This window comes from Corallococcus sp. AB045 (genome assembly GCF_003668895.1).
Classification (GTDB): domain Bacteria; phylum Myxococcota; class Myxococcia; order Myxococcales; family Myxococcaceae; genus Corallococcus; species Corallococcus coralloides.
Genome location: NZ_RAWN01000011.1, coordinates 1 through 56,863, shown reverse-complemented (window position 1 = coordinate 56,863; position 56,863 = coordinate 1). Strand labels below are relative to the sequence as shown.

Here is a 56,863-nt window from a genome sequence, read left to right as displayed (position 1 = left end):
GAAGGCGCGCGCCAGGGGGTTGGCCCGCTGCGACTGTGCCACCGCGATGCGCGGCCGGCGGGTGATGAGCCCCAGGTTGAAGAGCAGGTCCAGGCCCCGGCCCAGGGCGCTCGCGTTGCCCAGGTTACCGCCCGGGATGACGATCCAATCCGGCGGCTCCCAGCCCAGGTCCTGGCACAGCTCGATGGCGATCATCTTCTGGCCCTCGATGCGCAGCGAGTTCATCGAGTTCGCCAGGTACAGCCCCGTGTCCGCCGTCACCGCCTGCACCAGCTTCATGCAGCCGTCGAAGTCCGTGTCCAGCGACAGCACGCGCGCCCCGTTGGCGATGGGCTGCACCAGCTGCGCGAGCGACACCTTGTTCTTCGGCAGGAACACCACCGCCGGGATGCCCGCCGCCGCGGCGTACGCGGACAGCGCCGCGGACGTGTCGCCCGTGGACGCGCACGCCACCGCGCGGATGGGCGTGCCGCGCGAGCGCAGGTGCTTCACCGCGGACACCAGGACCGTCATCCCCCAATCCTTGAAGCTGCCCGTCGGGGAGACGCCGCACTCCTTCAACATCAGCGAGCCCAGCCCCAGCTCCGCCGCCATGCGCGGCAGCGGCTTGAGCGGCACGCGCCCTTCTCCCAGCGAGACGATGTCCTCCACCGGCAGCTCGGGCAGCGCCCACTCGCGCTTGCCCCAGACGCCAGAGCCGTCCGGCAGCCGGGACGTCGCGAAGCGGGACTCGAAGCGGCGCTTCCACTCCGCCGCGGGGATGGCGCGCAGGGCAGCCTCGTCGTGGGCCACCTCCAGCAGTCCCTCACAGCGCGGGCAGCGGTAGACGACGTCCCACAGCGAGGCGGTGAAGCCGCAACCCTCGCTGCACGCGTAGCCCGCCTTCAGCGCCGGGGCCGTCACGCCTCCACCTTCGTGCCACACGCCACGCACGCGCGGCCCGGCCAGGCCGGCACGTGGCAGGAGGGACAGGGCACGCGCTCGCCGTCGTCCGCGCCCCCGCGCTTCGCCGTCACGGGCGCAGCCACCCGGGTCCGGGGCAGCCGCATGCCGCAGCCGTCACACAAGAGGCCCTCCGCCTGGACATGGCGGCAGTAGCGGCACGTCACCGCGCCCACCGGAGCGGCGGTGCGCACGCCGTCGTCCTGCGCGCGGCCCGTGTCCAGGTCCATCATCTGCGCGACGGGCACGTCGCCCGTGGCGCCCGAACGGGTCAACTCCAGGTCGGGAACGACCATCGCCGGCAGGTCCGGCCCCGAGCGCAGCCGCGTCAGGTCCAGCTCCGGCAGCACGGGCGCGTCCACCGGCACGCGGCCCCCCGCGTGGTGCGTCAGCTCCAGCTCCGGCAACGGGGCCACGACAGGCGCGGGGATGTTCATGAGGCCGGGGAAGCGCTTGCCACAGCCTTCGCACTCTTCGCCTTCCGACTGCACGTGGTCGCAGACCGGGCAGATGATCATGGGCGGGACGTTACCGGTCCCCTCTCCGCTCGGCAACGCGACCCCGGGACGCGGGGAGTGGGCATGCAGGCGCGCGGCCTGTCGCACCCGCTCAGCCCGGGGCGGAGGAGCCCAGGCCCACCATGGGGACGAAGCGCACCGGCAGCAGGTGCTCCACCCGGGGCAGCATCCCCGGCTGTCCCCGGCGGATGCGCAGCAGCTCCTGCGTCTCGTTCACGGAGCCCACGGGGATGACCATCCGCCCCCCGGGCCTCAGCTGGCGCAGGAGCTCCCGGGGGACCTCCGCCGGCGCGGCGGTGGCGATGATGGCGTCGAAGGGCGCGACCTTGGCCCAACCCTGGGAGCCGTCCCCCTCCCGGTAGAACACGTTGGTGAAGCCCAGCCGGTGGAGCAGCCGCCGGGCGGGCCGGGCCAGCTCGCGGACGATCTCCACCGTGAAGACCTCGCGGGCCAGCATCGCGAGCACCGCCGTCTGGTAGCCGGAGCCGGTGCCGATCTCGAGCACGCGCTCACAGCCGCGCAGGCGCAGGGCCTCCGTCATCAGGGCCACCACGTAGGGCTGGCTGATGGTCTGCCCGTGGCCAATGGGTAACGGCACGTCCTGATGGGCCGAGTCCCGCGCACCCAAGGGCACGAAGTCCGCACGGCTCAGGTTGGCGATCGCCGCGAGCACCCGTCGATCCCGGATGCCCTGCCGCGCCAGATACTCCGCTCGGCCCCAGTCTCCCATCGCGTCCGTCCCCCGTGGTCCTCCAGCAGGAAAAGTAAGCACGACGACAGTCCGGGGCAATCCAGGGGGCCGGCGCAGGCCTCCTCGGGCCTACCCCACCCGGGCAAGCGCGAGCCGGCCCTCCCAGCGCTCCTCCAGCGCCTTCACGAGCCCCTGGTGGTCCGGCTTCTGGAGCTGGGGGTCGGCGTCCGTGATGCGCCGCGCTTCCACCTGGGCGAGCGACAACAGGTCGCCGTCGCGCACGAGGTTCGCCACGGCCAGCTCCGGGAGGCCGCTCTGCCTCGTGCCCAGGAACTCGCCGGGGCCGCGGATCTCCAGGTCCTTCTCCGCGATGACGAAGCCGTCGCTGCTGCGCTCCATCACGCCCAGCCGCTCGGTGGACTCCCAGGAGCGCGCGGCGCCCGCGACGAGGAAGCAGTAGCTGGCCGCGGCGCCACGGCCCACGCGCCCGCGCAGCTGGTGCAGCTGCGACAGGCCGAAGCGCTCCGCGGCCTCCACCACCATCACGGACGCGTTGGGCACGTCCACGCCCACCTCCACCACCGTGGTGCAGACAAGCAGCTGGATGCGCTTGTCGCGGAAGGCCTCCATCACGGCGTCCTTCTCCTCCGGCTTCATGCGCCCGTGCAGCAGGCCTACGCTGGCGTTGGGGAACACCACTTGAAGCTTCGTCGCGCCCTGGGTGGCGTCCTCCAGGTCCAGCTTCTCCGACTCCTCCACCAGCGGATAGACGACGTAGGCCTGGTGGCCCTTGGCCAGCTCCGCGCCCACCGCTTCGTAGACGCGCGCGCGCTGCTCGTTGTTGAAGACGCGCGTGGTGATGGGCGTGCGGCCCGGCGGGAGCTGGTCGATGATGGACACGTCCAGGTCGCCGTAGAGCGTCATCGCGAGCGTGCGCGGGATGGGCGTGGCGGTCATCACCAGCACGTCCGGCGTGAGCCCCTTGCTCATGAGCGTGTGGCGCTGGAGCACGCCGAAGCGGTGCTGCTCGTCGATGACCACCAGCCCCAGCTTCTGGAAGGACACGCCCCCCTCCAGCAGCGCGTGCGTGCCCACGGCGAGGTGGATGTCGCCCTTCGCCACGGACTCGCGCACCTCGCGCTTGTGCTTCGCGGTGCCCGCCGCGCTGATGAGCCCCACGCGGTAGCCCAGCGGCTCCAGGATGCGGCGGAAGGTGCGCTCGTGCTGTTCGGCCAGGATTTCAGTGGGGGCCATCACCGCCACCTGGTAGCCGTCCTGGAGCGCCACCATGCCGGCCACGAGCGCCACGGCCGTCTTGCCGCTGCCCACGTCGCCCTGCACCAGCCGGTTCATGGGCTCCGGGCGCGCCATGTCCCGGGAGAGGTCCCCCACCACGCGCGCCTGCGCCCCGGTGAGCTGGAAGGGCAGCGCGGCGCGCGCCTTGTCCAGCCGCTCCGGGGCGACATTGAAGGCGATGCCCTCCTCCGCCTTGACGCCCTGGCGCTTGAGGGCCATGCCCAGCTGGAGGAAGAACAGCTCGTCGAACGCGAGCCGGCGGTGCGCGGGGCTCTGGTGCGCGTCCAGCGCCTCCAGGTCCGCGTCGTCGGGCGGGAAGTGGATGAAGCGCAGCGCGTCCGGCAGGCCCATCAGGTGGTAGCGGCGGCGCAGGTCCGCGGGCAGCGGCTCTTCCAGGTGGTGCGCGTGCTGCTCGCTGATGCGCGAGGCCAGCTCGCGGAAGGAGCGCTGCTCGCCGCGCTCGAAGCCCGGGTAGACGGGGACGATGCGGTGGAAGTGGACGGAGGTCGTGTTCTCCAGGTCCTCGGCGGGCTCCAGCTCCGGGTGGGCCATCTCCCGGCCGTTCATGGAGGCGCGCACCTCGCCGGAGAGCACCAGCTGCTTGCCCACGGAGAAGCGGCTCTTGAGCCACGGCCCGGCGTTGAAATAGGTGGCGGCGATGCTGCCGGAGCGGTCCCCCACGACGGCGCGGAACATGCGCTTGCCGCCACGCCCCGGGACGAAGTCCGCCGTCTTCACGGTGCCCACCGTCACGCCGCGCTCGCCGGGGATGAGCTCCGCGATGGTGCGCAGCTTGCGGCGGTCCTCGTAACAGCGTGGCAACAGGAACAGGATGTCGCCGGTGCGGCGCAGGCCCTTCTTGTCGAGCACGGCGACGAGCCGCGGCCCCAGGCGCTTGCCCAGCGTCTTGAGCGGCGCGGACAGTGGGCCCGTGCGCGGCGCGATGGACAGCAGCTTCGCCTCGGAGCGGGACGCCTCCGCGCCCACGGCCTTGGCCTTCTTCTTCCGGGCCTTCTCCGTGGGAGCGCGGTCCGCGGGCGGAGCGCCCTTGCGAGGGTCGGTGCTCGCATTGGGCTTCGCGCCCGGAGCACGGGCCGGCGCACCCGCGGGAACGGCTGCGTTCCGGGCCGCGGCCATGCGCGCACCGTAGGGCTGGGCGTCGCCTTGCGCGGGGCCTGTCGAGGCGCCCCGGGATGCCGCCATGCGCGCGCCGTAAGGCACCGGCTCGCCCTTCACCGGGCCTGCATTCCCGCCTTGGGGACCCGCTCCGGGCGAAGGCGAACGGGCCTGCTGCCGGGATGCGGGCGCAGGCGTTGCCGCCGGAACGGCACCGCCCACCGGCGGCACGGGGTCCTGCGAACGCCATGGCGGCACGGTGTTGCCACGCGCCTCCAGCGTCCCCGGCGGCGGCGTCAACCGGCGGCGCGACGGCGCGGGGTTCAGCTCCCCTTCCAGCACGTGCGCACGCTCCGGCGACCGGGGAAAGCTCGCCGCCACGGCGTTGATCTCCCCCGTGACGACCACCCGCTCCAGCTCCTCCGGCAGCACCACGCCGCTGAGCTTCAGCGCACCCAGCACCTGGCGCAGCGCGGCCTTGCGGTGCTCCGGCGGCGCGGGCGGATCCACGTGCGGCAGCGCCGCCCTCAAGTCCTCCAGGACTCGCGCGTCCACGCCCCCGGCCGACTCCAGGGTGCGCTCCATCAACGTGCGCAGATCCCGCACGGTCCCGAGCTGGGCGAAGTCACGCTGACACGCGTACTTGAGAGGTCTGATGAGGCTGGCGAGCGGGTGGTTCACGCGGGATTTCCAGCCTCCATCCTACGAAGCGCTCCTGACGCCGCAGGGAAAACGAAACCGGGGGAGCGAGCCCAGGCCCGCCCCCCCGAAGGACACCCGGCCAGCCGGGCCTCAGCGCTAGCTGGCCGCCTCTTCCCGCGGATCCTCGAAGCTGATGGAGACGACCTCCAGCTCGCGCACGCCGCCGGGGCTCTGCACCGTGGCGATGTCGCCCACCTTCTTGCCGATGAGCGCGCGCGCCACCGGCGAAGTCACGGCGATCCACCGCTTCTTCAGGTCGGCCTCCGTCTCACCCACCAGACGGTAGCTGATGGTCTTGTCGTTCTCCGTGTCCACCAGCTCCACGGTGGCGCCGAAGATGACCTTGTCGCCACCCAGCTTCGCTGGGTCGATGACCTCCGCGCGGGCGATCCAGTCGCCGAGGGTCAGGATGCGCCCCTCGATGTGCGACTGCTTCTCCTTGGCCGCGTGGTACTCCGCGTTCTCACGCAGGTCGCCGTGCGCACGGGCGACCTCGATTTCACGCGAAATCTTGCCCCGCTCCACGGACTGGAGGTGCTTCAGCTCGTCCTTGAGCTTCTGCAGACCGTGGGGGGTCATCGGGATGTTGTCGCTCCCGCTCATCGAACCACCGCTCCTTCCATCACCTGGCTGCGCATCGGAGGTCCGGCGTTCCCTCCTGGAACCCGGCCCGCGACTCGAAAGGGTCAATGTAGGGAACGAGTGACTGGCCGGTCAACGAAAGCCTTACAGCCATCGTCCGGTAGTGGCTGGGCGCCCGACGGCCGACCCGTTAGGCTGCTCCACGTGCTGTCCGTCCAGGAATTGCGCGCACTCGCCTCCGCCCTCCCCGTGGGCGCCTTCCAGCATCAGCTGGGCCCCTTCGCGCTGGTGCAGCGTCCGCCGTCGGAGCTGTCCGCCGCCGCGCTCGCGCCCACCCGCATGGCGGACCCCGGCGACGTCGAGCAGGGCATGCTCGCCCTGCTCTTCGAGTTCGACGACCTGCTCGTCGCCACCCTCCCCACCCTCAGGGATTCGGAGGTGCTGCGCATTGGCCGGAGGCTGGACTGCGAGCTGGTGCTGGACGACGCGTCCGTGTCCAAGCAGCACGCGGAGCTCAAGTGGAGCCGCGCTGCGGGCCGCTGCACCGTGCGCGACCTGGGCTCCACCAACGGCACCTTCGTCAATGCCAGCACCATCGGGCAGCGCGAGGTGCCGCTCCGGGGCGGCGACATCCTCAGCTTCGGGAACGTCCAGTTCTGGTACCTGCTCACGGACGCGCTGCATGAACGGCTGCGCGTGGGCGCGGCCTCCGGCCTGGGCTCCCACTCCGGCTGAAGGCCACCCGCCTTCACCTCACGGACAGGCGCCGCAGTCCGCCGCGCACGCGTCGTAGGTGTCGGACGCCCCGCAGGACTCCGTCACCTGGCAGATGCCGTCGCCGCACACGGCCAGGTCCGCGGCGCGCACACGCGTGGTGAGCGGCTGGAAGCTCACGCCGCCCACCGTGCAGCTCACGAAGGCCGCGCCCGCCGCTTCCCCCTGCGTGCACACGTCCGAGCAGCTCCCCACGTAGACGAGCGGCGCGCACGTCATGCGGGGCATCCCGGAGCCATCCACCACCGCGCACGCGCGCGTGGTGCTCTGGGTCGCGTCCAGCGGCGGGTTCTGGCTGCCCGCGTAGAGCCCCTGGCCCTGGAAGAGGTTGCCGAAGAAGCAGGACTCCGGCCGGGCGAAGGAGGCCAACTCACCGTCGGAGGCGGGGATCTCCTCCCCCAGCCCGTCCCGTCCCAGCACGGAGATGGGCACGCTCACACCGAAGGGATTGCTGTGCGCCGCGAGGCACGCGGAGACAATCTGCTGTTCGGCCACCGTCGCGGGAGCGCCACCGGCCCAGCCCGGCGCCAGGCCCAGCAGGCCCGTCCAGGTGTGCACCGTGTTCGTCTGGGGATCCGTGAACGTGCGCGTCTGCCCTTCCGGGACGGCGCAGCGCACGATGTAGCGCATGACCTCCTCCGCGAGCGCCGGATCCGCGCCGTACCACGACGCGAAGTCAATGGATGACAAGCCATTGAACGACAGCCCGTTGAAGGACAACCCGTTGAAGGACAGGCCATTGAACGACAGCCCGTTGTACGAAAGGCTGTTGTAGCTGAGGGCGGCCTGCTCCTGCGTGGCCAGCGGATCCGCGGGCCCGGGCTCCCGGGCTCCCGGGGCACAGCCCGCTCCCATGACGGCCAGGGCCAGTCCCCACGCCCACCGTGAGAGCCCCCCCACGCCACGACGACGCCCGTTCTCCACGTTCCCCATGTGTGCAACCTCCTGCTACCGCGGGCGCTCCGACCGGCCCCACGAACGTTTGGACAAGGAGGGCGTCAAAAACAAACGGGCGAGCCGCGCCCCCTCACGCACGAAAAGTGCGAGCACGTTGTACGTATGGCAAGGCGCGAGAGATGCGGGAAACGCGGGAGCGACGTCAGGGCAGACACTCCGGGCGTCTGGGGTTGAACGCGTGGGCTGGCGTTCATCCAGGAACGTGAAGGCCGTGGCCCTCCGGGGTGAGGAGACGTGTCCCCACTCCGGCGCCACGGCCGTCCGTTCATTCCGCCGCGAGGCTGGGATTACCGCTGGGCCTGGGTGGCGATCTTCACCTGGGCCTTGTTCAGCTTCAGGCTGCCCAGCTCGCGGTTGATGTTGGCCAGGTCCGCCTGGGTAATCTGGCCCGGATCATGTCCGCCCGGAGGGCCGCCCTTGGGAGGCTTGCCTTCGGGGGCGACGGCGCCGCCGCGGTCCGGATCCACCAGGGCCGTGCCGCCACCGGCCTCCACGGCCGACAGCTCCTTGAAGCCGGCGGTGGTGCTGGCCGCCTCTCTCTGGGTGATCTGCTTCACCAGCGTGAGCTTCCCGCTGCTCCGGTCGTACCGGTACAGGCGGGTGCCCTTGGCGCCGTCGTCCACGGCCACGTCCACGGAGCCGGTGGACTTCGCCTTCGCCGGGCTCGCGATGGGCTTCGCCGGGGCGAGCTTCACCTGGTTGTTCTGGGTCCTCGCCGGCTGGGCCCCTGCCTGCGCCGCCGACAGGGCGACAAACCCCACGGCCATGCTTCCCACTGCGGACTTCCAACGCGTGTTCATGAATCCTCCCGGTTCCCTTACGCGCGGCGGCGCGGATATTCGCCGGGAGTCTATTCGAACGCGACCAGGTCCTGGACCCACCGGGCGCTGCCCTGCTGGAGCCACCGGGCGCGGGTGTCCCGGAGCGCCTGGGCCGGCGGGGTGCCTCGCCGCAGCGATTCCACCAGCGCCTGGAAGAAGGCCCCGGCCTCCACGTCCGGCACCTCCGTGGAGGGCGCGACCACGGCCCGCGCGCCCGCCTGGATCAGCGCGGACGGCAGGCTGGACACCGCGTGGTAGCGCCACGCGCCCACGTTCGCGTCGCAGGCGGCCAGCATTACCACCGGAGTGCCCCGGAGCGTGTGCCCCTCCAGCTCCTCCGCGGTGAGCGCGTACCGGCCGGCCGCGTCCGGGGACAGCGCCAGGAAGGCCGCGTCGGACACGGTGCCGGCGAGGCCGTGCGTGTGCAGCTCCACCTCCGTGGCGTCCTCCATCTCCGCGAGCACCGCTTCCGGCGTCGCCGCGCGGCCCCGCAGGTGGACGTCGCCCGGCCCCGTCATGCCCTTCCACGGCATCAGGCGCGGCAGCCCCAGCGTCGCGGGCGGCTCCACGTCCGACACCACCAGCCGCTTCGGGACGGGCGCCGGGGCCGAAGCCTCCACGCGGTGGCCGCCCGGAGCCAGGTAGCTCCACGCGCGGTCCCCGGGCAGCAGCCCCGGGCGCCCCAGGAGGATGGGCTCCGCGAGCACCCGCACCACGTCGCAGCCGGCGAGCACCTGCAGGAGCTGCTCGGGGACCGCGGGCACCTGTTCGCGCAGGGGCTGCTTGAGGGCGTGGAGGTACACCCCGCCGCTCGCGCCGGTGGGGCCTCGGGCGACAAAGAGCATCCGTTCGTCCTGGCCGGCCAGCGCCAGCAGGCACGACGTGGGCGCGGTGCGGTCTACCTCCCGCGCGAGCAGGTCCACCGCGGTGCCCCACTCCTTCGCCCGGCCCGTGTCCATCACCAGCACGTGGTGGCTGTGGGCCCAGGCCTTGCGCGCCTCGATGTCGGTGGAGCGGTGGAGCGCCGAACCGGTGATGACCCCGCGCAAGAGCTTCTGGCCCTCCTCGCGGTCGCGCTCGATGAGGATGCGCCCTTCGATGTGGTCCACGAGCAACCGCTCGCCGGTGGTCAGCGACGGGTCCTGGCGCAGCACGCGGATGCGCTCGCGCACGCGGTCCAGCTCGCGGCCCGGCACGGTGCTTCCCTCCAAGCGCAGCAGATCTCCCGCGACGGCGACCTCCAGGAGCGTGGGCGCGGTGGGACAGGCGAGCGCGTCCTGCACCTCTCGCCGGGCCCGCTTCGCGTCCAGGTCCTCCACGAAGAGGAGCGCCCGTGCGTGGTGGTACTCGGACCGGCGTGCGCAGTCCTCCGGCGCGTGCTGGACGAACTCGTCCAGGTAGGCGCGGGCCAGCGCCGGGGCGTGGCTCAGCCGCGCGCTCGTCACCAGGTCGGACAGGAGCACCTCCTCCTGGAACCAGCTGTCGGTGCGGAACGCCTCTTCCAGCGCGGAGCGCGCCAGCGAGTCGGCTTCGTGGCGGCGATCCATCCGGTTGTAGAGCGCCGCCAGGTGCCGCTGGAGGTCCACGCAGCGGTCCTGGAAGCCCGCGCTCCGGCACGCCGCCAGCCCGTTCTTGAGGGACGTCTCCGCCGTCTCCATGTCCCCCCGGGCCTGCGCCGCCTGGGCCCGGCCCCGGGCGAGCGGAGCGTCGTACCAGGCGGGCTCACCGGACTGACGGACCAGTGTTGCCAGCTCGTCGACGAAGCGGTCCTCCTGGTGGAGCAGCAGGATGGCGCCCAGTAGCAGGTCGCGCTCGCCGGAGCGCCGCAGCCGCGCGAGGAACGCGTCCGCCTCCGCGCCCTCCAGCGAACGCGTGCCGGCCAGGAGCTCGTGGTAGGTGTTGGCCAGCGGGCCGCGCTTGCTGAAGTCCGCCGCCGCCACGCGCGCCACGTAGGCGCTCGCGGTCTTGGTGCGGGTGACGTCGTCCAGCAGCTCGGCCAGCGGGGCCAGGGGCTTCACGCGCTCCACGGACGGGGCCGCGCGCAACGCGTGGTAGAGGTACAGCCGCGCCAGGTCCGGGTTGCGCCGCGCCATCGAGCCCGGGTACGGCGTGCCGTCCAGCGCCAGCTCCATGCCGGCCCTGTTCATGGCCTGCCACGAGTCCCGCCGCGCCAGCGCGCCCTTGCGCAGGCCGTCCGCGCGCTCGGTGGCTTCGGTGCTCCAGCCGGGCTCCTTCGCCTGCGCCACGCGGGAGAACTCCGCCGCGGCGGCCAGCTCCAACGAGAGCGCCTGGAGCGCGAGGCCCCGGTTCCAGTGCAGCCGCGCGTCGTCCGGCGCGGTCTCCAGTCCCGACTCCAGCAGCGTCAGCGCGCGCTCCGGCTGGGCACGGCCCAGGGCCGCCACCGCCAGGTCGCCCATGACGGCGGGCGATGCGGGCAGCCGATCCAGGATGCGCTCCGCGCGCTCGAAGTCCCCGGCCGCGAGCCAGGCGGTCGCGACGCCGTGCAGGTCTCCCTTCGCCTCCAGCTCAGACAGGGCCTTGAGGTCCAGCTCCGGCCGTCCGTCCGCGCCGCCGCGCATCGTGCCCGTGGCTCTGTAGTCCGCGAGGCCCGGGTGACTGAGCCGGCCCTCCAGCGGGCGCGCGGAGGCCAGCGCGAAGGGCAGCGCGCGCGCGGTCTCCGTGGAGCGCCACGGGCGTCCCACCAGCAGCACCGCGAGCACCACCGCGGCGGCCGCGGCCGCGAAGCCCGCCACACGGCGGAGATCCCACACCGCACGGCCGCGAGGGCGCGCGGACGGGGACCGCGTCCCGGCATCGGGCGCCGGCTCGGACTGGCTCCCCGTCCCAGGGACGGCCCGGAGCCCCGGACCCGCGGGGGCTCCTTCAGAACCCGGGGACGCCACGGGCCGGGCGTCCGTGCCAGGAGGCCTCACGGCTTCCCCAACTCCGGACGCGGCACGCGCGTCGGCGGCGGCCTGCACGAGGAGGCTCGCCTGCACCTGGTCCTCCAGGCCGGCCTGGCACTCCTCGCAGGTCGCGAGGTGGGCCTGGAAGGCCTCTGCCTCTTCTGGCGGAAGCTCCCCGTCCACGAAGGCGGCGAGCTGTTCACAGGAGACGGTCACGCCGGGCCCCCCGCGGTGCCTTCCCGGGCGAGGAGCAGCTCCTTGAGCTTCTTGCGCGCGCGGAACAGACGGGTGCCCACCGTCATGGACGGGATGCCGAGCCGTCGGCCGATCTCCGCGTAGCTCTGTCGCTCCATGTCCTTCATGCGGACCACCTCGCGCAGCTCCGGGGGAAGCTGTTCCACCGCCTTCCACACGTCATCCAACGTGTAGTGCGCCCATGTCTCCGGGGCGGCTTCGGCCTCCGCCAGGGTGTCCCCCATCGCGTCGGTGAATTCCTCCTGGGGGTGGCGCCGGTCGTGCCGGCACCAGTCGAGGAAGCGTCGAACGAGGATGGACGCCAGCCACGCCATGGGAGGCGCGGACCGGTCATACGTATGAAACGCGCGGAAGGCCCGCTCGTAGGTCTCCTGCAACAGGTCCTTCGCGTCCGACGGGTTGCGGCCCCGGCAGAGGATGCGGGCCCGCTCCTCCAACGCCGGAGCGCACCGCGCGATGAGCGCCTGGAACTCCGCGGCGTCCCCACGGGAGGCCGAAGGCACCTCCGGCTCGGATGCGGAGGACTCCCCGGGCGGGACGGCGCGGGGCGATCGCGGGCGGAAGACCACGGGGGCGTTCCTAGCAGGAGCCGCCCCGCCCGCGAAGTCCGTCGACACCCTCCCTGGCGCTTCCCACCCGACAGGTGGGAGTCCCGGGATGGCAGGCCGGAGGGCTAGCAGGGGCCGTTGCCGATGCGAACACCCGTGCGAACCCGGGCCTTGAAGACGCCCAGCGCCGCTCCGAAGCCCGTAACGCGGATCTTGCTGTAGCCGGACCCGCCCGAGCCGATGTTGATGCGCAGCCCGCAGAACGCCGGGAAGAAGGGACCCGCTGGGTACCAGGTGCCGGTGGTGCTCACCGAGCCCAGCCCCCACCAGTAGCCGTTCGCGTAGCCGAACGCGGCGCCGGTGATCGCCACGCCCTTGCAGGCGCTCTCCGTGACGTTGCTCGACGCCGGGATTACCTCCACGAACGGCTGGGCGTAGTTGCCGTACAGGCCGGTGATCTCCGTCACGAAGCGGTGCGCGCAGGACGGCTGATCATAGGTGCCGTCGTTGGAGGCCGCCGAGATGTCCGCGTACGAGCAGTGGGGGAAGACGGCCGGGACCGACGCGCCGTCCGGCTGCGCCAGCACCACGCCCGAGCCCACGCAGGACTCGTCGACGCCCTGCTCCTGGCTGGCGATGGACTCGTCCACGACCTCGGCGCCAGGGGCCTCCTCGTCGAGAGGTCCCCCACAGGCGGTGGCGAGCGAGGCGGCGAACACGAACGCGGCGGCAGGGATGAAGCGCATGGGTGACTCCGGAAGCGTGAGCCCATCCGCGGGCTCCTCCCTGTTACGTCCGGTGTCGCGCTTATTCCCCGCGCCATTTCCACGCCGTTTTTCGGCCGTGCTAAGGCACCGCGCGTGGACATCGACAAGCCCTACCTGCTGTTCCTGGGAGACGTGAGGGATCAGCTCGCGGCCAAGACGGCCCAAGGCATCGTGGACTGGCGGCCCGACTGGTGCGTGGGTCAGCTGCGCCTCCCTGGCTGCGCGGCGGACTGTGGCCTGCCGGACATGGACATCACCCAGGCGAAGGCGAAGGGCGCGCGCACGCTGGTGGTGGGCGTGGTGAATCCGGGCGGAGTGCTGGCGGACGCGTGGGTGGACACGCTGGTGCGGGCGATGGAGGCCGGGCTGGACGTGGCCACCGGGCTGCACAAGCGGCTGTCCTCGTTCCCCGCCGTGGCCGCCGCGGCGGCGAAGCATGGGCGCAAGCTGCACGACGTGCGCTTCCCGGACCGGGACTTCGCCACGGGACAGGGCACGAAGCGGCCCGGCCTGCGCGTGCTGACCGTGGGCACCGACTGCGCGGTGGGCAAGAAGTACACGGCGCTGGCGCTGGAGAAGGAGCTGCGTCAGCGCGGGTGGAAGGCGGACTTCCGGGCCACCGGGCAGACGGGCATCCTCATCTCCGGGCGAGGCGTGGCGCTGGATGCCGTGGTGTCCGACTTCGTCTCCGGCGCGGCGGAGTGGCTCACGCCCGCGAACGAAGCGGACCACTGGGACGTGGTGGAGGGCCAGGGGTCGCTGTTCCACCCCTCCTTCGCGGGCGTCACGCTGGGCCTGCTGCACGGCGCGCAGCCGGACGCGTTCGTCGTCTGCCACGAGCCCACGCGCAAGCGCATGCGCGGCGTCCAGCATCCGCTGCCGTCCATCCAGGACGTCATCGATCGCACGGTGCTGGAGGGCCGGCTGACGAACCCGGCCATCCAGTGCACGGGCATCGCCATCAACACGGAGCACCTGGGCGAGGACGAGGCGCTGGCGCTCCTGGAGTCCACCGGCCGGGCGCATGGCCTGCCCTGCGTGGACCCCCTGCGCACGGGCGCGGGCCCCCTGGCGGACGCGCTGGCGAGCCGCTTCCCGCGCGGGTGACACGGGCCCCTTTCGCGAAACCCGCTCCACTGGAGCGGCTCACGGTATATTGAGGACACCATGGGACGCATTTTCGAGACACGCAAGGCGACGATGTTCGCCCGCTGGAACAAGATGGCGAAGGTCTTCACACGCATCACGAAGGACATCGTGATCGCGGTGAAGGCGGGCGGGCCGACCATCGAATCGAACCCCGCGCTGCGCCGGGCCGTGCAGAACGCCCGCGCGGCGAACATGCCCAAGACCAACGTGGACGCCGCCATCAAGCGCGCCAGTGGTCAGGACCAGGCCGACTACCAGATCCTCCTGTACGAAGGCTTCGCGCCCCACGGCGTGGGCGTCCTGGTGGAGGCGGCCACGGACAACGTCACGCGCACCGTGGCCAACGTCCGCTTCCCCTTCACCAAGCTGGGCGGGAGCATGGGCACGGCGGGCAGCGTGTCCCGCCTCTTCGAGCACATGGGCGCCATCCGCCTGGACGCCGAGGGCGTGAATCAGGAGGAGCTGGAGCTGGAGCTCATCGACCACGGCCTGGAGGAGATGGGCGAGACGACCGGCGAGAAGGGCGAGAAGCAGCTGCTCCTGCGCTGCAAGTTCGCCGACTTCGGCAAGCTCATGTCAGCGATTGAAGCCAAGGGCATCACGCCCGTGTCCACGCAATCCGAGTACATCCCCCTGCCCGGCACCCTGAAGGAGCTGCCCGAGGAGCAGGCCACGGAGGTGCTCAAGCTGGTGGACATGCTGGAGCAGGACGACGACGTGCAGCACGTGTTCCACAACCTCGCCTGAAGCACGGGCATCCGGTCCCCGCGCGCACTCCCCGGGGGCCGGTGCCACGCTCACGCGGCGTCAGAGCTGCTGAAGCTCCGCCGAGGAGATCCATGGCCGACGAGGGTGACGGGCAGGACCTGCGGGACACGGTGAAGCGGTTGGAGGCGACGGTCGCGGCCCTGGAGACGCGGCTCGCGAGCCTGGAGTCCCGGGAGGCGCCGCACCCCTTGGCCTCGCCCTCGGCCCCCGCTGTCGTGGAACCGGTGGCCGCGCCCGAGCAGCGGGACCTGGAGGCGCATGTCGGCACCTACTGGTTGAGCCGCCTGGGCATCGTGGCGCTCATCATCGGCATCGCGTACCTCATCACGTACCACTTCGGGGAGCTGGGGGTGCTGGCGCGCGTGGGCGCGGGCTACCTGCTCAGCGCGGGGCTGGGCGCGTTCGGGTTGTGGCTGGCGCGGCGGCACCAGTTGTTCGGGCGCATCGTCTTCGGCGGCGGCCTGGCGCTCGCGTACTTCGTCACCTATGCGCTGCACTTCATCCCGGCGGTGCGGGTCATCGACAGCGAGGTGCTCGCGCTGGTGCTGCTCGCGGGGTTCGTGGTGGCCATCGTCACCATCGCGCATCGGATGCAGTCGGAGACGGTGGCGGGCATCGCGCTGTTCCTGGGGCTGCACACGGGGATGCTCAGCGACATCACCGCGTTCACGCTGCTGTCCACGACGATGCTCGCGGCGGGCGCGCTGTTCTTCCTGGTGCGCAACCGCTGGGTCATCGTGCCCCTGTCCAGCCTGGTGGCCGTGTACAGCACGCACGTCGTCTGGGCGGTGCGCACGGGCCACATGGCGCCGGGTGCGCCGGAGGATGACCGGCTCCTGTTGAGCCTTGGCTTCCTCGCGCTCTACTTCCTGCTGTTCTCCGTGGCGCTGCTGGTGCGCCCGCGCGACCTGCCCGTGCGCGCGAGCCTCGCCTTCACCCTGCTCAACTGGGTGGGCCTGACGTCGCTGGGCGCGTACGAGGTCTCCCAGGAGCAGGACTCGCACCTCTTCGGCTTCCTCCTCGTCGTCGCGCTGGCGCATGGCGCGGGGGCCGTCGTGTCGAGGCTCCAGCGTGCCCCCGCGGCGCTGACGCATGCGTACCTGGCGCTGACGGCGGTGACGCTCGCGCTGGCCATGCCCGCTCGCTACGACGACGTCGCGCTGGTGGCGGCATGGACGGTGACAGGGCTGATCGCGGGCCTGGCCGCGCGCGGGGTGGAGTCTCCGGTGCTGCGGGGCGTGGGCGTGCTCATCCTCTACGTGGCGCTGGGTGCGTGTGAATGGGAGACGCCGGGACGCCTGACGTTGCTCATCGGGCTGGTGGTGGCGTTCGTGCTGGTGGAGCGCGGCGGGACGGTACGCGTCGCCGGCCTGCCGGAGCCCAAGGCCCGGACGCCCTTCACCGCCATCTGCGCGGCGGGCGCGGGGCTGTCACTGGTGGCGCTGGTGGGCGCGCGGATGCCCGAGGGGCTCGTCACGCTGGGTTGGGTCATCGCCGCCTTCCTCCTCTTCGGCGTGGGCTTCGCGGTGCGCGAGCGCTGGTACCGGCTGGCCGCATTGGCGGTGCTGGGGCTCGCCCTGGGGCGGCTGGTGCTGGTGGACGTGGCGAAGCTGCCGCCGGATCAACGGGTGCTCACGTTCATCCTGCTGGGCGTCATGCTGCTGCTTGTCTCATACACATACACGCGGCTGCGCGACCGGCGCGGGTGAAGACACCGTCCCCTGAAGGGCGCGGCCTCAGATGTCGGTCTCCTGCCGCTCCGTCACCCGATACTCCTGCCGGTAGGCCTTGCCCCCGCGCTCGAAGGTTTCGACCACGGTGACGCCGTCCTCGGAGAGGAAGAGGCGATAGTTCGTGTCCGCCGTGGGCGTCGTCACTGCGTAGTTTCCGAAGGGAAGTCTGAAGACCACGCGCGGGGGGCGATCCGGACAACAGGCCGTCAACAGCGTGGAGGCCAGGGCACTCGTCAGCATGCCCGCGAGCACGATGCCCAGCTTCCTCATGGCTGCCTCTGGAGGCTGCGGTTCCGGTAGAGCTCTCCCGTGCCTTCCGTCGGCTCGGCTTCAAAGAGCGTGGCCTTCGCGAAATCGCCGGTCGCTCCCGCCTCCGGCCGCACGGCCCACACGTTGTAGACGGCACCAATGGGGCCAGTGCCCTGCGCGGGGATGATGGAAACGCCATCCGCGGTGGCCGACACGAGCCGCACCCGGATGCCTTCGGCTTCATCATTCAGCGGATCACACACCCCACCCTGGAGCTTCGCGCCCGCGAACAGGGGCCAGCCCAGCGCGAGTCCCGCGCAGAAGAGTGCCGTCGAGGCGACCTTGCGACGATGCGAGGAAGGAATTGGCATGGGGTGGGAGCCTGACCCAACTCACAACCGAAGCACCAGTGACCCCGGGGACACGATAGCCTTCGCGCCTCCCTGCTCCAGGAGCCCGCATGCGCCTCGCCTACCGCCGACAGAGCACCCTGCACCGGGGCTGCACGCTGAGCTGGTTCGTGGAGGGAGACGGTCCTCCGGTGGTGATGATCCAGGGGGTCGGCGTTGGCGCCGCGGGATGGCGGCCGCAGGTGGAGGGCCTGGCCTCCCACTTCCGGTGCCTCTGCCTGGACAACCGGGGCTTCGGCGCCAGCCAGCCACCAGGCGACGCGCTCACGGTGGAGATGATGGCCGACGACGTGCTTGCCTTGATGGACGCGCAGGGCTGGGAGCGAGCGCACGTCATGGGGCACTCGCTGGGTGGGCTGGTGGCGCTTTACCTCGCGCACCAGGCACGCGAGCGGGTGCGAAGCCTCTCGCTGCTGTGCACGTTCGCGACGGGCGCGGTGCCCACCCGCCTCGCGCCGGACCTGCTGCTCATGGGCCTGCGGACCCAGCTCGGCACGCGGCGCATGCGGCGCCACGCCTTCCTCCGCATGGTGCTGGCGCCCGAGGAGCTGGCCCACGCCGACAAGGACGCGTTGGCGGAACAGCTCGCGGAGCTGTTCGACCATGACCTCGCGGACCAGCCACCCGTGGCGATGCGCCAGTTCCGGGCCATGCGGAGCGCGGACGCGACCCCGTTCCTCCCGGGGCTGGCGGGCCTGCCAACCCTGGTCGTGAGCGCCACGCACGATCCCATCGCGCCCCCCACCGCCGGGCAAGCCCTGGCGGCGGGAATCCCTGGCGCCCGCTTCGTGGAGCTTCCCCATGCCTCGCACGGCGTGCCCCTGCGCTTCCCGGACCGCGTCAACGCGCTCCTGAAGGAGCACCTGGACGCCGCCGAGAGCTAGGGATTCCTCACGGGGGGGCACGGCCGGTCGAAGTACAGCGTGTGTCCCAGGGCAGCCATCCTTCCAGGCAAGGGATCGCCGGCCGCGTACCGGAAGATGGCGCCGCTGCCCTAAGTTCCCGCCGTCCTCCCCGCCGCGCCCCAGCCCCCATGAGCCAAGACGTCACGCCCCCTGTCTCCGTGAAACACGGTCCGCTCGGACCGCTCGTGCTGTGTCTTTCGGGTGGGGGTTACCGCGCGGCGGCGTTCCACCTGGGGACGCTGCGGTTCCTCGACACCGCTGGACTTCTGTCCGATGTCGTGGGCCTGTCCACGGTGTCCGGTGGCACGCTCACGGGACTGGCGTGGGTGGTGAGCCAGCTGGACGGCAAGCCGTTCAAGGCGTTTCACGAGACGTTCTCCGCGTACCTGCTGCGGACGAATGTGATTGCGGAGGCCCTGACCCGGCTCACCTCGAACCGCGACCACGGCAGCCATGCGTGGGCCAGCCTCATCCGGTCCGCCGCGGACGTCTACGCCCGGCCCGACTTCCTGGGCGACCGGCGCTTCGGTGAGGTCCTGGACGCGGGTGGGCTCCAATTCCAGGAGGCCATCTTCAACACCACCGAGTTCCACACCGGCCTGGACTTCCGCTTCCGGCGCAGCAACAACCCGCTCACCGTCCTGGGCAACAACGGCTACCGGATGCCGCGCCCGGTGGCCAGCCACGTTCGGCTGGCGGACATCGCCGCCGCGTCATCGTGCTTCCCGGGCGGCTTCGAACCGCTGGTGTTCCCGCAGCAGTTCCACTGGCCCCAGGGCTATCCGCTCGACACCGCGCTGGCGGCCCTGGGCCCGGGCTTCCAGAGCGGCCTGCCGCTGATGGACGGCGGCATCTACGACAACCAGGGCATCGACAGCCTGCTGCTCGCGTTCAACCGGACGGATCCGCCGCCCACGCTGCTCATCTCCGACGTCAGCGTCCAGAGCCCGGAGATGTACAACGTTCCGGAGAACCCGACGAAGCGCGGCTGGGTGACGCTGAACGGCGTCTCCTGGTTGGCCTACGGCCTCTTCTTCCTCACCCTGCTCTCCGCCGCCATCCTCGTGTGGCGCGGGTTCGAGACCGCGCGCGAGGGCAACTGGGAGCCCAGGGACTATTTCCTCTACCTCATCCCCGGCGTGTTGACGGCGTCGGTGGCGACGGCGCTGGTCTGGGTGCGTGCGCGACTGACGGATGTCGTCACGCTGGTGAAGCGGCAGATGGATCTGGACGTCTGGCCGTCGTTCAAGAAGCTCACCGTGCCGGAGTTCGCGCAGATGCTGGTGCTCCGCGCGACGTCGCTGCTGGCGCTGACGTCCAAGGTGTTCATGAAGCGGGTGCGCGGACTCGTGTTCGGTCAGGTGTATGGAGATTCGCGATTCAAGGACCGGCGCATCTCCAACCTCATCTCCGCGTTCACGGTGGACCGGCCCAACCTGTTCGCGAAGCACCCGTGGCTCAAGCCCGGTGCGCACCTGGTGGCCGTGGGCACGCAGGCATGTCAGATGCCCACCACGCTCTGGTTCACGGACGCGGGCCAGTTCACCACCGTGGAGAGCGCGGGCGCGGCCACCATCTGCTACGTGCTCCTGCGCCACATCGTGGAGCACCACGCCGGGCAGTACGAAGCGCCGGGCCAGCCGTTGAATGCGCTGTACCAGCGCCTGCGTCAGGAATGGGCGGTGCTCAATCAGGCCGGCGCTCCATCGCGGGAGCGACAGGCCGTGGCGGCCTAGCGCCCCGGGGACTGGCGGACGCCTCGGGTTTCGCGTGCATCGGGAGATGCCATGAGTAGGATTCTGGCAGCCCCAGCCCGGAGACCCGATGGCATCCCCCACCGATACGCAGGACCCGTACGAGCGCATCTACCGCGTCTGCGAACAGGTGCCCTCCGGACAGGTGGCCACCTACGGAGACATCGCCACCATCGTCGGCGGGGCCTGTGATGCGCGCACCGTGGGCCACGCGATGGCGGCGCTGGGGTCGCGCGCGGCGACCGTGCCGTGGCAGCGCATCATCAACCGCACGGGCGGCATCAGCACCTCCGGCCACCGCCAGCGCGAGCTGCTGGAGGCGGAGGGCGTCGCCTTCGACGCCGCGGGCCACGTGCGCATGGACGCGCACCACTGGAAGGGCCCGAGCGAGGCCTGGGCACGCGCCCACGGCTTCAACGTGCTGCCGCCCCAGGACGCGCCCGCACCCGACGCGCAGCTCAAGCTCTTCTAGGGCCCACGGAGCGTCCGGGCGACCGGGCACGAGGGGAAAGCGCTCGGCGGCCCGTCTGCTTTTCAGCGCGGAATAAAGGCGGCAGCCTCAGGTCCTCGCCCACTGCTTGGACCTCCGAAGAATGTCCTCTCCCCTGCTCCGCTGGGGCCTCGTGCTCCTGGTTTGTCTGCTGGCACCCGTCGGGTTCGCGAAGGAAACCAAGGTCCGCAGGGCCAAGGCGAAGGCACCGAAACTGGTGCGGATCCACAGCGGCCACCGGCTCCATCGCGACGCAGCGGCCGCCTTCGAGCGCATGGCGGCGGAGGCGCGCACTGCCGGTCAGTCCCTGCTCGTCACGAGCGGGTGGCGTTCGTATCAGCAGCAGCGCTTCTTGTGGCGCCGCTACCGCCAGGGCCTGGGGCCCAAGGCCGCGCGGCCGGGCCGCTCCAATCACAACCGGGGGCTCGCGGTGGACCTGGTGGTGGGCAGCGAGGAGGCGTCCCCCACGTATGACTGGCTCGCGGGCAACGCGTGCCGCTTCGGCTTCCGTCGCACCGTGGCGTCGGAGCCGTGGCACTGGGAGTACCGGCCGAAGAGCACCTCCGCGCCCCAGGACGGCGAGGACTGCATGGGCCGCCCCCTGGACGTGGAGCCACCCGCCGTGGTCCGCCAGGACGCGAGCTAGGCCATGTGCGGCGGCAGCTCCACGATGAATTTCGCGCCGTGCCCCGGCTCACTCTCGACGTGGATGCTTCCGCCGTGGGCCTCGACGATGCGTCGTGTGATGAAGAGCCCCAGCCCGAGCCCTCCGTAGTTGAGGGAGGCGGCGCGCTCGAAGCGCTCGAAGATGCGGGCCTGGGACTCGAAGGGGATGCCCATGCCGTGATCCTCGACGATGAGCCGCGCCCTGCCCGCGTGCTTCGCGACCTCCATCCGGATGGGACGGCCCGCGCCATACTTCATCGCGTTGGTCAGCAGGTTGAGCATCACCTGCTCCATCCGCAGGCGATCCCAGCGGCCCCAGACCGGCTCGGGGGCCACCAGCTCGAACTCGCAGCCCGCCTTCTGGAGCAGCTCCGCGACATGGCCCGCCATGTGCCGGGCGACCGTCACCAGGTCGATCTCCTCCATGCGCAGGTCGAGCCGCTTCTCATGGACGCGTGAGACGTCGAGCAGGTGGTCCGCCAGATTCGACAAGCGTTGGAGCTGATCCTGGAAGACCTCCAGCATCCGCGTCACCCGCTCCGTGGACAGGGGCTGCGCCCCCATGAGCAGCACGGACTCCATCTGCTGGACCCGCAGCCGCATGGACGTCAGCGGTGTCTTCAGCTCATGAGAGGCAATGGACAGGAATTCGTCCCGCGCGCGGATGGACTCCTGCGCCGAGCAATAGAGCTGCGCATTGTCGATGGCGAACGCCGCCCGGCGCCCGAGTTCCTCCGTCAACGTCAGCTCCTCCGGCGCATACGTGCGCCCCGGTTCGGGAGAGAGCAGATACAGCACGCCCAGGGTGCGGCCTCGCGCCTGTAGGGGCACCCCGAGCGAGGGCCGGTCCTGGAGCGATCTCAGCTCCTCCGACAGCGCTTCGGGAGCCCACAGGCCCTGTGACGCTTCGGACAGCTCCGATTCTCCCGTGGCCAGCACCCGCGCCGGACCGTGACGTGCGTCCGGATCCGGCGGGTGACGTCGCAGGAACTCCCGCACGCTCGCGGCACGGGCCGGCGAACGGTCCGCCACCGCCACTGGCCGCAGGCCCACGCCGTCCGTCCGCACGAAGAAGACACACAGCTCCGCCAACAGCGGCACGGCCAGCTCGGCGACGCGCTGGAGCGTGGTTTCAGGGTCGAGCGAGGCCACCAGCTCGCGGCTCGCCTCGGCCAGGAATCGTTGGGACAGCTCCATCCGCTTGCGCGGGGTGATGTCGGTGGCGATTCCACAGAGCGCGTAGGCCACCCCATTGGTGTCGAGCAGCGGGAACTTCTGCGTGAGGTGGACGTGGAGCCCATCGTCGTGCAGGAGCCGCTCCTCCCGCTGCACGGGGACCCGGCTCTGGAAGATGTCCCGGTTGGCCTCGTGCAGCGTCTCCGCGATGTCCCGGGGAAAGACGTCGAAGACCGTCTTGCCAGCGACCTGTCGCCGGGTGCGGTGGAAGAGCCGCTCCCACTCGCGATTCACGAACAGGAAGCGCTCCTGCGTATCCAGGAGGAAGAACACGGTCGGCGCGTTGTCCAGGATGGCGCGCAGCCGCTGCTCGCTCTCCTGCAACGCCTCCGCTGTTCGCTTCCGCTCGGTCACGTCGGTCAGCACCGCGAGCGAACGGACCATCTGGCCGGAGGCGTCCCGCTCCACGATGGCGGACAAGAGGACGTCGATGACCTCCCCGCTCTTCTTCACGAGCTGGTACGGCACGTCCTTGCACACCCCTGTTTTGTAGTATTCGGGCAGGACGACCTCGCGGGCGTACCGCTGGGACTCTGGCGTGAGGAACTCCACCGATTCTCGCCCGAGCACCTCCTCGCGCTCGTAGCCCATCGTGCTCAACCAGTAATCGCTGACGCTGATGAGCCGCCCTCGAGGGTCGATGGATTGCATCATCACGGGCGTGCTGTTGTAGAGCGACCGGTACTTCTCGGCGCCCTCGCGCGCCGCGTCCTCCGCCCGCTTGACGTCGGTGATGTCACTGACGACGGAGACGCCGCCGCGCACCCGGCCGGCCTCGTCACGAATCGGGCTGGCGCTGACATGCAGCCAGGTCCCCGCCGGCCTCGCGGCGTTGCGCAGGAATACCTCCGCGCGGGTGACGCTCTCACCCCGGAGGGCCCGGCTCATGGGCAGGCGCTCGGGTGGATAGAGCGTGACCTGGTCCGACAGGTAGAGCCCGTAGTGCACCGGCCACCGGCTGACAGGCTCGTCGGTGAGCCCCATGCCCAGGATGCGCTCCCCCCTCGGGTTGATGAGCACGAGGCGCTCGTGCTCGTCCGCCACCAGCATCCCCTCGCCTATGCTGGAGAGCACGGCATCGAGGAGGCTGCCGTGCCCTGGCGGCGCGGCTCGCTGGGGCGGATACGCTGGGCTGTCGTGCGGGCGGGCCATGGGACGCGTGAAGGGGGCGGACTCTTCCCTCTTCAACGATGGGGGCTCGCCCGCCCATGTGCCAGACGTCGCCTCCCTCTCTGCGAAGCGGCGGCCGGGCATCCAAGGGCCGCCATCGGACAGACACTGTCACCCCACTCTTTTCTCACGGGTTGGACAAGGAATCCCTGCTGACGACTAAGATTCACGCCCGTGAATCCTTTCACGATGGTGCACCTGACACTCAGCGGAGCGTTCACCATGCTCGCGCTGGTGCATTTCGCCACCTGGGTGGCGGTGCGTTCGCAGCGCGTCCAGCTGTGGCTGGCGTGCGGCTTCCTGGGTTTCGCGGTCATCAGCATCACGGCGGGCATGACCCGCGAAGAGGCGACGGCGACGCTCACGGACACACGCCCGTGGCTGTTGCTGGGAGCGCTCACTTCGATTCCGCTGCCCTACGTCCTGCTGCGTGTCGTCTGGTCGCTGCTGGACCTGCCACTCACTCGCTGGCGGCGGGTGATGCTGGGAGTGGCGGTCGCGCTGGGCGCGGTGCGGGTGCTGGCCGTCGGGGTCGCCCTGTACGCGGCGCCCGTGGAGGGGCAGACCGCGGAGCAACTGGCGCGTGAGACCGCGAGCCTGGGGCTGCCCTTGTTCTGGCTGCTGGCGGCGGGCGTGGGCGCGACCTGGACCTTCGAAGCGGCGCGGCTGCTGAAGCGGCGGGGCGCGATGGCCGTGGCCGTGCTCGCCGCCGCGCTCTGTGCGCTGGCGCTCCTGCTGCGTGAGCTCGCGGTGGACCTCGGGTGGGTGGACGGGTTCCACGTGCTCCCGCTGGTGGGGCTGCCGTTCCTTCTGCTGTCGTCCACGGCGCTGGCCATCCTGACGGCGCGCTCGTTGCGCGGCGCGGACCTGGGAACGGGCATCCACCGCTACCGGCGGCTCTCACGGCTGGGACGTGGCGGCATGGGCGAGGTGTGGCTCGCGCTCCGGACCGGCCGCGCGGGCTTCCACCGGCTGGTCGTCCTCAAGCGGATGCTGGACGACGAGGCCGGGGAGGAGGTGGAGGCCGCGGAGGTCCGGGTGCGGCGCTTCATCGGCGAGGCGCGCACCTCCGCACGCCTGCACCACCCGAACATCGTCTCCGTCCACGACCTGGGGCAGGTGGACGGCGCGTGGTTCATCGTCATGGAGTACCTGAGCGGCGTGAACGTGCTGGAGCTCGTCCAACGCGCCACGACGGCCGGGGCGCTGCCGCTGGAGGTGATCATCGAGCTCTGTCAGCAGGCGCTGCGCGGGCTGGCCTACTCCCACGAACAGGGCGTCACGCACCGGGACATCAGCACGGACAACCTGGTCGTCTCCTTCGACGGTGTCGTGAAGGTGGTGGACTTCGGCATCGCCCAGAGGACCGGTGCGCTCCCGGAGCAGCGCACCGGCCGGGCGTCGCCAGTCCCCGGCGACGACCGCCTCACCCAGGAGGGCGGCATCATCGGGAAGCTGGCGTACATGCCTCCCGAACGGATGGAGGGCGCCGAGGCGACCCCCTCCGGAGACCTGTTCGCGTTCGGCTGCGTCCTCTTGGAGCTGCTCACGGGCAATCTGTCGCGGGTGATGCCTCCGGCCCCGGAGCAGGCGAAGGCCGTGGAGCGGGCGGACGCACTCGAAGCCTCACGGGTGCTCCGAGGAGTCCTGGAGGTGGCGCTCCATCCGGACCCGGCGCACCGCTTCGCGAACGCCAATGCCTTTCACCAGGCGCTGGAGCCGGCGCGCCAGGCGTTGCCAGCGGTGGACCTGGCCGGCTGGCTGCGCTCACGGTTCCCGGAGCGCTGGGCCCGTGAGCAGCGATTGCTGACACTGAGCGACCCTACTCCCGCGGAGGTGGAGGCCTTGCTTCGAGGGCCACCGCCGTCCGTGGCGGCGACCCTCGTCGCGAACACGCTCGAAATCGATTCGACCACCGAAGTGCTCGCGCCCAGGCCCGCGGCCGGTGACGCGCCCCTGCCGCTTCGACCCAGGCGCTGAGGCTCACTGGAGAGCTTCGAGCAGGGCCGCCTGGAGCGCCTTCCGGTTCTCAGGGAAGCGCTGGTTGGGATAGGGCCGCGCTCCGCTCAGGATGTCTTCGTACTGCTGGTACATGGGGTCGGAGCGTGCGGGCTCCTGCTGATAGAAGGCGCGGTTGGCCTGGAGCAGGTAGCGGGGCCGGGTTCCCTGGGGGGCGTCCGCACTGAAGGCGATGAGGCTGCGCGTTCCGGGGTCCTGCATGAACGACGTGAACGTCCGGGCGTCCTCCGCGCACGTCCCGGTGCAGTTCGCGTTGAGCACCAGCGCATCCACGAAGACCGCCGGCGCGGAGCCCGCGCCCAGCGGGACCGAGATGACCTCCGGGAGCGGCATGGAGGGCTGCGACTGGAGGATGTAGAAGAGGCGCTCGGTGTAGCCCATGAAGCCGTTGGCCTGCTCCTGGGCGAAAGCCACCTCCGCCACCGTGTTGTCCGCGTAGCTGCCATCCAGGCAAGGATTGACGCCCGCTTCGAGCGAGCAGCTGTCGACGACGTCCGCGAACGCGTTCAGCGCCGGTGCGTCGAGCGGCAGCGAGATGGCGCTCGCGAGCGCATCCCCCGGGTGCGTGTCCGCCCAGGCATCGATGTACGAGGAAGGCAGCGTCCAGCTCCCGTCGAAGTTCGCCGCCAGCGGGCGCTTGCCGGGAGAGGCCTCGCGGAGGATTCGCGCGAGCGAGGCGCTGTCCGTCGCGGACCGGATGTTCGGGGTCCGCGAGTAGACGACGTAGGTGCACAGGTAGGTGGGCACGCCGTAGTTCTCACCGCCAATGCGGACGGCCTCCTCCGCCGCGGAGTGCATGACGCCCGCGTCCAGCGCGACCGGCTGGATCCACTTCTTCTCCGCGAGCGAGCCGAGGATCAGCGTGTCCACCTCCACCACCTGGGCGGCCCCGGTCCCCGTGCCGAGCAGCTGGTTCAGCGTCCCGCCCTCATCCAGGTCATAGACATCCAGGTTGGCGTCGAAGACGACGTCCAGGTCGATGTCCGGATGGGCCGCTTCGAAGTCGGACTCCAGCCGCTGCTCCAGGCTGGCGAAGCTGTCCCCCGCGGAGTCGGGGATGTACGGGAACAGCACCGCCTTCAGCGGACGCTTGGGAGTGGGGTCGGGATCGGACGACTCCGAGCAGGCGCTCAGGACCAGGACGGCGGGGCAGATCAGGGCTCTCCAACGCATTGCAGGTGACCTCTTTGAAGGGACGCCCGCTGGCGCGCGAGCGGTCCGGGGCGGGATGATGGCCGGGTGATGCGCGATTCGAAACGTAGGAAGAGGCGAGACGCGTGACGACCGACCAGGCACCGTCGCAGCCCGGGGACTCCTTGCGTGGAGCCCTGGCCCGCTGGAGCGGTCATCTGCTCCTGTTCCTCACCCTCGTCGGACTGGGGCTTTCCGCCGCGATCTGGCGGCGCTTCGACAGCGCGCTCGTCCTGGCGGTCCTGGCCGGCATCATGGGTCAGGGCCTTGCCCACCAGTGGCCAGGCCTCCTGGCCGCGCGCGCCGACCTGTTGCTCCGCCGGGCGTACCAGGCCGCTGATCAGAAGAATCTGAAGCGCGCGCTACGGCTCGCGCACGCTGCCTGGACCCGCGCGCCCCAGGGGACCCAGACCCAAGCGGATTCGCTGGCCATGATGGCTTATGTGCGCGTCCGCCAGGCTCACGGCGCCGAGGCGCTGCGGGTTCTTTCCCACGTCCCAGAGGACTTCGTTCCCCCGTCCTCCTCACGCGCGGAGGCCTACCTGCTCACGGGAGAAACGGCGCTCGCGCTCAAGTGGGCGGAGGATGCGCACGCACAACGCCCGGATCCCCACGCACTGCATCTGCGGGTCAAAGCGTTGCTCCATCTGCGCCGCCTGGATGAAGCACGGGAACTGCTGGTCGATGCGACCCAGGAGCAGGTGTGCATGGACGCCTTCCACGAGTTCCAGCGCGCGGCGCTCGAAGCGGGCCGGCTCGAGGATGCTGTTGTCCTGGGCCAGCGTGGATACGAGCAGCAGGCGTATCCGTTGGGTGCGTGGCTGCTGGCCCGGACGTTCGAGGCGATGGGACAGCCCGCGGACGCGGCATTGTGGCAGGAGCGCGCCACGAAGGCGGGGTTCACCGACAAGCATGCACTGCCTCTCACCGAGAAGGAGCCGCTCAATCCCCTGGAGCTCGATGTCACGCCTGGAGCCCGGCAGTCCCGAACATGGATCGTGACGCATTGGGCGCTTGCGACGCTCGCGGGCTACGTGCTCGGCGGACTCTTCGTTGAGGTTCCGTACAGCTACCTCTTCGTCACCGCCCCCGAGCCCCTCGGCAGCGGATCCGCCCTCGTCCACGGTTTGCTTTTCGGAGCCGTGCTTGGGCTCGCCCAGTGGCTCGTCCTCCGCCACCAGGTGCCCGACACCCGACTGTGGATACCTGTCACCGCGCTCGGCCTGGGCATCGGGCGGTGGGCGATGCACCAGCTCACTGCCTTCCTGCCCCCCACGCACCTGTCGGGTTCCCACACCATCACCCTCGTGCAGTACGTGATGCTGACAGGAGCACTGATGGCGGGCTTCCAGGTGTGCCTGCTGGGACGCTGGTTCTCGAAAGCAGGGGTCTGGCCGCTCGCGCCGCTCCTGGGTGGAACGCTGGGGTTGAGGATCGCGAGCGGCCTGTGGCGGAGGGTGTCCTACGCCTACGAGCCATCTTTCATGATGTATGTGCCAGAGGTCCTCATCAACAACGCGATGCAGGGACTGCTGATCGGCATCGCGGAGGGATGGCTCCTCTCCTGGCTCCTCCAGGAGCGCTCGCGGAGGTTTCCACTGCCCGTGGCGAAGCTCTTCCTGTTGGAGCCGCCTCACCAGCCGGTCGCGTTCCGGCCTCCCGTCCTCGACGCGCACACGCTGCCGGAGAGCCTGCCTCTCTTTCCAATGCGAGACGGAGTGCTCCTTCCGGGCCAGGTCCTGACCGTCGCTCCTGCCCCCATGAAATCGGTGGAGGCCTTCAATGCAGCGCTCACGGGCAACCGTCTCATCGTCGTCGTCACCCAGCGGGACGAGAGAGTGGAGGAGCCCGCCTTCGAGGATCTGCCCACCGTGGGCGTGCTCGCGTTCGCGTATCCGTTCCAGGCACCGGACGGGAGCACCCAGACGGCGATCCATGGGCTGGCGCGCGTGCGGTTGGAAGCGCCCGTCCCGCATGCGACGCACCTGCGGGTGCGTGCGCGCCCCTTCGAGGAGCCGCTGCCCCGGAACGCCCAGGCCATGCTCGATGTCCTGCGCAGGCACTATCACGCGTTTCTGCGAGCGGAGCCCGGACCGCTTCAGCGCCGATGGATGTTCCTCACCCTCGAGGATCCGAGGCTCCTCGCGGACTTCATCGCGAGCAACCTCGCCGCCCCGGTGACCGAGCACCAGGCGATCCTGGAGGAGGCGGATCCGGACGCCAGGACCCGCCTCGTGCTCGCCCTGGTGGAGCGCGCGAGCAGGGGGCAAGCGCAGCCGTCGGCCTAACGCGCGAGGAACGCGCGCATCTCGGAGACGACCTCCGCCTGTCGCGGGAGCCAGAGGTAGTGACCCGCGCCCTGGAGCGTCACGATCTTCCAGTTCGGCAGGCTCTTGAGCAGGGCTTCCTGGTCGGCCTCGTGCTGACGCAGCTCCGGAAGGAAGACCCGGGCCCGCTCGCGCAGGTCGGCGGGGACGTTCTCCGCCTGGGACAGGTACGCCACCCAGCCCGCGAAGGCCTGGTCGTCGGAGATGGCCAGCACCGGGCCCTTCAGCTTCGCGTAGTCCGGCAAGGCCGCGCCCCGGATGCACTGCTCCGTTGCCTCCGGCAAGCGGCGGTAGCGCAGGTACGCGCCCGTGCCCGCGTCGAATTCATACGCCTGATCAATCTCATGCGGCGGGAACGGGCCGCCCAGGTCGCGCGCCAGCAGCGCCGTCACCGCCTCACGTGACGGCTGCCCGTCGAGCACGGTGAACGGCAGCGGCGGCAGCGGACCGGGCTTCAGGAACTCGGCGATCTCTCCCTTGTTGTCCGTCGCGTCCAGGAAGATGAGCGCCTCCACTCGCTCCGGATGGTTCAGCCCCATCCAGTTCAGCTCATCCCCCGCGAGCGAATGCCCCGCGAGCGTCGCCTTCGCGAGCCCCAGGCCCTCCATCGCGGCCAGCACGTCATGCCCCAACGTCGCGCTGTCGTAGCCGGTGGCCGGCCAGCTCGACGCGCCGAAGCCGCGCCGGGTGAAGGCGTAGACGTGGTGCGTGGCGATGAACTCCGGCGCCAGCACGTCGAAGACGTGGGCCGTGCTCCCCACGCCCGCCAGGAACACCAGCGCCGGCCCCTTGCCGCCGTAGTCGAGCACCTCCAGCTCGACCTCCGGGGCCACCCGCACCCGGCCCACCTGGTGCAGTGGGTCCGCCGTGCCGCCGGGCGGCGGTGACGGCGTGGTCGCACAAGCGGAGATCAACAGCACCCACGACAGACGAAGCCAGGACGTTCGCATGGGCGGAAACCTTTGCATGGTCCCCCGCGACAACGAAACGGACTCAAGTCTGAGAATCACGCTTGGCTTCAGCGTAATTTTCCAACCCTCGCTGAATCCCCCTTGGAGACAGATGATTCGCTCGAACTGGATGACGTGGTTCCCTGCCCTGCGGGTGTCCGCGGGCCTGATGCTGGCCGCGTGCGGCGGCCCGGAGGTGGAGACTCCCGGGCCGGGCGTGTCTGCCATTGGCACGATGGAGGGTGAAGCAAACTCGCCCATCTACGACCGGGCGCGCGCGTACGCCGCCGCCAATCCCAAGCGCGACGGTGGTTCGTGGAACCAGTGGTGCGGTTCGCTGATGGTCCGCTTCGGGCAGCTTCCGGACTCCGCCGTGCGTCCCACGGCCATCGAGGCCTACCGCGCTTCGCGCATCGTCTCCACGGACGCGTCCAAGGCGCTGACGGGGGCCTTCCACTGGTGGGACATCGGCTCCGCGGGCCACGTGGGCGCGGACCTGAACGGCGGCGGCGGCACGGTGTTCATGGCCACGTACAACCTCTCCCAGTCGTGGGGGGATGCGATTGGCGTCAACAGCGTCTCCGGCTACTCGTCGAAGACGGGCGCGCGCTACCTGGGCTGGTCCATGGACTACGCGGGCGGGAAGATCGCCGGCGGTGGCCAGTCACCGGGCGGCGGTTCGAGCAGCCTGCCGCAGACGACCACCGAGTTCGACGGCATCCCGGGTGAAATCTATTACAAGCGCATCCAGACGGTGGGCCAGCGCGACTACGGCTACACGGGCCCCATCGACGGCGTGACGGGGCCGAACACGGAGAAGCTCCGCGTGCGCATCACCGCGCGCGAACTGAACCGGCGCGGCGGCCCCCGCACCTCCTCCGAGGACGATGGCATCCCTGGCTCCATCTACTGGACCCGCGTGCAGACGGTGGGCCGGTCCTTCGGGTACACCGGCCCCATCGACGGCCTCCCCGGCGCGAACACGTACAAGGCCGAGCACAAGATCTGCGCGTACGCCGTGAACCGCGCGTTCTGACCTCGCACGGTGGCCCACCGCGCGGTGCGTGATCCGCGCCGTGGAAAGCCTTGCCTCCTCTTCTCCCCGGTCGCCATTCGCGACGGCCTCGGGGTAGCCTGCGGGCCTCTCACGGAAGAGGGGGCCCATGCGCGTCGTACCGTCCGTCCTGGAATCCGTCACCGTTCACGCCGAGGGCGCGCTGTGCACTCGCGCGTTCGTGCTCTCGCCCGAGAACGGACACCTGCCCGGTCAGGTCCGCGTCGACGGCCTGCCGCTGTCCCTGCGCACGGGTTCGCTGCGCGCCCGGGTGGTGGAGGGGCCGCCGGACCTCCTCGTCCGCGACCTCAAGCCGACGTTCGATGTGCGGATGCCACCGGAGTCGGAGCTGCCCGCGGAACAGCACGCGCTCGAAGCGGCGGAGGCCGCGCTGGCGGCCGTGCATGGCCGGCTGGAGCGGGTTCGCGCTGAAATCACGGCGCTCCGCGGCCTGACTCCCGCCTGGCCGGCCCCGCGCAAGGGTCACCCCCCGCGCGAGGCACCGCTGGCCTCGATGATGTCCCTCACGGGCTTCGTGGACGCGGAGCTGGCGGAGCTGCAGGCCCAGGAGCTGGACCTGGCTCGCCAGCACCGCGACGCCACGAACGAGCTGGAGCTGCGCCGCCGCCGCGTCCAGGAGCTGTCCTCCGCGCGGAGCGTGGACCGGGCCCGGCTGTTCCGCGCGGCGCTGCTGACGCTGTCCGGCCCCATCGCCGCGAACGCGGACGCGCGGCTGGTGCTGGAGTACGCGGTGGCCGGCGCGCGCTGGGTGCCCACCTATGACCTGCGCCTTCCACGCACGCTGGAGGAAGGCACGCTGCGCATGCGCGCCGCGGTCGTCCAGCGGACCGGCGAGGACTGGACGGGGGTGCGGCTGGCGGTCTCCACCGCGAGCCTGGAGCGGCGCGCGGAGGTGCCAGAGCTGAAGTCACTGCGCATCGGACGCAGCCAGCCGGCCCCCGCGCGCTCGGGGTGGCGTGAGCCCGCGCCGGGCCTGGAGGAGCTGTTCGCGGGCTACGACGCCCTGCACGTCGCCCGCCCGGAGCCGGTCCTCCCCAAGCCTCAACCGTCGCCCATGCCCGCGCCGCTCAGGAACGAAGGCGCCTACGAGCAGGAAAAGCTCTACAAGGAGTCGGCCTCGTTCGGAGGAGCACCCGGAGCGCCGCCCAGCATGTCCGCGCCTCCTCCGCCGGCGCCCATGGCGCCGGCACCGAAGTCCTCGGGGGCCTTGCTGGGAGCGGTTCGTCCCTCGGCGTCCCGCCGCAGCGACACCGGCGCCATCCCGGAACAGAACATGCCCGCGTCCCGCGGCGGTGGCGGTGGCGGCATGGACCGCTTGCGCAGCAAGAAGCGCGCGGTCGTGGAGGACGACCTCGACGACGCCCCGATGGCGGACCTGTCGATGGATGAAGAAGAGGGCGGCGCTGGCGATGCGCTCCGGAGCGCGGCGGGCCTGGAGCCGGCGGACCGTCTGTTCGACTACGACTCGCTGACGCTGGCCTCCGCGGCCTCCCAGGCGCAGCGCGGCCGGTTGCGTCCCCGCTCCGCGCTCGTCTCCCAGGCGATGCTGTCCATCACGTCGGTGAGCGTGCAGGTGGAGGTGGTGCGCCTGGAGGCCCAGGCCTTCGTCATCGCCGAGTCCGTGAACAGCGTGGCGCCCCCCACCTGGGCCGTGCCACCGCACGACTCCGCCCGTCACTTCGATGCGCGCTTCGACGCGGACGCCGTCGCGGACGTGCCCTCCGATGGCGCGTGGCACACCGTGCCCATGCTGACGGTGCCCCTGGAGCTCAAGGCCGAGTACGTGTGCGTGCCCTCCGTGGAGCCGCGCGTCTTCCGCACGGTGCGCCTGGACAACGCCTCGCCGCATCCGCTGCTCGCGGGGCCGGTGGACGTGACGCTCGGCGACGAGTTCCTGATGACGTCGCCCATGCCCACGCTGGGGCCGGGCGAGACGCAGCGGCTGGGATTGGGCGTGGAGGAGGCGCTCCAGGTGGCGCGCAACACCCGCTTCGACGAGGCCTCGGGCGGCATGTTCGGCAACAGCACGGTGCTCACGCACCATGTCTCCGTGGAGGTGGCCAACCACCTCTCCCGCGCCGCGAGCATCGCCATCTCCGAGCGGATCAGCGCGGTCCCTGAATCCCAGAAGGACGTCAAGGTGGAGGAGGCGGAGGTGGCGCCGCCCTGGCAGAAGCCCACGCCGCTGCCGGGTGAAGAAGCGGTGGAGGGCGAGCGGGTGTGGCGCGTGAGCGTCCCCGCTGGAGAGAAGCGTTCGATGAAGGCGACGTGGGTCGTGAAGCTGCCCGCCAGCAAGATGCTGAACGGCGGGAACCGGAGGACGTGATGCGCACTTCCATTCTGTTGCCCCTGATCAAGGTGACGGTCCTGGAGGACCGGGCGCTCGTCGAGCGCAGCGGCACGGTGACGCTGCCCCCAGGGCCCTGCCGTCTCGTGGTGGACGGGCTGCCGGCGGTGGCGGTGGACCGCTCGCTCCAGGCGAAGCTCACCGGCGGCATGGTGACCCAGGCCAGCCTGCGCCGCTCCATGCGCGCGGTGCTGCCCGAAGCGCTGCGCGAGCACCACTCGGAGCTGGCCCGCCGCGCCTTCGAACGCGAGCAGGTGCTGGCACGCGCCCAGGCGGAGGTGCGGCGCCTGGAGGCGAGGCACGGCCTGCTGGAGACCGCGCGCCGGGACATCCTCCGCGCCATCTCCGAGCGCACCGGCGCGGGCGAGGCGGATCCAGCGAAATGGAAGGAACAGCTCGCGACGGTCCGCCAGGAGCAGACCGCGGCCGACGATCAACTGAGGCAGTCCCGCCGTGAGCTGGGGCGCCTGGAGCGGCAGCACATCCAGGAGAGCCGCGACGTGCTGTCCCGCACGGAAGCGCCGGAGCCCAGGCTGGACGTGCGCGCCGAGCTGGACGTGAGCCACGCCGCGGGCGGTGAAGCGACGTTGACGCTCAGCTACCTGGTGCCGTGCGCCGCATGGCGGCCGGCCTACCGCGCGGTGCTGGGGCTCGCTGAGGCGGCGTCCTCGGTGAAGTTGGAGTGTGAAGCCGTGGTCTGGCAGAACACCGGCGAGGCGTGGAAGGACGTGACGCTGGCCTTCTCCACGGCGCGGCCCACGCTGGGCGCCACGCCGCCCCGGCTCACGGAGGACTGGCTCTCCCTGCGGGAGAAGACGTCGCGCGAGAAGCAGGTGGTGGACGTCTCCATGCGCGAGGAGTCCCTCCAGGAGACGGGCGAGGCGGGAACGACGAAGGCAGCGGACGCGCTGCCCGGCATGGACGACGGCGGCGAAGCGGTGACGCTGTCCGCGCCGCACAAGACCACGGTGCCGTCGGACGGCGAGGCGCACCGCGTGGCGCTGTTCGCGTTCACGTCGCCCGCCACGTCGGAGCTGGTGGCCTGCCCGGAGCAGTCACCGCTGGTGCACCGCGTGGCGAAGTTCGACAACACGGGGCCGGCGGTGTTGCTCGCGGGGCCGGTGGACCTGGTGCGCGCCAACGGCTACGTGGGCCGCGCGCAGCTCAAGTTCGCGGGCCGGGGCGAGCGCGTGAAGCTGGGCTTCGGCAGCGAGGACTCGCTGCGTGTGTCGCGGCAGGTGGACGTGGGCGAGGAGGTCGCCCGTATCACCGGCCGGCGCACGCGCACGCAGAAGGTGAAGCTGTTCGTCTCCAACATGGGCGCGAAGCCCGCGGCGCTCGCGGTGGAGGAGCGCATGCCGGTGTCGGAGGTGGAGGCCGTGGAGGTGGCGCTGCTCAAGGACGCCACGAAGCCCGCGCCCAGCAAGGTGAGTGACGAGGGCATCGTGCGCTTCGAGCTGAGCGTGCCGCCGCGCTCCCGTCAGACGGTGGCCTTCGGCTTCACGGTGGCCCGCGCCGCGAAGGTCGCGGGCCTGTAGGGAATCACCACGCCATGCCCTTCGCGACAAAGTCCGGCCGCCGCATCTACTACGAGGTCCAGGGCCACGGCCCTCCCCTGCTGCTCCTGCACGGCCTGCTCCAGTTGGGCTCGCACTGGTCGCTCAAGGGGTACCTGCCCGCGCTGACGGATGCGTACACGGTGGTGACGTTCGACTCGCTGGGGCACGGCCAGAGCGACACGCCGCACGACCTGGCGGCCTACGCGCTGAAGCATCGCGTGGAGGACGCGCTGTCGGTGCTCGACACGCTCTCCATCGACCGGGCGCAGGCGTGGGGCTACTCGATGGGCGGCTGGACGGTGTGCGGCCTGGCGTCCTTCGCGCCGGAGCGGCTGGCGTCCTACGTGGTGGGCGGCTGGGATCCGGTGGTGGGCCTGCCCTTGGCCTACGCGGCCCTGGAGAAACAGCTCAAGCCCGGCACGACCGTGGATTGGTTCCAGGTGCTCCTGATGGGAGCACGGCGCGCGCCGGAGCTGGCGGAGGCCATCGACGCGGGAGACCTGGATGCGCTCCGGCTGTGCATGAAGGCCTGTGAAACCTCGGCAGGCCTGGATGAGGCGCTGGTGGGCTCCGGCAAGCCGGGGCTGCTGTACTGCGGCGTGACGGACCCGTACCACGACTCCATGAAAGCGGTGGCGGAGCGGGCCGGCGCGGCGTTCGCGACCATCGAACACGCCGACCACGGCGGCGCCTGGGCGAAGGCACCCAAGGTGCTGCCCCACGTCCTGCCGTTCCTCGAATCCGTCACACGGTCCTGAGGCTTCCATGACTTCAACTCCCGCGAACGAGCAACTAGCGGAACTCCTCCGTGCCCACGGCCTCGCCCTCCAGGAGGAGGGCGAATGGCTCCGCGTGAGCCCGCGGGGCCCGCGCCTCCAGGCAATGTTCACCGACACGCGAACCGAGCCGGGCAACTGCACACGACGGCTCGACGTCTGGTTGGAGCCATGGACCGGCCGGTGGGTTGTCGAGTCCGTGGTAGGCTTTGGCAATACGGAAGAGGAGGCCTTGAACGATGCCCTGACGAACTTCGGCCGGGCGAGCCTACACGTGCTCCTGGCCGCCTTCATTCGTCCTCCCGATGAGCATGTCACCGTCGCGACCTGGCAGGTCGGTGGCGTCGACCGGAAGGTCATCCTGGGCAATATCATCACCCGAGGCGACAACCCCGGCCCGAAACTCGAGGAGCTGTGGTTCAAGGCCTTCGAGAGCGCGCTCCGGTCGCTGCCGCTGACCTCCGGCACTCATTGGGTGCGCGTCTATTACGCCCAGAGGGAAGAGAAGCGCATGGCGCTGGAGGTGCTGCTCGACAACGAGCCATGGCAGGAACTGGCGGACCTGCTCGAGACCGCCTCCTGGCCCGCGGCCCCCGGGTTTCTCAGCCGGAGGCTGTTCCTGGTGCTCCAGGGCGGCGTGGACGTGAGCAGCGCGGTCGGGGCCTGGTTTGACGTTCCCGAGGACGAGGATCCGATTCCCCTGATCCAGCAACAGGGGGCGACCCTGCTGGAAGCGGAGAAGCTCTACGCCTATCTGCCCCTGGCCTTTGGCGAGATCTTGATGAAGCAGATGGGCGCGGTGTCTCCTCTCTCGGCCGACTTCACCGCCAATCCACCGATCGTCCAGCGGAGCGTGTTGTTGGCGGAGGATCCGCTGTGGCGCGATGCCGTCCATCTGTCGGAGCAGGCCCTCCGGGGGGAGACTGCCCTCACGGGTCAGCAAGTGGTCCAGCTCGCCTGCTCCTCAGCGACGATCCACACTCTCAATGACTTGATGAAACAGGGCGCGAAGGCGAAGGACATCCGTTTCACTCCGCCCCTCATCATGCTCTCGCCCAAGGCGATGGCGGAATGGTTGACGTCCGAGCCTTTCGTCTCGATCCCCGCCTCTACGCCCGCGGCACCTGTGGAATTTTTCGAGGTGGGACCTGTCGCGCCTGTGGCGCCCAAGCGTCCCTGGTGGAAGTTCTGGTAGCCGCCCTGATCAATTCGCGGACTGGATGGCGATCACCCGGACGTCGAAGTCCTTGCACCCGGCGTCCTTGCAGACACCGTTGAGCCACGCCTCGCCCTGGCCGAACATCACGCCGTCGGCGTTGACGAAGAGGTCCTCGTAGCGCTGCCGGGTGATGACGTTGGCGATGGCCGGTGTGACGATGACGTCGTAGTGCCGCACGAACGCCGCGGCGTCGGGCAGCTTCACCTTCCTTCCGCCTACGTTCGCGGTGAAGGGATACGCCACCAGGGCGGCGACGGCTTTCGCGTCGTGCGCGGCCACCGCCTTCTGGAACGCTGTGAAGGCCTGCTCGTACTTCGCGGGCTCCCCGAGGATGCTCTGGATGCGGGCGTTGACGTCTCCGGTCCCGGCATCCGGCGTACCGGTGACGACATTGGGAGCGGCTGGCGGCGCGGCGCCCACCGGTGTTTCAGTGCGTTGACAGGAAGCCGCTGACACAAGGACAAGGGCGGCAATCCGCGTGGGCTTCGTCTGCATGAGTTCCCCCCGCCAGGGCAGGCTGCTCTCTCCTGGCAAAGACAAACTCTACAGAGCTTGATACGTCTCAGCGCAGGCCTTGGACCAGCGTCCATAGCTGGCGTCTCGCGGCCGACTGCGGGACTCGCCGGAATAGTGCATCACGGACAAAACGCGCGGCTCCATTCTCCCACTGGGCCACACGTCCCACCTGATGTGAGCGCACGACCAGCGCGTTGGCACGTTTCACCCGGCGGGACTCGTATGCACGCAGTGCGTCTTCCACGCTGCCCAGCGCCGCGAGGCATTCCCCCAGCACCACGCCGTCCTCGATGGCCTGACAGCCGCCCTGCCCCAGGTTCGGCGTCATCGGATGCGCGGCGTCACCCAGCAGTGTCACCCGGCCCCGGCTCCAGTGACGCACCGGCGGGCGGTCGTGGATGTCCGTGCGCAGGACGCGCTCGGGCGGCGTCGCCGCGAGCAGCTTCCCGATGGGCGCGTGCCATCCGGCGAAGCGCTCCTGGAGGACGGAGAGCGTCTGTCCCGGTGCGTCCTCCGCCCCCGCGGGCGCATTCAGCGTGGCGAACCAGTACACCTCGCCATGGCCAATGGGCACGATGCCGAAGCGGGCCCCGGGTCCCCACGTCTCGCTGACCTGCCCCGCCTCCACGAGGCCCGCGCCCGGGCAGACACCGCGCCAGCTGGTGTAGCCGGAGTAACGCGTGGGCTGCGCGCCCAGCAGGCCAGTCCGCACGGCGGAGCGCAGGCCATCCGCGCCCACCAGGACGTCGCCGGTGACGGTCTCGCCAGTGGACAGCGTCACCGTGACGCGGGCCCCGTCGTCCTCGAAGCCCGTCACGCTGACCCCCAGCCGAACGGCCTCCTCCGGGCCCGCGTGGGCGCGAAGGACGGCCTGGAGGCGCGCGCGGTGCACGGCCACCATCGGGATGGCCAGTTCGTCCTGGAGCGAGCGCACGTCGACGGCGGTGATCCGGGCGCCCGTCGAATCCAGGATGAGCGTCTGCTCCGCGCGTTCGCCCTCCGCGACCACCGCGTCACACAGGCCGATGCGGCGCAGGGCGACCGCGGCGTTCATCTGCACGATGATGCCCGCGCCCACCGGCCGCAGGGCTTCGGCGCGTTCGAACACCGTGGCTCGAAGGCCCGCGCGCTGGAGGGCACAGGCCAGCGTGAGGCCTCCAATGCCTGCTCCGGCGATGAGGACGTGGCGGGTGGATGCGGACGTCATGGCGGCCTCCGGTCATGCCGGCGCCACGGGTCAACCGAACCAGCGGCCGGCGTCAGGCGCGAAGACTCGCACGCGTTCGAGCAGCGACGCCGGCAGACGGGCCTGGAGCGTCGCGTGGACCTGCGCGGGGCTGTAAGCCTGACTGAAATGCATCAGGACCAGGGCCTCGTTCTGGAAGCGGTCCGCCATGGAGGCGATCTCCTCCAGGTGGATGTGGGCCCGCTCCTGCGCGTCGCGCACGGTGCGCTCCGCGTCGATGAACGTGCATTCGAGGATGAGCACGCGGCTGTCGAACAGCGACGGCTGGCGCTCCAGCACGTTGGAGAGGGTGTCCGTGCAGTAGGCCAGCTCCAGCCGCTCGACCTCATCGAACAGCGGCTCACCGGCCTGACGGCGGCGGCCAATCTCCGCGGGAGGCAGCTCGCGGAACTCGGGCTTGAGCTTCGCGACGCGGCGCAGGAACTGATAACCCAGCGATGGCACGGGATGGTGCGTGCGAAACGCGCGAACCCACAGGTCCTGCTGCACCTTCACGGTGTCACCGGGGCGCATGGGAACGGTGCGGATATCGGACTTCATCCGGTGCAGGCGCCCCAGGGCCGCGAGCGCCTCCTGCACGGGCGCTTCGATCTCCGCCGGCAGGTAGACGAACGGCGGCCCCTTCCCCACGAGCGCGCGGATGCCCAGCAGCGAGCCCAGCGCGCTCGCATGGTCCGCATGCCCGTGGCTGAGGAAGATGCGGTCCGTGGTGGCGAAGGAGCGGATGGGGATGCCCGCGTCGAGCAGCACCCCCAGCTCCGGCACCAGGAGCGACGTGTACACGCCGCCCACGGACACGCCGCGCACGGTATAGGGCCCCGCCTGCACCTCGGTCAGCATGCGCGGAAGCCTACGCCGATCAGTTCTTCGCGCGCTCGTACTGGTGCGGCCACAGCACGTCCGCGCGCAGCTCCTTCGCGGCGCGCAGCGGCCAGTACGGATCCCTCAACAGCTCGCGCGCCAGGAAGACGACGTCCGCCTGTCCCGTGGCCAGGATGTGCTCGGCCTGGTACGCGGAGCGGATCATCCCCACCGCGCCCGTGAGCAGGCCCGTCTCCTTGCGCACCTGCTCCGCCAGCTGCGTCTGGTAGCCCGGCCCCACCGGGATCTTCGCGTACGGCACCACGCCGCCCGACGAGCAATCCAGCAGGTCCACGCCCTCCTTCGCCACCAGCCGCGCCAGCGCCACCGAGTCCTCCGGCGTCCAGCCGCCCTCCACCCAGTCCGTCGCGGAGACGCGCATGAAGAGCGGCAGCGACTCCGGCCACTTCGCCCGCACGGCGCGCGTCACCTCCAGCGCGAAGCGCGTCCGGTTCTCGAACGTGCCGCCGTACATGTCCGTCCGCTTGTTCGACAGCGGCGACAGGAACTCGTGCAGCAGGTAGCCGTGCGCCGCGTGCAGCTCGATGACCTGGAAGCCCGCCGCCTTCGCGCGCACCGCCGCGTCCGCGAACGCCTTCACGATGCGCTGGATGCCCGCTTCGTCCAGCGCGGTGGGCACCGGGTAGCCCTCCTCGAACGCCTCCGTCGTGGGCCCCAGCACCTGCCAGCCGCCGTGCTCCGGATCCACGCGCTTGCCCGCGTCCCACGGCCGGGGCGTGGAGGCCTTGCGGCCCGCGTGCGCCAGTTGCACGCCGGACGCGGCCCCGTTCTGGTGCATGAAGCGGTTGATGCGCGCCAGCTGCTCCACGTGCGCGTCCTTCCACAGCCCCAGGTCCTGCGGCGAGATGCGGCCCTCCGGCTCCACCGCCGTGGCCTCCGTCAGCACCAGCCCCGCGCCCCCCACCGCGCGGCTGCCCAGGTGCACCACGTGCCACTCGTTCGCGAAGCCGTCGTCGCTCGAGTACTGGCACATGGGCGAGACGACCACGCGGTTGCGCAGGGTGATGTCCCGCAGCTTCAAGGGGGAGAACAGCTTGCTGCTCATGTCGGGTCCTTTCGGGGAAGCGAGGAGGTCTGCTCTGGCAATCCCAGCGCCGTGCGCACCTGGGCCGTGCTCTTGCCCAGCCAGTGCCGGCGGTGGTTCTCCTGCGTCGTGAGGCTGCGCGTCTCCATGCGGTCCACGTAGAGCGTGCCGTCCAGGTGATCCAGCTCGTGTTGGATGATGCGCGCGTACCAGCCGCGCGCGGACACCGACACCGGCTGCCCGTTCTCATCCAGCGCCTCCACCCGCACGCCGCGCGCCCGGGCCACCAGCGCCGCGAGCCCGTTCACGCTCAGGCAGCCCTCGTGGAACTCCATCGGCGTGGGGTCCTCCACGACGAGCTTCGGGTTGATCAGCACGTGGAAGGCCACCGGCGAGCGCTCGCGCAGCGCCAGGTCCGCGGGCGACGCGCCGGCCTGATACTCGGCGCGGTCCTCGATGACCACCAGCCGCAGGCCCACGCCCACCTGGGGTGCCGCGAGCCCCACGCCGGGCGCGTCCCGCATCGTGTCGCGCATCAGCTGGATGAGCTGCCGCGTCGCTTCACTGCCGATTTCTTCAGGGGTCAGCTCCCGCGCGCGCTGGCGCAGCACCGGCTCCCCCGCCTGGACGATCTTGAGCACCATGGTGGCCCCACCGTAACAACCGCTCTCCCGCCGCGCCGCATCACCGTGGGGCCGGCATGGGCCTGGCCGCCCGGCTCCCCACGAAGAGGGCAGCCCCTGGCGTGGAGGGGTGCCACTGACGGTAGGCTGTGTCGCACCATGGCTCGCCGCAAGAAGGCCGAAGAAACCTCCGCGCGCGTGCGCAACCTGCTCGCCCTCGACGCCGCGGGCATCATGCGCCGGCTGGCCGCACGCCGGGAGGACATGTTCCTCCTCTTCTCCCGCCTGCGCAGCCGCGACCCGCTGGTGGAGACGGTGGCCTCGCGCTACGCGGACGGCGCCTTCGCCCAGCTCATCCACCTGACCGAACAGGAGCAGGCGGTGGTGGACCACTTCTACGGGCGACTGGACGAGCTGCGCTGGTACTTCACCTATACCGAGGACATGCCCGGCACCGCGCACCAGACCTTCGGCGCGCTGCACCGCCGCCTGGAGGAGAGCTACCGCCTGTTCGTGGAGACCCTGGGCCTGCCCGTCCAACCCGACGGTGTGCGCGTGGTGAACGCGGAGGCCGTGCGCCAGGAGGACACGGCCACGGAAGGAGCGCCCGTGGCGCTCGCCCCGCTGCCTCGCCGCCGCCGCGCGCCGCCCGCCTGACGCTAGGCCGCGGAGGCTTCCGCGCGGGCGTCCGCGGCCGACATCTCAGGCGCCGCGGGCTTCACCAGCCGCTTCATGGACGCCTTGCCCACGACGACGTCCACCATCTTCCGCGCGCGCGTCCAGACGCTCTCCTGCACGTAGGGGATGCCGTACTTCTCGCAGAGGGCGCGCACGTGCGGCTGCGCCTCGCGGTACTTCAGCATCGGCAGGTCCGGCCAGAGGTGGTGTTCAATCTGGTAGTTCAGCCACAGGTGGGCGTAGTCGTTGAGGTCGCCGCCCGTGCGGTAGTTCGCGCTGCCCACCACCTGCTGCACCATGCGCTCCGCCTTGTTCGCGGGCGCGGAGTCGAAGCGGTACAGGTCCTCGCCGGTGTGGTTGGGGCCCACCACGAAGAACGTGTGCAGGTTGGTGACGACGTCCGCCAGCACGGAGTTGCAGAACACGCTGAAGGCCGCCCACGGCGACACCAGCAGGAACGCCGCCGGGTACAGCCCGAAGAAGACGGTCGCGTACGGCACGTAGCAGCGCGTGAAGAGCTCCCACAGCTCCGCGCGCGTCAGCGCCCCACCCTCGCGCCGGCCCTTGCGGCGCAGCGAACCCAGCGTCTCCGGCGCGTAGTAGCTCGCGCGCCAGGTGACGGCCAGGAGCGCCAGCTGCACGTAGCGCAGGGCCAGCGGCCGGCTGGTGCCACGCAGCGAGCCCTCCGCGTTGCGCTCCAGCAGGTCCGGATCCGCATCCTCGCCGGTGTGCGAGTGGTGCAGCACGTTGTGCTCGAAGACCCACGCCTCCGGCAGCATCCAGTCCAGCCAGTCCACGAACCGGCGGTTGCCCTTCGCGAAGCCCTTGCTGGTGCGCGACGCGGGCAGGCCCGGCACCCGGTCATAGCCCCGGTGCCCCACGTGGTGCATCAGCAGCCAGCGCGTGGAGCGGCCCAGGCCCAGCGCCACCGCGGAGAGCGGGTTGGGGGCAATCCACGCCGTGGCCACGCCCAACACCGACGCGACCTTCCCCCAGCGCTCCATCTTCCGCAGGTGCGCCGCGTCCGCCTCTCCCAGGTTCGCGTCCAGCCGGGCGCGCAGTTCCTTCAGCTCCCGGTAGAAGCCCTCCACGTCCACGGAGGCCAGGTCGAAATCGGGGGCAGCGCGGGACATGCGAAGGGACTCCTCGGGAGCGGGACGGGGACCACGGCCAATGCGGGCCGCACCGTAGCCTCCGCCCGCGCTCACGCAAAGCGTCACGTCCCGCTCACCCGCTCGCCGGGCGACGGGGCAGCACCAGCTTCGCGACGAGCACCTGCAGCACGTCACCCTTCTGGTTGCGCGTCTCGCTGCGCACGGTGGCGATGCCCCGGTCCGGCCGCGTGCGTGAGGGAGTCACCTCCAGCACCTCGCTCTCCACGTGAAGGACGTCCCCCGGGCGCGTCGGCCTGGGCCAGCGGATGTCCCCGCCCGCCCCCACGATGCCGCCCTTGAAGGGCAGTCCGCTCTGGACGTTGAGCTTCATGGTGATGGCGGCCGTGTGCCAGCCGCTCGCCGCCAGCCCTTCGAACAGCGTGTCCTTCGCCGCGGCGTCGTCCAGATGGAAGCCCTGCGGGTCGAACTCCCGCGCGAAGGCGACGATCTGCGCCGCGTCCAGCGTGTGCGTGCCGCTGATGAACTTCTGCCCCACGGACAGGTCGTCCAGGAACAGCTCCCGGCGCCCGCCCTCTTCCGTCGATGCCATGCCCGCGTCCCTCCGGGACGGATGTCCGTCCAGATTATGAGCATAATCCGTCCAGACCCGGGCCGCTCGTCCGGATGCCAGTGTTCTCCAGGGCGCACGGGGGGCCGTCGGCGGGTCGAGCCGGACGCCGAACGTTGAACATCGCGCGACCGCGCCGTTCGACACGCGCCGAAACAACCAGCGCCCGCGGCCCGTGGAGTATGAGCAGTGCGTGCTTTTCTCCTGCTTCCGCCATCACCTGTCCGTCCTCGCCCTGGCCCTGACGGGCCTGGGGGCCCCCATGGCCCACGCTGACGAGGACCTGCCCGCGTCCACCTCCCTACGCTCCCAGGTCGGAGACGTGACGGTGGAGGGCGCGAACAAGACGCGGTCCTCGACGGTGCGCTCGTTCGGACAGGTGGGCGTGGGCGACGAGGTGGACAGCGAGGAGCTTGAGAAGGTGGAGCGGCGCCTTCTGGCCACAGGCCTCTTCCAGGATGTCCGTGTCAGCACCGAGCCGATGCCCGACGGGCGCGTGCGGCTGGTGCTGCGCGTGAAGGACAAGGCGTCGTGGGTGGTGGCCCCCACGGTGGCGCTGTCCTCCGCGAACACCGGCGGCGGGCTGCTCTACGCGGAGAACAACCTGGGCGGCCGCGCGAAGAAGTTCGCCGTCGCGGCGCAGGTGAGCACCGGCGAGAGCGGCCTGTACGTGGGCTTCCTGGATCCGATCCTCTTCGGCCTGCCGCAGCTCAAGTTCAGCCTGGAGGGACAGCTCAAGAGCGACCGCGTGGACGAGTACAGCATGGACGCCAGCGAGGACGACCCGGAGGTCCTCCGGCGCACGCGCTTCAACTCCGCGTCCATCAGCTCCGAACTGGGCGTCATCCTCTTCGAGCGCGTGCGCGCGGCGGCCAAGTACCGCCTGTCCAGCATCGACGCGAAGACTCCGGATCCGGAGATGCCGGTGACGACGCCGCCGTTCTCCACCGGCCCCGCCATGCGAGACACGTCGCTGCGCCTCATGGTGGGCCTGGACACGCGCCAGACGCTGCACGCGGTGACGGAGGGGCTCAACCTGGAGGCCTCCTACGAGGTGTCCACCCCGGACGTGTGGAGCGAGTTCGACTACCGCAAGTTCGGCCTCCTCTACCGCCACGGCATCCGCTTCTTCTCGGAGAACAACCTGGTGCTGCGCGGAGAGCTGGTCCTGGGCACGGACCTGCCCTTCCACCAGGAGCTGGTGATGGGCGGCAACACGCTGCGCGGCTTCCAGTACCGGCAGTTCCGCGGCGACAGCCGGCTCACCTTCACGGCCGAGTACCACTTCCCCCTCTTCAAGGTGCAGTCGCTGGCCTTCCGGGGCGTCGCCTTCTCCGACACGGGTGCCGTCGCGTGGCAGGAGGTGGCCGAGGATGGGCTCCTGCTCGACGCCAACGGGCGCGTCATCCGCAACTACCTGCGGCAGACGATCACGGGCCAGAACCCCATCACCCTGGCCCAGGGCGTGGGCGGGGGCCTGCGGCTCTACCTCAACAACGTCGTGCTGCCCCTGTTGGGCGTGGACGTCGCCTACGCCGTCAACTCCGGCCAGGTGCGCTTCTACCTCGTGGCCGGAGTCACGCCCTCCTGAGGCGGTCCGCTAGCCGGCGCGGGCAGCGCTCGCGTCCTCTGCCGGATCAGGCTCCGGAGGCAGCACCACGCCAGGCCACGCCTCCGGCGGCAGGTCCAGGCTGAACGGCGGCGACTCGCCGCGCACCGTCCACCAGAGCGCCTTGTCCGCGCACAGCGCCTGCGCGATGCGACCGGACGTCGTGCGGACGCGCTCCACGACGGCCTGGTGCTCCTCGGGCGTCTGCGCCTCCAGCATCGCGACCACGTTGTCCCAGACGCGCTGCCGCCACACGATGAGCATCTGCATCACCGTCCGCTCCACCACGGGGCGGCTGAAAGGCACGCGCAGCAGCAGCCGCGTGGACGCGCACCGGTAGCGCTCCGCGAGCAGGTCCACGCACTCCGGAATGCATGAGCGGAGGATCTCGTTCACGTGGAAGTAGTCATGCCGGTAGCGCGCCATGCGGCGTGCATCCGCCGGCGGCGACTGGTGGGCGATGTTGTCGTAGACGACCATTCCCAGGTCGTGGTTGATGTGGGCGCTCACGCCCAGCAGCGCGTCCTGGTACGGCTGGGTGAGGCGCTGGGCCGGGTAATGCGTCGCGAAGCGCCACGCCGCGGTGGGCAGCGGCAGGTTCTTCAGCGAGTCCCTGACGGCGATGAGCGCCTCCTCCGCGAAGCGGCCCGTCAGGTGCGACAGCCACTCGGGTTCCAGGAAGCCGCCCGCGTCCTCGCGGCTCAGCAGGTGGACGACCTTCCGCGTAACGATGGCGTAGATGTCCAGGAAGATGGCGCGTGAGTCATCCCGCGCGTTCAACCGGGCGAGGATCTTCTCCAGCCCCTCCAGCGCCTCCTCCGCGTTGACCGGATTCCAGAGCACGTCATCCAACCGGATGGGCCCCTGCGCATCTGGGGCCTTTGTCTCGTGGAGGTGAAGTTTCTGGGGGCGCTGCGACCGCTGAGCCGAGGGGGAGGCCGGTGAAACATTCATGGAATGACGCTCCGCAGGGTGGGGGAACGACTTCGCATGAAAGCTTATATCAACCGGTACTTCCTGTGACACCCGCCCACTCCGGGAGGGATGGGTTGTTTCACGAGACCCCCGCGTGTTGACACTCACGCGGGGGTCAATGTCACACCGGTGTCAAACTCAGGGCGCGGTGCCCTCACTGACAGTGCCACCCGTCTTGCCCAGGACGTACTTCGCCAGCGACAGGGCGTTGTTCTCGTCGACGAGGGACTCGTAGGTGGGCATCTGCGTGCCGGGCTTGAAGGACTCGGGGTTGCGGATCCACTTCGCCACCTCCTCCGGGGCCTTGCCCTTGGCGCCCTGGAGCTTGGCCTCGAAGGCCTTGCCGGGGGCGTGGCAGGTGGCGCAGCCCAGGGAGCTGAACATCTTCTCCGGATCAGCGGAGGGCTCCGCCTTGGGACGGCCACCGGTGGGCGGCGGCACGACCGTGTCGTTGGGCTTCATGGAGCGCAGGAAGGTGTAGAGGGCCGCGAGCTCCACGTCGTCCGCGTAGCGGTACTTGGGCATGGGCGGGCGCAGGATGTAGCCGCCCGGCGTCACGCCCGTGATCATGGCGTGCTTGAACTCCTCCAGCGTCCACTTGCCGATGCCGGCCGTCTCGCTGACGGTGATGTTGGGCGACAGCAGCTTGCCCTCGCCGCCCAGCGGCGTCAGGTCGAACTCGAAGCCGCCGCTCAGCACCGTGTCCGGGTGCTGCAACTTCACGGCGCTGCCGTCGAAGCCCGGCGAGTGGCAGAAGACGCAGTCGTAGACGCTGCCGGCCAGGTAGCGGCCGTACTCCACGGAGTCCGCCGCCTTCGCGGGCACGGGCACCGGCTCCGTGCGGCCCTTGTCGTTGATGCCCATGGCGAACGCGAACACCATCCGGCCCGGGGGCGTCAGCTCGGAGCGCGGCGGCTGGGACGTCTCCGGCGCGAAGTCCGGGTGCCCGGAGCGCATGAAGCCGATGACCGCCGCGATGTCCTTGTCACCCATGTTGGGGAACGCGGGCATGGGACGGAAGTGGTGGCTCTTGTCGATGCCGTTGATCACCATCCGGGCGATCTCCTGGTCCGTCCAGGCCCCCACGCCCTTCTCCATGTCGGAGGTGATGTTCGCGGAATAGAACGTGCCCAGATCTGGCGGGAAGTCGTGCATCCGGCCGCCCACGGGCTTGGTGTTGCCACCGCCCGCGTGACACTCCGCGCACACCGCGCGGAACACCTGCTCACCGCGGGCAATGCCCTCCGGCGAGCTGTCGCGCGTGATGTTGGGCAGCGCGACATAGTCATACGTCTTGTTGATCTTGTGGCTGGCCACGCCCATGGCGGTACCCGCGCCAATCAGGACCAGGGCGACCAACGCACCAATGGCGATCAGGATCTTCTTCATCATGGGGAACGCTTCTCCGGATGAACGGGAACGGCACACGGCGCTCCGTCTGCTCCACGGGAAGGAGTGGACAGCAGCGCCGGTGTTGGAACGGGTGAGGCGGCTACTGGCCCGGCAGGCAGGTGCTGGGCGGGGGAATCTGGGGCGTCGTGGATGGCGTCTTGCTGTACATCTGGAGGCCGGCGAACGTCACGCTGCCCGGGGCCACGGGAAGATCCAGCGGCTGGAGCACCCACGGGCGCCCTTCCGGGTCGCTCGTGGTGGTGTCCTTCGCTTCGTAGTGGACCACCGGCGGCGGCCCCATCGGCGGCTGCGGCAGCGGCGCGTGGACGACGGCGACGAGGCCCAGGGAGCTGTTGGGCGCCGGAGTCCCCCCCGGAGCCACCGGCGGGATGAAGAAGCCGCGCGTGGACTGCAGCCCCGCCAGCGGCGGCGGCAGCGGGGTGCCCGGGGGCGCCCACTCGATGTTCAGCACGCGGCCCGCGCTGGCCTCCACGGTGGTGTTCGCCGCCGGCACGCGGAAGACGGGGAAGCCCGGCCGGTACAGCCAGAACACCGTCACGCCGCCGAAGCGGCCCGGGTTGATCAGGTCCGCCACCGTGGTGGGCGTGCCCTCGAAGGACAGATACTTCGCGACCGCCTCCAGGATGCCCTTGTCGCTCATCTGCAGGGCCTCCAGGCCCACGCAGGCGCTGTGCGCGGGCACCACCGGCCGCACCGTCAGCGTGGGCACGTAGTTGCCCGCCGGCACGGGCTGCAGCGTCAACATCGGCGGCGGCAGCGGCATCACGGCGTTGTTGGCGAGCGCGGCCTGCGGCCCCCCCAGCGACAGCACGAAGTACGGCGCGCCCCGGCGCGTGGGCACCTTGTCCAGGGTCCAGACACCGTTGGGGTCCGACGGCGCGACCACGCCGGCTTCCGCGAGCACCTGGCCCGTGGCGCTGTCCAGCAGGGAGATGGGCGCGTTCTGCACCACCGCGCGCTGCAACAGCGGGCTGAACTCCGCGTACAGCGGCGGCAGCTGGCACTGCTCGGGCGTTGGCGCGCAGCCGGCCAGGTTGAAGAAGTAGGCCTCCGGGTCCACGGTGAAGCCGGTCAGCCGGGAGGTGAGGCCCTCCGGCTCGCGGTTTTCATACGTGGGGCGCGGCGTGAAGGTGGACGCCGAGGGGTTGTTGGATTCCTGGCAGCCGGCGTTCAGCAGGGCCGCGCCGAGGAGCGTTCCGACGAAGAGAGCTCTGTGCATGGCGGGTTGCGTCCCCTACTTCGCGGGGAGGATGTGGCTGGCGGGAAGCTGATCGCCGCCGTGGCAGGTCTGCGCGCAGTTGCCGAACTTGCTGGGCGTGCCGCGCTGTTTGAAGGCGATCTGGAAGAACTCGTCCCCGTGCTGCGAGATGTGGCACGAGCCGCACAGCGACAGGCTGGGCCGCTCCGTGCTCTTGCGCGTCAGGTGGCACACGGTGCAGTCCGCGCGGTTGGCCGGATAGCTGGGCGAGTTCATGTGGATGCGGTGCACCATCTCCTGCGTGCGGCCCACCGTGTCCGTGTCGTAGTGGTGGCAGACCTTGCAGCTCTCGATGTGGTCCACCGACAGGCCGTGGCGCAGGTTGTCCAGCGACAGCACGCCGCGGTGGCAGAGCTGGCAGTTGCCCACGTTGCCCGGGTACGTCGTCGGCTCGTCCTGGCCCACCTGGAAGAAGAACGGGTTCAACTTGGCGACGCGCTCCCCCAGGGACGCGCGGTTGAACTTCACCAGCGCCACGTAGGTGCCCGGCTTCGCGTTCGCGGGCAGCGTGAACGTCTGGCGGGTGGGCCACTTGTAGTCGATGAGGCCCGGCGTCAGCCCCGTGAGCGTGGCGTCATCCAGCATCGCGAACGGGAACGGCCGGGCGAAGAACTGGGGCTTGTCGCTGGGGTTGCCCAGCACCTTCAGGTCCTGGATGGGACCGGCGATGGCCACGTTGGAGATGGAGTCGTTCTCCCCGACGGTCGCGATGACGTTGGGGACGAAGGTCTGGATGCCGTTGGACTGGCCGGCGATGATCTCCCGCGCGCTGGGCAGCAGGTCGCGCGAGTGCAGGTGCGCGCCCGCGCTGTCGCGCAGGTCCACGTAGACGCTCACGTCCTCGCCGGGCTTGTAGAAGCTGCCCTCCTTCGGAGGCGAGAACACCAGCCGCGAGTCCAGGCCCGGGCTGCACTGCACCGGGTTGCCGGCGTCGTCGGTGCAGGTGGACGGGCGGTCATCCGGGATGATGTACGTGACGGGGAAGAAGAACGGCTTGTCCGGCAGCTGGCTCCAGGTGGCCTTGAGCGCGCCGGGACCCGACAGGCGCGGCACGCGCAGCACCTTGAAGGGGTTGGTGCTGCCCACCCAGTCCACGCGCGCGATGGTGCGCGTGATGGCGCTCTGGTCCAGGCCGCCCGCGAAGCCCGTCACGGTGCCGGGGTCCTTGTCGCCGGGGAAGCGCGGCGGCTTCAGGTTCTCCGACCGCCAGGAGAAGCGGCTGTGGCCGGCGTAGGGTGAGGAGGCCAACAGCTCCGAGCGCAGGTAAGTCTGGCTCGCGCGCGGGGTGCCCGTCTCGTCCAGCACCTCCACGGTGATGGTGTCGTCCTTCACCTTCTGCCAGTTCGCGTTGCCGAACTGCACCTCGCGGGTCCAGCAGTCCTCCACGGCGCCCGCGAGGCTGTAGAAGCTCCACTCGTCCGGACCCTGGTTGACGTTGGTCCAGTCCAGGCCCGCGAACACGGACTCGTTCTTGATCCACCCCAGCGCGGCGGTCTGGTCGTTGGGGTTGTTGTGCTGGTTGACCACGGTCTCCGACACGGAGAACTGGTTCAGGAAGTACTGGGTGTCCGACAGAATCTGCAGCGTCCCAGTAGGAGGCGACAGCGTCAGCGGGTTCTGCCCGAGCGGCGTGATGCACATGTCCGGGTACGAGCCGGTCACGCTGTTCTTCGCCACCATCTGCCCGTTGGGCAGGAAGGCGCAGCCGTTGATGTACTGGAGGCTCAGCCGGATCGCTCCGGAGTTGAGGCCCTGGTACGGGTCGAACCGCTTGGCACCGCGGCCCGTGGTGGACCCCTCGTCGTCAGTGACCTTGAGGAGGTTGCAGGACAGCAGGGGCACCAACAGGGCGCACCACGCGCTCTTCAGCAGGATTGAGCGGTTCATGGAAGACGAGGCCGGGGGAAGTCAGGGGGAGGAAAGGGAGCAGGTATCCTCACGCGCGGGCCCACGCGACCCACCCTTCCCGACGCCGCCAACGCTCCGCATCGCGGAGACGGTGAGGCTTGGGAAGGGTTGGGAGGAGAACACCTCATCGGTTCGAACTGACCACATTATGAGAGTCCGCGCAATTCGTGGACTCCAGATCGCGCAGGCGGATGGAGCCCCGCGGGCGGGTGACTCAGGGCGTCGGACTAGAGGCTGAGGCCGGCGGACAGGAGCAGCGCGAAGACGAGCCCCAGCGCCGCCGTCTTCCCCAGGTGGGGGTTGAGCGCACCGCCATCCTCACGCCAGATGGCGCGGATCTGCCTCACCGCGAGCGGCAGGGCCGGCAGCGTGAAGAGCCAGGCCCGGCCGTGCTCGGGCATGAGCAGCCAGGCCGCTACCGGGAGCGCGAACGCGCCCCCCACCGCCACCGTGTACTCCCAACGCCCGAAGCGTTGGCCGAAGCGCACCACCAGCGTGCGCTTGCCGGCGACCACGTCCGTCTCGCGGTCGCGCAGGTTGTTCACCGCGAGGATGCCGGCGGAGAACAACCCCATGGACAGCCCCGCCAGCAGCACGGCCGGCGTGACGTGGTGGGTGAGCACGACGTAGCTGCCGCTCACCCCCAGCAGGCCGAAGATGATCAGCACCAGCACGTCCCCCATCCCCAGGTAGCCCAGGGGGATGGGGCCCGCGGAGTAGAGGACCGCGCCCGCCAGACAAAAGGCGCCGCCCGCGAACACCGTCCAGCCCTCCGCCCGGGTCAGCAGCAGCAGCGCCAGCGACGAGCCGGCGAACGCCAGCGCCGCGGCCGTCGCCACCTCACGCGCGGTGAGCCAACCCTTCTGCGTGACGCGCGCGGGCCCCAGGCGCGCCTCGGTGTCCGCGCCCCGCTCGAAGTCCGCGTAGTCGTTCACCAGGTTGCTCACGATCTGCATGAGCACGAAGCCCACCAGGAACGTGAGCGCCGGAGCGAGCCGCCATTGCCCCTCCGCGTTGGCGAAGGCCCACCCCAGCACCGTGGGCGCGATGGAGGCCGTCAACGTCTTGGGTCGCAGCGCGAGCCACCAGACGCGGGCCAGCGAGGGCTTGGCTTCGACCGCGACACTCGACGAAGGGAGACTCGAAGTGGTCATGGATGTCCGGGGGAGGGCAGCAGGCGCACGGTAAAGCTACAGGCCCGTGAACCGCAAGAGGAGCCAATGATTCACATCGGTTCTCCTCATGTATCACCTGTCGCAAGCCTCCACGCTCCGTCGCAGACGCAGTGTGTCGACAAGTCCGCCCGGCCTCGATGCGACACAAAGGCAGACGCCAGTCCTATTTCGGGAAAATTCGAGAACAATCAGAAATACCAGTTATCCCTGCCTGCTGGATGCTAGAAGGGGGCCATGAACCCGACCTCCTTCCCTTCCTCCCCTCCCCTTTCGAGCCGGAGCACCCTGACGGTGCTGGGCGCGTTCGTGCTCGCACTCGCCGGCTGTCATCCGGTGCTCTCCATCGAGGATGCGCGCTCGCGCTCCAACGGCTCGGAGGTGACGGTGGAGGGCTCGGTGACCGTGGCTCCCGGCACGTTCTCCTCCGCCCTGGGCGACGAGGGCTTCGCCATCCAGGACGACACCGGCGGCATCTACGTCAAGCTGGAGGAGAAGCTGTCCTTCGGGCTGGGGGCCCGGGTGCGCGTCACCGGCACGCTGGACGAGCAGAACATGCTGCGCATCCTCAAGAGCGTGCCCGCGGACGTGGACCTGAAGTCGGGCACGGAGCAGGTGTCACCCAAGGGAGTCACCACCGGCGGCGTGAGCGAGTCCGTGGAAGGCCAGCTGATCCGCGTGAGCGGCGCGATCACCCAGGCGTTCCAGGACGACTCGCCCTACGGCTACAAGCTCTACATCGACGACGGCACCGGCGAGGTGCAGGTGTTCGTCCACGTGTCCGCCGGCTTCGACAAGGCCGCGCTCCAGGCCCTCACCGTGGGACAGAGCATCGCCGTAGTGGGGCTCGCCGCGCAGTATGAGGCGACCTACGAGGTGGCGCCCCGCATGCCGAGCGACCTCTCGGTGCAGAACGCCGCGCCCTGACAGCAGGCAGGCGCCCCTGGGTATGTAGCACCCCAGACGCCAGCCGCACGGTCCGCGGGCCGTTGGCTTTCGTGCAGCGCTCCGGATGTGTGCCTGGGAGCGGATGCACGAAAGCCAACGCGAGACTGGCAAGCGGACAGGCGGGCAGGTTCCAAGCTCACGGGCAGTGCCAATCCATCCGGGTCCCTGGCGGACGAACGAGGGCTGGCATGGACGGACTTCGAGGAACAGCAGCGGTCTTGCTCGCGTGCGCGGGCCTGTGGGCTCCGGGCACCACGTGGGCACAGGCACCCGACGAGGACGACTCCGGCGACGTGATGTCGGAGGAGAAGCTGGAGGCACTGCTCGACACGCCGACGGCGCAGCCCTCCCAGGACGAGGTGACGGCGGAGTCCTTCGGGCCGGAGCGGCTTTCGACCTACTTCGCGGAAGGCCTGCTGGCGAAGGCGAAGGCGGAGTTCGACCGCGGCCGGTACAAGTCCGCGCGGGCGCTGCTCGCGACGGAGTCTCCCCCTTCCCTCCCCGGCCGCTTCCTCCAGGCGCAGAGCGCGTTCCTCGCGCGCGACTTCGCGACCGCCGCCGCGGAGTTCACCGCGCTCGCGGAGGACTACGTCCCGTTGCGTGACCACTGCCTGATGAAGGCCGCGCAGTCGCATGAGCGGCTGCGCAAGCCGCTGCGCGCGGCGGAGCAGTATGGCGCGGTGAGCCCCAGCTCCCCGCTCTATCCGGAGGCCCGCTTCACCATGGCGCGCGTGCTCAAGCGCCAGCTGAAGATCCCCGAGGCGCTGGCGGCGCTCCAGGAGTTCATCGACAACCGGCAGGCCCGCGGACCGGACGCGCTGCGCATGAAGGCGCTGCTCGCGTACTGCGACCTGGCGCGCGCGCAGGGCATGTACAACGCCGAGCACCGCGCGCTGCTGGAGGTCTGGGCCACCGCGCCCCTGTCGCCGGAGGCGGACCGCGCGAAAGCCCTGCTGCGCGATTTGCCCCTGCCCATGAAGTGGCGCGTGCGCCGCGCGGAGGCGCTGGTGGAGCTGCACCAGAACGTCCCGGCCATGAACATGCTGGCCCGCTCGGGGCCCCGCACGGAGCTCCCGGACGAGCTGGCCTGCCGCGCCCAGCTCACCCTGGGCCGCGCGCTGCGCAAGGAGCGTCAGCACCGCCGCGCCATCCAGGTGCTGGAGCCGGTGGCGCGCGAGTGCCAGTCGCCCGAGCAGCGGCCGCAGGCGCTCTACCTGCTCGCCTATTCGCAGTCCGTGGTGCAGCCGGAAGCGGCGGTGGAGACGTACGCCACGCTGGCGCGCGACTACCCGGAGCACGGCTACGCGGACGACGCGCTGTTCTTCGAGGCCTGGACGCAGCAGCGCCTGGGCCGCGCGGACGAAGCGCTGGAGAACTACGAGGCGCTGGCGAAGCGCTACCCCGCCGGCAACTTCGCCGCCGAGGCCCTCTTCCGCGCCTTCTGGCTGCACCAGCGCAAGGGCGAGACGCAGCCGGGCCTGGCGTCGCTGATGTCGGTGGAGCAGCTGCCGGAGTCCGCACGCACCGACGACGCCCTCTGGCGCGCGCGCTACTGGCAGGCGCGAGTCCAGGAGAACGCCGGAGCGCTGGACGCGGCGCTCGCGCGCTACGAGCTCATCGCCACCGAGCGCCCCACGGCCTGGTACGGGCTGCTGTCCCGCACGCGGCTGGCGCAGCACGCGCCGGAGCGGCTGGCGCGGTTGACGGAGACCGCCGCGCAACCGGCGATGGCGAAGAGCGTGAACACCGCCGCGCCGGCCAACGACGAGGTCTGGCCCCTGCCGCCGGGCCCGCTCCAGAAGGATGCGCGCTTCGCGGCGGGCGTGGAGCTCTTGCGCCTGGGACAGCCGGGCGTGGTGGAGGAACTGCTCGCGGTGGACACGCGCGGCCTGGCGGAGGCGCCCGCGCGGCTGCTCTACCAGACCATGCGCCGCACCGGCCGGGGCCGGGCCACGCGGCAGGTGGCGCGCGTGACGCTGCGCCAGGAGGCCGCCGGGCCGCTCAGCGCCGCGTCCCGTCCGGTGTGGGAGGCGACGTGGCCGCTCGCGTTCCGGCCGCTCATCCAGAGCTATTCGAAGGCCGCTCGCGTGGACCCCGACCTCCTGCAGGGCCTCATCCGCGAGGAGAGCCGGTTCAACCCGCGCGCACGTTCGTCCACTGGCGCGCTGGGGCTCGCGCAGCTCATGCCCACGACGGCCCAGGCGGTGGCGGACTCGCTCAAGCTGGCGTCGTTCGAGATGTCGTCGCTGCTCCAGCCCGCGCAGAACATCCGGCTGGGGGCGGCGTACCTGGGCTCGCTGCTCAAGCACTTCGACGGCAACCCCGCCTACGCGGTGGCCGCCTACAACGCGGGCCCCGCGGCGGTGGAGCGCTGGCGCAAGGCCCTGCCCCAGGCGGAGCTGGACGAGTGGGTGGAGCACATCGCCTTCGACGAGACCCGCGACTACGTGAAGCGCGTGCTCAGCAGCTACAGCGCCTACAAGCTGCTCTACGCCAACGAAGTCCCCGCCTCCTTCGCGCCGGCCCGCAAGGCGCCGCTGGAGGCCGCGCGCACGCCCACGTTGAGCCCCGCCACGGGAGTGGGTGGCAGCGGCCGGAACGCGGCGACGCCCACGTCCTCCCTCTCCGGGAGACGCTAGCGGCTCACGCCGGACGGGAAGCACATCCCCGCCCGGCGCGGTCGTGACTACTTCACGCCCTTGGGCTGGGTGATGGACTCGGAGCGGATGGTGTACTCGCCGGCGATGGCGTTCGTGTCGATGCCCGTGAAGTGACGGTACGGGTACGCGCCATCCGCGACGGTCTCGATGAACTCCACCGAGTCACCGGTGACGGACTTGCCGTTGATGTCCACGGTGAAGGTGTTCTTCTCCGAGTCCAGGCGCCACACGCACGCGCCGACGTTCGTCTCCGCGGAGCCGGTGGACAGCCCGTCGATGTCGTAGTCGTTCAGGAAGTGCTGGTGCATCTCCGCCCAGCGCAGGAAGTCCCGCCAGTTGGTGAAGGTGATCATCAGCCCGGCCGGCTGGGGGCTGGAGCCCTGGAGCACGCCGCCCCGGTAGATGTTCATCTTGTACGCGGAGCCGCCCGGCGAGCCCGTGAACGTGGGCAGGATGTTGACCGTGTTCGCCTCGCGGCCCGGCGTCACCTTCAGCGTGCTGACGACCTGGTCGCCATCACGCGCGGACAGCTGGTAGCCGCCCTGCGCCCCCAGGCTCATCGCCACGCGCTGATCCCACTTCACGGCCTGCGTGAAGCCGCTGGAGACGCCGTCCTTCTGGGTCGTGAGGTTGGACACCGCCAGCCCGTCCGCGGCGGAACCCAGCCTCGCGCGGCCCAGCGCGCAGCTCGTGATGCCGTCGAACTTGTTCACGCACTGGGACGCCGCGGCTTCCTGCGCGCCCAGGGAACCGGAAGCCTGGCCGTCGTCGGCACCGCCCGCGCAACCCGTGATGCTCAGCAGCACGGAAGCCAGCAGGGAACCCGTGATCTTCAAATGCATCCGCTACCTCATGGTGTGGGGTGGACTGCCCGCGGCCCTACTGCACCCCTCGCGCCAAGACCCGGAGTCTGTCTGTTTTCACTCGTGTCATTCATTGATTGAGAAAATGGAGTAGCGCCGGGCGTCACATGAAACATGTGATTTGTAGCAAGCCGGGTCTCACACGGAGCGTCAGGACGTCGCACTCATGGGCCCGGTTTTGAAACGGGGATTCAGGGGATGAACCGGACGCGGGCGGAACTTTGCCGTGACGCACAACTCCTCAGGGGGTTCGGCGGATAATCTGGGGAGCGCGGTTCCTCCCCCCGGACACCCCACCATGGCCTCGAAGATCAACGACAGCTCGCGTCCCCTCACCTCCGTCTCGCGGCTGTCCTCGCAGGACGCCCGGACGACGGAGACGAAGTCCCGGAACCGCCCCCTTGCGTTCAAGGACGGCTTCGAGTCCTCCAGCAGCACGCGTCCCGCGCCCGGCCAGCTGCCGCGGCTGCCCGCGCCCCCTCCCATCCTGGGGCTGCC

At 70.5% G+C, this 56,863-nt stretch carries 47 protein-coding genes and 1 pseudogene (1 of these 48 cut by a window edge); 20 read left to right on the top strand and 28 right to left on the bottom strand.

Annotated elements, in window-relative coordinates:
* The 5 genes from thrC to greA form a co-directional block, all read right to left on the bottom strand.
* A protein-coding gene (gene thrC, locus D7Y21_RS04535) for a threonine synthase (RefSeq protein ID WP_120568346.1) crosses the window boundary here: on the bottom strand, positions 1-903 show its 5' portion. Its footprint begins 429 nt before the window's first position; only the first 903 of its 1,332 coding nucleotides appear in the window; the start codon lies at positions 901-903; its stop codon lies beyond the left edge, outside the window.
* On the bottom strand, positions 900-1,460 hold the full coding sequence (locus D7Y21_RS04530) for a hypothetical protein (protein ID WP_120568347.1): 561 nt from the start codon (positions 1,458-1,460) through the stop codon (positions 900-902). The genes thrC and D7Y21_RS04530 overlap by 4 nt, the downstream gene beginning before the upstream one ends.
* Positions 1,461-1,551: 91 nt before the next feature.
* Positions 1,552-2,190 carry a protein-L-isoaspartate(D-aspartate) O-methyltransferase gene (locus tag D7Y21_RS04525; protein ID WP_120568348.1) on the bottom strand — a complete coding sequence of 213 codons (639 nt, stop codon included), beginning with the start codon at positions 2,188-2,190 and terminating at the stop codon, positions 1,552-1,554.
* Positions 2,191-2,280: 90 nt separating this feature from the next.
* Complete coding sequence (recG, locus tag D7Y21_RS04520) at positions 2,281-5,244, bottom strand: ATP-dependent DNA helicase RecG (RefSeq protein ID WP_121711475.1); 2,964 nt, start codon at positions 5,242-5,244, stop codon at positions 2,281-2,283.
* A 117-nt stretch (positions 5,245-5,361) separates the two neighbouring features.
* Entirely contained in the window at positions 5,362-5,868 is a 507-nt protein-coding gene (greA, locus tag D7Y21_RS04515; protein WP_120567767.1) for a transcription elongation factor GreA, read from the bottom strand.
* Positions 5,869-6,051: 183 nt separating this feature from the next.
* Between greA and D7Y21_RS04510 the strand changes: the two genes are divergently transcribed.
* Positions 6,052-6,582, top strand: a complete 531-nt coding sequence (locus D7Y21_RS04510; protein ID WP_120574237.1) for an FHA domain-containing protein — start codon at positions 6,052-6,054, stop codon at positions 6,580-6,582.
* A gap of 18 nt (positions 6,583-6,600) precedes the next feature.
* Here D7Y21_RS04510 and D7Y21_RS04505 read toward each other — a convergent pair whose 3' ends face one another.
* From D7Y21_RS04505 to D7Y21_RS04485, 5 genes are all read right to left on the bottom strand, one after another.
* A complete protein-coding gene (locus tag D7Y21_RS04505; RefSeq protein ID WP_121711473.1) occupies positions 6,601-7,554 on the bottom strand; it encodes a hypothetical protein in 954 nt (317 codons plus the stop codon).
* A gap of 311 nt (positions 7,555-7,865) precedes the next feature.
* Complete coding sequence (locus D7Y21_RS04500; protein ID WP_147443413.1) at positions 7,866-8,378, bottom strand: hypothetical protein; 513 nt, start codon at positions 8,376-8,378, stop codon at positions 7,866-7,868.
* Positions 8,379-8,428: 50 nt separating this feature from the next.
* On the bottom strand, positions 8,429-11,521 hold the full coding sequence (locus D7Y21_RS43405; RefSeq protein ID WP_121711469.1) for a CHAT domain-containing protein: 3,093 nt from the start codon (positions 11,519-11,521) through the stop codon (positions 8,429-8,431).
* A complete protein-coding gene (locus D7Y21_RS04490) occupies positions 11,518-12,063 on the bottom strand; it encodes an RNA polymerase sigma factor (protein ID WP_233611975.1) in 546 nt (181 codons plus the stop codon). The genes D7Y21_RS43405 and D7Y21_RS04490 overlap by 4 nt, the downstream gene beginning before the upstream one ends.
* A gap of 170 nt (positions 12,064-12,233) precedes the next feature.
* A complete protein-coding gene (locus D7Y21_RS04485; protein WP_121711465.1) occupies positions 12,234-12,854 on the bottom strand; it encodes a hypothetical protein in 621 nt (206 codons plus the stop codon).
* Between the two features lie 114 nt (positions 12,855-12,968).
* Here D7Y21_RS04485 and dgcN point away from each other — a divergent pair, with 114 nt between their 5' ends.
* The 3 genes from dgcN to D7Y21_RS04470 all read left to right on the top strand — a co-directional run bounded on the left by dgcN (position 12,969) and on the right by D7Y21_RS04470 (position 16,501).
* Positions 12,969-13,982 (top strand): N-acetyltransferase DgcN, encoded by a 1,014-nt coding sequence (gene dgcN / locus D7Y21_RS04480; RefSeq protein ID WP_121711463.1) that lies wholly within the window; start codon positions 12,969-12,971, stop codon positions 13,980-13,982.
* A gap of 60 nt (positions 13,983-14,042) precedes the next feature.
* Positions 14,043-14,771 carry a YebC/PmpR family DNA-binding transcriptional regulator gene (locus D7Y21_RS04475; protein WP_120567775.1) on the top strand — a complete coding sequence of 243 codons (729 nt, stop codon included), beginning with the start codon at positions 14,043-14,045 and terminating at the stop codon, positions 14,769-14,771.
* Positions 14,772-14,863: 92 nt separating this feature from the next.
* Entirely contained in the window at positions 14,864-16,501 is a 1,638-nt protein-coding gene (locus tag D7Y21_RS04470) for a DUF2339 domain-containing protein (RefSeq protein WP_121711461.1), read from the top strand.
* Between the two features lie 27 nt (positions 16,502-16,528).
* On the opposite strand, the gene D7Y21_RS04465 is transcribed toward D7Y21_RS04470, so the two are convergent.
* Together D7Y21_RS04465 and D7Y21_RS04460 are read right to left on the bottom strand one after the other, a co-directional pair.
* Positions 16,529-16,795, bottom strand: coding sequence for a hypothetical protein (locus D7Y21_RS04465; RefSeq protein ID WP_121711459.1), 267 nt, complete (start codon positions 16,793-16,795; stop codon positions 16,529-16,531).
* Positions 16,792-17,145 carry a hypothetical protein gene (locus D7Y21_RS04460; protein ID WP_121711458.1) on the bottom strand — a complete coding sequence of 118 codons (354 nt, stop codon included), beginning with the start codon at positions 17,143-17,145 and terminating at the stop codon, positions 16,792-16,794. Before D7Y21_RS04460 ends, D7Y21_RS04465 begins: the two co-directional genes overlap by 4 nt.
* Before the next feature lie 89 nt (positions 17,146-17,234).
* Between D7Y21_RS04460 and D7Y21_RS04455 the strand changes: the two genes are divergently transcribed.
* The 4 genes from D7Y21_RS04455 to D7Y21_RS04440 all read left to right on the top strand — a co-directional run bounded on the left by D7Y21_RS04455 (position 17,235) and on the right by D7Y21_RS04440 (position 20,979).
* On the top strand, positions 17,235-18,068 hold the full coding sequence (locus tag D7Y21_RS04455) for an alpha/beta fold hydrolase (protein ID WP_121711456.1): 834 nt from the start codon (positions 17,235-17,237) through the stop codon (positions 18,066-18,068).
* Between the two features lie 149 nt (positions 18,069-18,217).
* Entirely contained in the window at positions 18,218-19,825 is a 1,608-nt protein-coding gene (locus tag D7Y21_RS04450; RefSeq protein WP_233592043.1) for a patatin-like phospholipase family protein, read from the top strand.
* An 88-nt stretch (positions 19,826-19,913) separates the two neighbouring features.
* A complete protein-coding gene (locus D7Y21_RS04445; protein ID WP_120567780.1) occupies positions 19,914-20,315 on the top strand; it encodes an MGMT family protein in 402 nt (133 codons plus the stop codon).
* Between the two features lie 121 nt (positions 20,316-20,436).
* Positions 20,437-20,979, top strand: a complete 543-nt coding sequence (locus D7Y21_RS04440) for a D-alanyl-D-alanine carboxypeptidase family protein (protein ID WP_121711454.1) — start codon at positions 20,437-20,439, stop codon at positions 20,977-20,979.
* Here the strand turns inward: D7Y21_RS04440 and D7Y21_RS04435 are convergent.
* On the bottom strand, positions 20,976-23,309 hold the full coding sequence (locus D7Y21_RS04435; protein ID WP_233611973.1) for a PAS domain S-box protein: 2,334 nt from the start codon (positions 23,307-23,309) through the stop codon (positions 20,976-20,978). The two genes, D7Y21_RS04440 and D7Y21_RS04435, sit on opposite strands and share 4 nt — an antisense overlap.
* Positions 23,310-23,579: 270 nt before the next feature.
* Here D7Y21_RS04435 and D7Y21_RS04430 point away from each other — a divergent pair, with 270 nt between their 5' ends.
* Positions 23,580-25,385, top strand: a complete 1,806-nt coding sequence (locus D7Y21_RS04430) for a serine/threonine-protein kinase (RefSeq protein WP_233592045.1) — start codon at positions 23,580-23,582, stop codon at positions 25,383-25,385.
* Between the two features lie 3 nt (positions 25,386-25,388).
* On the opposite strand, the gene D7Y21_RS04425 is transcribed toward D7Y21_RS04430, so the two are convergent.
* Positions 25,389-26,597 (bottom strand): extracellular solute-binding protein, encoded by a 1,209-nt coding sequence (locus D7Y21_RS04425; RefSeq protein WP_121711452.1) that lies wholly within the window; start codon positions 26,595-26,597, stop codon positions 25,389-25,391.
* Between the two features lie 104 nt (positions 26,598-26,701).
* Here D7Y21_RS04425 and D7Y21_RS04420 point away from each other — a divergent pair, with 104 nt between their 5' ends.
* Positions 26,702-28,903 carry an LON peptidase substrate-binding domain-containing protein gene (locus tag D7Y21_RS04420; RefSeq protein ID WP_121711450.1) on the top strand — a complete coding sequence of 734 codons (2,202 nt, stop codon included), beginning with the start codon at positions 26,702-26,704 and terminating at the stop codon, positions 28,901-28,903.
* Here D7Y21_RS04420 and D7Y21_RS04415 read toward each other — a convergent pair.
* Positions 28,900-29,892, bottom strand: a complete 993-nt coding sequence (locus D7Y21_RS04415; RefSeq protein WP_121711449.1) for an alpha/beta fold hydrolase — start codon at positions 29,890-29,892, stop codon at positions 28,900-28,902. The genes D7Y21_RS04420 and D7Y21_RS04415 overlap by 4 nt on opposite strands.
* 112 nt (positions 29,893-30,004) lie before the next feature.
* Here D7Y21_RS04415 and D7Y21_RS04410 point away from each other — a divergent pair, with 112 nt between their 5' ends.
* The 5 genes from D7Y21_RS04410 (at position 30,005) to D7Y21_RS04390 (ending at position 36,844) form a co-directional block, all read left to right on the top strand.
* Positions 30,005-30,928, top strand: a complete 924-nt coding sequence (locus D7Y21_RS04410) for a hypothetical protein (protein ID WP_233592046.1) — start codon at positions 30,005-30,007, stop codon at positions 30,926-30,928.
* Between the two features lie 127 nt (positions 30,929-31,055).
* On the top strand, positions 31,056-33,293 hold the full coding sequence (locus D7Y21_RS04405) for a DUF4139 domain-containing protein (protein ID WP_121711447.1): 2,238 nt from the start codon (positions 31,056-31,058) through the stop codon (positions 33,291-33,293).
* Complete coding sequence (locus D7Y21_RS04400) at positions 33,293-34,852, top strand: mucoidy inhibitor MuiA family protein (RefSeq protein ID WP_120567786.1); 1,560 nt, start codon at positions 33,293-33,295, stop codon at positions 34,850-34,852. The genes D7Y21_RS04405 and D7Y21_RS04400 overlap by 1 nt, the downstream gene beginning before the upstream one ends.
* 14 nt (positions 34,853-34,866) lie before the next feature.
* Positions 34,867-35,631: an alpha/beta fold hydrolase gene (locus D7Y21_RS04395; protein WP_121711445.1), complete on the top strand. Its 765-nt coding sequence runs from the start codon at positions 34,867-34,869 to the stop codon at positions 35,629-35,631.
* A gap of 7 nt (positions 35,632-35,638) precedes the next feature.
* Positions 35,639-36,844 carry a DUF6348 family protein gene (locus D7Y21_RS04390; protein ID WP_121711443.1) on the top strand — a complete coding sequence of 402 codons (1,206 nt, stop codon included), beginning with the start codon at positions 35,639-35,641 and terminating at the stop codon, positions 36,842-36,844.
* Between the two features lie 9 nt (positions 36,845-36,853).
* Here D7Y21_RS04390 and D7Y21_RS04385 read toward each other — a convergent pair whose 3' ends face one another.
* The 5 genes from D7Y21_RS04385 to def all read right to left on the bottom strand — a co-directional run bounded on the left by D7Y21_RS04385 (position 36,854) and on the right by def (position 41,180).
* Positions 36,854-37,288 (bottom strand): hypothetical protein, encoded by a 435-nt coding sequence (locus D7Y21_RS04385; protein WP_120567789.1) that lies wholly within the window; start codon positions 37,286-37,288, stop codon positions 36,854-36,856.
* A 142-nt stretch (positions 37,289-37,430) separates the two neighbouring features.
* Positions 37,431-38,591: an FAD-dependent monooxygenase gene (locus D7Y21_RS04380; RefSeq protein WP_121711441.1), complete on the bottom strand. Its 1,161-nt coding sequence runs from the start codon at positions 38,589-38,591 to the stop codon at positions 37,431-37,433.
* A 30-nt stretch (positions 38,592-38,621) separates the two neighbouring features.
* Complete coding sequence (locus D7Y21_RS04375; protein WP_120567791.1) at positions 38,622-39,470, bottom strand: MBL fold metallo-hydrolase; 849 nt, start codon at positions 39,468-39,470, stop codon at positions 38,622-38,624.
* Positions 39,471-39,489: 19 nt separating this feature from the next.
* Complete coding sequence (locus tag D7Y21_RS04370; protein WP_121711440.1) at positions 39,490-40,557, bottom strand: NADH:flavin oxidoreductase/NADH oxidase; 1,068 nt, start codon at positions 40,555-40,557, stop codon at positions 39,490-39,492.
* Positions 40,554-41,180, bottom strand: a complete 627-nt coding sequence (gene def, locus D7Y21_RS04365; RefSeq protein ID WP_120567793.1) for a peptide deformylase — start codon at positions 41,178-41,180, stop codon at positions 40,554-40,556. The genes D7Y21_RS04370 and def overlap by 4 nt, the downstream gene beginning before the upstream one ends.
* 138 nt (positions 41,181-41,318) lie before the next feature.
* On the opposite strand from def, the gene D7Y21_RS04360 reads away from it, so the two are divergent.
* Positions 41,319-41,816: a hypothetical protein gene (locus D7Y21_RS04360; RefSeq protein WP_120567794.1), complete on the top strand. Its 498-nt coding sequence runs from the start codon at positions 41,319-41,321 to the stop codon at positions 41,814-41,816.
* A 2-nt stretch (positions 41,817-41,818) separates the two neighbouring features.
* On the opposite strand, the gene D7Y21_RS04355 is transcribed toward D7Y21_RS04360, so the two are convergent.
* Together D7Y21_RS04355 and D7Y21_RS04350 are read right to left on the bottom strand one after the other, a co-directional pair.
* Positions 41,819-42,970, bottom strand: a complete 1,152-nt coding sequence (locus D7Y21_RS04355; RefSeq protein ID WP_120567795.1) for a fatty acid desaturase — start codon at positions 42,968-42,970, stop codon at positions 41,819-41,821.
* A 94-nt stretch (positions 42,971-43,064) separates the two neighbouring features.
* The gene (locus D7Y21_RS04350; RefSeq protein WP_120567796.1) at positions 43,065-43,541 is read right to left on the bottom strand and encodes a MaoC family dehydratase; all 477 of its coding nucleotides are present in this window, start codon (positions 43,539-43,541) and stop codon (positions 43,065-43,067) included.
* Positions 43,542-43,752: 211 nt separating this feature from the next.
* Between D7Y21_RS04350 and D7Y21_RS04345 the strand changes: the two genes are divergently transcribed.
* Positions 43,753-45,150, top strand: a complete 1,398-nt coding sequence (locus D7Y21_RS04345; RefSeq protein WP_370038095.1) for a BamA/TamA family outer membrane protein — start codon at positions 43,753-43,755, stop codon at positions 45,148-45,150.
* A gap of 9 nt (positions 45,151-45,159) precedes the next feature.
* Here the strand turns inward: D7Y21_RS04345 and D7Y21_RS04340 are convergent, their stop codons facing one another.
* The 5 genes from D7Y21_RS04340 to menA all read right to left on the bottom strand — a co-directional run bounded on the left by D7Y21_RS04340 (position 45,160) and on the right by menA (position 51,876).
* The gene (locus tag D7Y21_RS04340) at positions 45,160-46,011 is read right to left on the bottom strand and encodes a DUF5995 family protein (RefSeq protein ID WP_147443415.1); all 852 of its coding nucleotides are present in this window, start codon (positions 46,009-46,011) and stop codon (positions 45,160-45,162) included.
* A gap of 270 nt (positions 46,012-46,281) precedes the next feature.
* Positions 46,282-47,535, bottom strand: a complete 1,254-nt coding sequence (locus D7Y21_RS04335; protein ID WP_121711436.1) for a c-type cytochrome — start codon at positions 47,533-47,535, stop codon at positions 46,282-46,284.
* 100 nt (positions 47,536-47,635) lie between these two features.
* Positions 47,636-48,775 (bottom strand): hypothetical protein, encoded by a 1,140-nt coding sequence (locus D7Y21_RS04330; RefSeq protein ID WP_121711435.1) that lies wholly within the window; start codon positions 48,773-48,775, stop codon positions 47,636-47,638.
* 15 nt (positions 48,776-48,790) lie between these two features.
* Positions 48,791-50,701 (bottom strand): hypothetical protein, encoded by a 1,911-nt coding sequence (locus D7Y21_RS04325; RefSeq protein ID WP_121711433.1) that lies wholly within the window; start codon positions 50,699-50,701, stop codon positions 48,791-48,793.
* A gap of 248 nt (positions 50,702-50,949) precedes the next feature.
* The gene (gene menA / locus D7Y21_RS04320; protein WP_121711431.1) at positions 50,950-51,876 is read right to left on the bottom strand and encodes a 1,4-dihydroxy-2-naphthoate octaprenyltransferase; all 927 of its coding nucleotides are present in this window, start codon (positions 51,874-51,876) and stop codon (positions 50,950-50,952) included.
* A gap of 255 nt (positions 51,877-52,131) precedes the next feature.
* Between menA and D7Y21_RS04315 the strand changes: the two genes are divergently transcribed.
* Both D7Y21_RS04315 and D7Y21_RS04310 read left to right on the top strand, forming a co-directional pair.
* Positions 52,132-52,821 carry a DNA-binding protein gene (locus D7Y21_RS04315; protein WP_121711429.1) on the top strand — a complete coding sequence of 230 codons (690 nt, stop codon included), beginning with the start codon at positions 52,132-52,134 and terminating at the stop codon, positions 52,819-52,821.
* A 209-nt stretch (positions 52,822-53,030) separates the two neighbouring features.
* Positions 53,031-55,481: a transglycosylase SLT domain-containing protein gene (locus D7Y21_RS04310; RefSeq protein ID WP_121711427.1), complete on the top strand. Its 2,451-nt coding sequence runs from the start codon at positions 53,031-53,033 to the stop codon at positions 55,479-55,481.
* Positions 55,482-55,528: 47 nt separating this feature from the next.
* Here the strand turns inward: D7Y21_RS04310 and D7Y21_RS04305 are convergent, their stop codons facing one another.
* Entirely contained in the window at positions 55,529-56,344 is an 816-nt protein-coding gene (locus D7Y21_RS04305) for a hypothetical protein (protein WP_199724661.1), read from the bottom strand.
* 319 nt (positions 56,345-56,663) lie between these two features.
* Between D7Y21_RS04305 and D7Y21_RS04300 the strand changes: the two are divergent.
* A pseudogene (locus D7Y21_RS04300) lies at positions 56,664-56,863 on the top strand (peptidase M28); the annotation flags it as partial.

Bases quoted from the DNA above. Each gene is read 5' to 3' on its own strand.
- D7Y21_RS04450 (WP_233592043.1), top strand. From the start codon at position 18,218: ATGAGCCAAGACGTCACGCCCCCTGTCTCCGTGAAACACGGTCCGCTC.
- D7Y21_RS04390 (WP_121711443.1), top strand. From the start codon at position 35,639: ATGACTTCAACTCCCGCGAACGAGCAACTAGCGGAACTCCTCCGTGCC.
- D7Y21_RS04500 (WP_147443413.1), bottom strand. From the start codon at position 8,378: ATGAACACGCGTTGGAAGTCCGCAGTGGGAAGCATGGCCGTGGGGTTT.
- D7Y21_RS04335 (WP_121711436.1), bottom strand. From the start codon at position 47,535: ATGATGAAGAAGATCCTGATCGCCATTGGTGCGTTGGTCGCCCTGGTC.
- D7Y21_RS04350 (WP_120567796.1), bottom strand. From the start codon at position 43,541: ATGGCATCGACGGAAGAGGGCGGGCGCCGGGAGCTGTTCCTGGACGAC.
- D7Y21_RS04530 (WP_120568347.1), bottom strand. From the start codon at position 1,460: ATGATCATCTGCCCGGTCTGCGACCACGTGCAGTCGGAAGGCGAAGAG.
- D7Y21_RS04525 (WP_120568348.1), bottom strand. From the start codon at position 2,190: ATGGGAGACTGGGGCCGAGCGGAGTATCTGGCGCGGCAGGGCATCCGG.
- D7Y21_RS04310 (WP_121711427.1), top strand. From the start codon at position 53,031: ATGGACGGACTTCGAGGAACAGCAGCGGTCTTGCTCGCGTGCGCGGGC.
- D7Y21_RS04305 (WP_199724661.1), bottom strand. From the start codon at position 56,344: ATGCATTTGAAGATCACGGGTTCCCTGCTGGCTTCCGTGCTGCTGAGC.
- D7Y21_RS04455 (WP_121711456.1), top strand. From the start codon at position 17,235: ATGCGCCTCGCCTACCGCCGACAGAGCACCCTGCACCGGGGCTGCACG.
- D7Y21_RS04485 (WP_121711465.1), bottom strand. From the start codon at position 12,854: ATGCGCTTCATCCCTGCCGCCGCGTTCGTGTTCGCCGCCTCGCTCGCC.
- D7Y21_RS04425 (WP_121711452.1), bottom strand. From the start codon at position 26,597: ATGCGTTGGAGAGCCCTGATCTGCCCCGCCGTCCTGGTCCTGAGCGCC.
- D7Y21_RS04360 (WP_120567794.1), top strand. From the start codon at position 41,319: ATGGCTCGCCGCAAGAAGGCCGAAGAAACCTCCGCGCGCGTGCGCAAC.
- D7Y21_RS04355 (WP_120567795.1), bottom strand. From the start codon at position 42,970: ATGTCCCGCGCTGCCCCCGATTTCGACCTGGCCTCCGTGGACGTGGAG.
- D7Y21_RS04410 (WP_233592046.1), top strand. From the start codon at position 30,005: ATGATTCGCTCGAACTGGATGACGTGGTTCCCTGCCCTGCGGGTGTCC.
- D7Y21_RS04470 (WP_121711461.1), top strand. From the start codon at position 14,864: ATGGCCGACGAGGGTGACGGGCAGGACCTGCGGGACACGGTGAAGCGG.
- D7Y21_RS04325 (WP_121711433.1), bottom strand. From the start codon at position 50,701: ATGAACCGCTCAATCCTGCTGAAGAGCGCGTGGTGCGCCCTGTTGGTG.
- D7Y21_RS04315 (WP_121711429.1), top strand. From the start codon at position 52,132: ATGAACCCGACCTCCTTCCCTTCCTCCCCTCCCCTTTCGAGCCGGAGC.
- D7Y21_RS04445 (WP_120567780.1), top strand. From the start codon at position 19,914: ATGGCATCCCCCACCGATACGCAGGACCCGTACGAGCGCATCTACCGC.
- D7Y21_RS04375 (WP_120567791.1), bottom strand. From the start codon at position 39,470: ATGCTGACCGAGGTGCAGGCGGGGCCCTATACCGTGCGCGGCGTGTCC.
- D7Y21_RS04400 (WP_120567786.1), top strand. From the start codon at position 33,293: ATGCGCACTTCCATTCTGTTGCCCCTGATCAAGGTGACGGTCCTGGAG.
- D7Y21_RS04370 (WP_121711440.1), bottom strand. From the start codon at position 40,557: ATGAGCAGCAAGCTGTTCTCCCCCTTGAAGCTGCGGGACATCACCCTG.
- D7Y21_RS04475 (WP_120567775.1), top strand. From the start codon at position 14,043: ATGGGACGCATTTTCGAGACACGCAAGGCGACGATGTTCGCCCGCTGG.
- def (WP_120567793.1), bottom strand. From the start codon at position 41,180: ATGGTGCTCAAGATCGTCCAGGCGGGGGAGCCGGTGCTGCGCCAGCGC.
- D7Y21_RS04415 (WP_121711449.1), bottom strand. From the start codon at position 29,892: ATGCGAACGTCCTGGCTTCGTCTGTCGTGGGTGCTGTTGATCTCCGCT.
- D7Y21_RS04380 (WP_121711441.1), bottom strand. From the start codon at position 38,591: ATGACGTCCGCATCCACCCGCCACGTCCTCATCGCCGGAGCAGGCATT.
- D7Y21_RS04330 (WP_121711435.1), bottom strand. From the start codon at position 48,775: ATGCACAGAGCTCTCTTCGTCGGAACGCTCCTCGGCGCGGCCCTGCTG.
- greA (WP_120567767.1), bottom strand. From the start codon at position 5,868: ATGAGCGGGAGCGACAACATCCCGATGACCCCCCACGGTCTGCAGAAG.
- D7Y21_RS04440 (WP_121711454.1), top strand. From the start codon at position 20,437: ATGTCCTCTCCCCTGCTCCGCTGGGGCCTCGTGCTCCTGGTTTGTCTG.
- D7Y21_RS04465 (WP_121711459.1), bottom strand. From the start codon at position 16,795: ATGAGGAAGCTGGGCATCGTGCTCGCGGGCATGCTGACGAGTGCCCTG.
- D7Y21_RS04460 (WP_121711458.1), bottom strand. From the start codon at position 17,145: ATGCCAATTCCTTCCTCGCATCGTCGCAAGGTCGCCTCGACGGCACTC.
- D7Y21_RS04505 (WP_121711473.1), bottom strand. From the start codon at position 7,554: ATGGGGAACGTGGAGAACGGGCGTCGTCGTGGCGTGGGGGGGCTCTCA.
- D7Y21_RS04395 (WP_121711445.1), top strand. From the start codon at position 34,867: ATGCCCTTCGCGACAAAGTCCGGCCGCCGCATCTACTACGAGGTCCAG.
- menA (WP_121711431.1), bottom strand. From the start codon at position 51,876: ATGACCACTTCGAGTCTCCCTTCGTCGAGTGTCGCGGTCGAAGCCAAG.
- D7Y21_RS04405 (WP_121711447.1), top strand. From the start codon at position 31,056: ATGCGCGTCGTACCGTCCGTCCTGGAATCCGTCACCGTTCACGCCGAG.